Source organism: Rhizomonospora bruguierae, assembly GCF_018397995.1.
GTDB lineage: Bacteria > Actinomycetota > Actinomycetes > Mycobacteriales > Micromonosporaceae > Rhizomonospora > Rhizomonospora bruguierae.
On the sequence record NZ_BBQH01000013.1, the window covers coordinates 57,672 to 109,140 of the forward strand.

General features: G+C 73.3%; 57 protein-coding genes and 1 pseudogene (1 of these 58 running past the window's edge). 18 read left to right on the top strand and 40 right to left on the bottom strand.

The window, feature by feature from the left end; genetic code table 11:
* The 6 genes and pseudogenes from KJS59_RS04905 to KJS59_RS32105 all read right to left on the bottom strand — a co-directional run.
* On the bottom strand, positions 1-46 hold the 5' end (the start) of the coding sequence (locus tag KJS59_RS04905; protein ID WP_213451093.1) for a TFIIB-type zinc ribbon-containing protein. Its footprint begins 266 nt before the window's first position; only the first 46 of its 312 coding nucleotides appear in the window; it begins with the start codon at positions 44-46; its stop codon lies beyond the left edge, outside the window.
* Between the two features lie 2 nt (positions 47-48).
* Positions 49-690, bottom strand: coding sequence for a phosphoribosyltransferase (locus KJS59_RS04910; protein ID WP_213451094.1), 642 nt, complete (start codon positions 688-690; stop codon positions 49-51).
* Complete coding sequence (locus KJS59_RS04915) at positions 687-1,973, bottom strand: glycosyltransferase 87 family protein (protein ID WP_376771124.1); 1,287 nt, start codon at positions 1,971-1,973, stop codon at positions 687-689. The genes KJS59_RS04910 and KJS59_RS04915 overlap by 4 nt, the downstream gene beginning before the upstream one ends.
* Complete coding sequence (locus tag KJS59_RS04920; protein ID WP_249713880.1) at positions 1,970-4,498, bottom strand: putative bifunctional diguanylate cyclase/phosphodiesterase; 2,529 nt, start codon at positions 4,496-4,498, stop codon at positions 1,970-1,972. The genes KJS59_RS04915 and KJS59_RS04920 overlap by 4 nt, the downstream gene beginning before the upstream one ends.
* 556 nt (positions 4,499-5,054) lie before the next feature.
* Positions 5,055-5,606: an ISAs1 family transposase gene (locus KJS59_RS04925; RefSeq protein ID WP_456316009.1), complete on the bottom strand. Its 552-nt coding sequence runs from the start codon at positions 5,604-5,606 to the stop codon at positions 5,055-5,057.
* Positions 5,524-5,736 (bottom strand): annotated as a pseudogene (locus tag KJS59_RS32105) (hypothetical protein); the annotation flags it as partial. The pseudogene KJS59_RS32105 and the gene KJS59_RS04925, both read right to left, overlap by 83 nt.
* Before the next feature lie 114 nt (positions 5,737-5,850).
* Here KJS59_RS32105 and KJS59_RS04930 point away from each other — a divergent pair.
* The 9 genes from KJS59_RS04930 (at position 5,851) to KJS59_RS04970 (ending at position 11,894) form a co-directional block, all read left to right on the top strand.
* Positions 5,851-6,009, top strand: coding sequence for a hypothetical protein (locus KJS59_RS04930; RefSeq protein ID WP_213451095.1), 159 nt, complete (start codon positions 5,851-5,853; stop codon positions 6,007-6,009).
* Positions 6,010-6,247: 238 nt separating this feature from the next.
* Positions 6,248-6,664, top strand: coding sequence for a hypothetical protein (locus tag KJS59_RS04935; protein ID WP_213451096.1), 417 nt, complete (start codon positions 6,248-6,250; stop codon positions 6,662-6,664).
* Positions 6,665-6,714: 50 nt separating this feature from the next.
* Complete coding sequence (locus tag KJS59_RS04940; protein ID WP_213451097.1) at positions 6,715-7,065, top strand: hypothetical protein; 351 nt, start codon at positions 6,715-6,717, stop codon at positions 7,063-7,065.
* Between the two features lie 462 nt (positions 7,066-7,527).
* Positions 7,528-8,439, top strand: a complete 912-nt coding sequence (locus KJS59_RS04945) for a hypothetical protein (RefSeq protein WP_213451098.1) — start codon at positions 7,528-7,530, stop codon at positions 8,437-8,439.
* Positions 8,430-8,858: a hypothetical protein gene (locus KJS59_RS04950; RefSeq protein WP_213451099.1), complete on the top strand. Its 429-nt coding sequence runs from the start codon at positions 8,430-8,432 to the stop codon at positions 8,856-8,858. Before KJS59_RS04945 ends, KJS59_RS04950 begins: the two co-directional genes overlap by 10 nt.
* 99 nt (positions 8,859-8,957) lie before the next feature.
* A complete protein-coding gene (gene moaC, locus KJS59_RS04955; protein ID WP_283775745.1) occupies positions 8,958-9,443 on the top strand; it encodes a cyclic pyranopterin monophosphate synthase MoaC in 486 nt (161 codons plus the stop codon).
* 174 nt (positions 9,444-9,617) lie between these two features.
* Positions 9,618-10,109, top strand: a complete 492-nt coding sequence (locus KJS59_RS04960) for a MogA/MoaB family molybdenum cofactor biosynthesis protein (protein ID WP_213451100.1) — start codon at positions 9,618-9,620, stop codon at positions 10,107-10,109.
* A gap of 88 nt (positions 10,110-10,197) precedes the next feature.
* Positions 10,198-11,490, top strand: a complete 1,293-nt coding sequence (locus KJS59_RS04965) for a molybdopterin molybdotransferase MoeA (protein ID WP_213451101.1) — start codon at positions 10,198-10,200, stop codon at positions 11,488-11,490.
* Positions 11,487-11,894: a molybdenum cofactor biosynthesis protein MoaE gene (locus KJS59_RS04970; RefSeq protein ID WP_213451102.1), complete on the top strand. Its 408-nt coding sequence runs from the start codon at positions 11,487-11,489 to the stop codon at positions 11,892-11,894. The genes KJS59_RS04965 and KJS59_RS04970 overlap by 4 nt, the downstream gene beginning before the upstream one ends.
* Here the strand turns inward: KJS59_RS04970 and KJS59_RS04975 are convergent.
* The 13 genes from KJS59_RS04975 to KJS59_RS05035 all read right to left on the bottom strand — a co-directional run bounded on the left by KJS59_RS04975 (position 11,881) and on the right by KJS59_RS05035 (position 27,002).
* A complete protein-coding gene (locus KJS59_RS04975; protein ID WP_213451103.1) occupies positions 11,881-13,353 on the bottom strand; it encodes a glycosyltransferase 87 family protein in 1,473 nt (490 codons plus the stop codon). The two genes, KJS59_RS04970 and KJS59_RS04975, sit on opposite strands and share 14 nt — an antisense overlap.
* Before the next feature lie 168 nt (positions 13,354-13,521).
* Complete coding sequence (locus KJS59_RS04980) at positions 13,522-14,061, bottom strand: DoxX family protein (RefSeq protein ID WP_213451104.1); 540 nt, start codon at positions 14,059-14,061, stop codon at positions 13,522-13,524.
* A 186-nt stretch (positions 14,062-14,247) separates the two neighbouring features.
* On the bottom strand, positions 14,248-15,792 hold the full coding sequence (locus tag KJS59_RS04985) for a hypothetical protein (protein WP_213451105.1): 1,545 nt from the start codon (positions 15,790-15,792) through the stop codon (positions 14,248-14,250).
* Positions 15,789-17,003 carry an ATP-binding protein gene (locus KJS59_RS04990; RefSeq protein ID WP_213451106.1) on the bottom strand — a complete coding sequence of 405 codons (1,215 nt, stop codon included), beginning with the start codon at positions 17,001-17,003 and terminating at the stop codon, positions 15,789-15,791. Before KJS59_RS04990 ends, KJS59_RS04985 begins: the two co-directional genes overlap by 4 nt.
* 116 nt (positions 17,004-17,119) lie before the next feature.
* The gene (locus KJS59_RS04995) at positions 17,120-17,923 is read right to left on the bottom strand and encodes an LppU/SCO3897 family protein (protein WP_213451107.1); all 804 of its coding nucleotides are present in this window, start codon (positions 17,921-17,923) and stop codon (positions 17,120-17,122) included.
* 255 nt (positions 17,924-18,178) lie between these two features.
* Entirely contained in the window at positions 18,179-18,793 is a 615-nt protein-coding gene (locus KJS59_RS05000; RefSeq protein ID WP_213451108.1) for a hypothetical protein, read from the bottom strand.
* The gene (locus KJS59_RS05005; protein WP_213451109.1) at positions 18,790-19,236 is read right to left on the bottom strand and encodes a hypothetical protein; all 447 of its coding nucleotides are present in this window, start codon (positions 19,234-19,236) and stop codon (positions 18,790-18,792) included. The genes KJS59_RS05000 and KJS59_RS05005 overlap by 4 nt, the downstream gene beginning before the upstream one ends.
* Positions 19,233-19,757 (bottom strand): hypothetical protein, encoded by a 525-nt coding sequence (locus KJS59_RS05010; protein WP_213451110.1) that lies wholly within the window; start codon positions 19,755-19,757, stop codon positions 19,233-19,235. Before KJS59_RS05010 ends, KJS59_RS05005 begins: the two co-directional genes overlap by 4 nt.
* A 458-nt stretch (positions 19,758-20,215) precedes the next feature.
* Positions 20,216-23,425 carry a UvrD-helicase domain-containing protein gene (locus KJS59_RS05015; RefSeq protein WP_213451111.1) on the bottom strand — a complete coding sequence of 1,070 codons (3,210 nt, stop codon included), beginning with the start codon at positions 23,423-23,425 and terminating at the stop codon, positions 20,216-20,218.
* A 30-nt stretch (positions 23,426-23,455) separates the two neighbouring features.
* Positions 23,456-24,745: a metallophosphoesterase gene (locus KJS59_RS05020; protein WP_213451112.1), complete on the bottom strand. Its 1,290-nt coding sequence runs from the start codon at positions 24,743-24,745 to the stop codon at positions 23,456-23,458.
* A gap of 14 nt (positions 24,746-24,759) precedes the next feature.
* Complete coding sequence (locus KJS59_RS05025) at positions 24,760-25,035, bottom strand: MoaD/ThiS family protein (RefSeq protein ID WP_213451113.1); 276 nt, start codon at positions 25,033-25,035, stop codon at positions 24,760-24,762.
* Positions 25,036-25,038: 3 nt separating this feature from the next.
* Positions 25,039-26,073, bottom strand: a complete 1,035-nt coding sequence (gene moaA / locus KJS59_RS05030) for a GTP 3',8-cyclase MoaA (protein ID WP_213451228.1) — start codon at positions 26,071-26,073, stop codon at positions 25,039-25,041.
* Between the two features lie 23 nt (positions 26,074-26,096).
* A complete protein-coding gene (locus tag KJS59_RS05035; RefSeq protein WP_213451114.1) occupies positions 26,097-27,002 on the bottom strand; it encodes a fructosamine kinase family protein in 906 nt (301 codons plus the stop codon).
* Between the two features lie 139 nt (positions 27,003-27,141).
* Here KJS59_RS05035 and KJS59_RS05040 point away from each other — a divergent pair, with 139 nt between their 5' ends.
* Positions 27,142-28,239 carry a DUF4192 domain-containing protein gene (locus KJS59_RS05040; protein WP_213451115.1) on the top strand — a complete coding sequence of 366 codons (1,098 nt, stop codon included), beginning with the start codon at positions 27,142-27,144 and terminating at the stop codon, positions 28,237-28,239.
* Positions 28,240-28,358: 119 nt separating this feature from the next.
* On the opposite strand, the gene fdhD is transcribed toward KJS59_RS05040, so the two are convergent.
* Positions 28,359-29,345 (bottom strand): formate dehydrogenase accessory sulfurtransferase FdhD, encoded by a 987-nt coding sequence (fdhD, locus tag KJS59_RS05045; RefSeq protein ID WP_249713882.1) that lies wholly within the window; start codon positions 29,343-29,345, stop codon positions 28,359-28,361.
* 336 nt (positions 29,346-29,681) lie between these two features.
* Here fdhD and mobA point away from each other — a divergent pair, with 336 nt between their 5' ends.
* From mobA to KJS59_RS05060, 3 genes are all read left to right on the top strand, one after another.
* Positions 29,682-30,278, top strand: a complete 597-nt coding sequence (gene mobA / locus KJS59_RS05050; protein WP_213451116.1) for a molybdenum cofactor guanylyltransferase — start codon at positions 29,682-29,684, stop codon at positions 30,276-30,278.
* A complete protein-coding gene (locus KJS59_RS05055) occupies positions 30,275-30,520 on the top strand; it encodes a DUF6457 domain-containing protein (protein ID WP_213451117.1) in 246 nt (81 codons plus the stop codon). The genes mobA and KJS59_RS05055 overlap by 4 nt, the downstream gene beginning before the upstream one ends.
* Before the next feature lie 170 nt (positions 30,521-30,690).
* The gene (locus KJS59_RS05060; RefSeq protein ID WP_213451118.1) at positions 30,691-31,755 is read left to right on the top strand and encodes a T3SS (YopN, CesT) and YbjN peptide-binding chaperone 1; all 1,065 of its coding nucleotides are present in this window, start codon (positions 30,691-30,693) and stop codon (positions 31,753-31,755) included.
* A 46-nt stretch (positions 31,756-31,801) separates the two neighbouring features.
* Here KJS59_RS05060 and KJS59_RS05065 read toward each other — a convergent pair whose 3' ends face one another.
* Positions 31,802-32,260 carry an Lrp/AsnC family transcriptional regulator gene (locus tag KJS59_RS05065; protein WP_213451119.1) on the bottom strand — a complete coding sequence of 153 codons (459 nt, stop codon included), beginning with the start codon at positions 32,258-32,260 and terminating at the stop codon, positions 31,802-31,804.
* Positions 32,261-32,328: 68 nt separating this feature from the next.
* On the opposite strand from KJS59_RS05065, the gene ddaH reads away from it, so the two are divergent.
* Positions 32,329-33,156, top strand: a complete 828-nt coding sequence (ddaH, locus tag KJS59_RS05070; RefSeq protein WP_376771125.1) for a dimethylargininase — start codon at positions 32,329-32,331, stop codon at positions 33,154-33,156.
* Between the two features lie 154 nt (positions 33,157-33,310).
* Here the strand turns inward: ddaH and KJS59_RS05075 are convergent, their stop codons facing one another.
* Together KJS59_RS05075 and KJS59_RS05080 are read right to left on the bottom strand one after the other, a co-directional pair.
* Positions 33,311-34,534, bottom strand: coding sequence for an ABC transporter substrate-binding protein (locus KJS59_RS05075; protein WP_213451231.1), 1,224 nt, complete (start codon positions 34,532-34,534; stop codon positions 33,311-33,313).
* A 44-nt stretch (positions 34,535-34,578) separates the two neighbouring features.
* The gene (locus tag KJS59_RS05080) at positions 34,579-35,340 is read right to left on the bottom strand and encodes an alpha/beta hydrolase family protein (protein ID WP_213451120.1); all 762 of its coding nucleotides are present in this window, start codon (positions 35,338-35,340) and stop codon (positions 34,579-34,581) included.
* Positions 35,341-35,434: 94 nt separating this feature from the next.
* Here KJS59_RS05080 and KJS59_RS05085 point away from each other — a divergent pair, with 94 nt between their 5' ends.
* A complete protein-coding gene (locus KJS59_RS05085; RefSeq protein ID WP_213451121.1) occupies positions 35,435-36,052 on the top strand; it encodes a bacterial proteasome activator family protein in 618 nt (205 codons plus the stop codon).
* 9 nt (positions 36,053-36,061) lie between these two features.
* On the opposite strand, the gene KJS59_RS32110 is transcribed toward KJS59_RS05085, so the two are convergent.
* The 5 genes from KJS59_RS32110 to KJS59_RS05105 form a co-directional block, all read right to left on the bottom strand.
* The gene (locus KJS59_RS32110; protein WP_376771126.1) at positions 36,062-36,175 is read right to left on the bottom strand and encodes an HAD hydrolase family protein; all 114 of its coding nucleotides are present in this window, start codon (positions 36,173-36,175) and stop codon (positions 36,062-36,064) included.
* Complete coding sequence (locus KJS59_RS05090) at positions 36,132-36,485, bottom strand: HAD family hydrolase (RefSeq protein ID WP_249713883.1); 354 nt, start codon at positions 36,483-36,485, stop codon at positions 36,132-36,134. The genes KJS59_RS32110 and KJS59_RS05090 overlap by 44 nt, the downstream gene beginning before the upstream one ends.
* Positions 36,485-37,321 carry an HAD family hydrolase gene (locus KJS59_RS05095; protein WP_213451122.1) on the bottom strand — a complete coding sequence of 279 codons (837 nt, stop codon included), beginning with the start codon at positions 37,319-37,321 and terminating at the stop codon, positions 36,485-36,487. The genes KJS59_RS05090 and KJS59_RS05095 overlap by 1 nt, the downstream gene beginning before the upstream one ends.
* 112 nt (positions 37,322-37,433) lie before the next feature.
* A complete protein-coding gene (serS, locus tag KJS59_RS05100; RefSeq protein ID WP_213451123.1) occupies positions 37,434-38,699 on the bottom strand; it encodes a serine--tRNA ligase in 1,266 nt (421 codons plus the stop codon).
* Positions 38,700-38,749: 50 nt separating this feature from the next.
* Positions 38,750-39,490: a hypothetical protein gene (locus tag KJS59_RS05105; protein WP_213451124.1), complete on the bottom strand. Its 741-nt coding sequence runs from the start codon at positions 39,488-39,490 to the stop codon at positions 38,750-38,752.
* Positions 39,491-39,673: 183 nt separating this feature from the next.
* Here KJS59_RS05105 and KJS59_RS05110 point away from each other — a divergent pair, with 183 nt between their 5' ends.
* Both KJS59_RS05110 and KJS59_RS05115 read left to right on the top strand, forming a co-directional pair.
* Positions 39,674-40,102, top strand: coding sequence for an OsmC family protein (locus KJS59_RS05110; RefSeq protein WP_213451125.1), 429 nt, complete (start codon positions 39,674-39,676; stop codon positions 40,100-40,102).
* Between the two features lie 66 nt (positions 40,103-40,168).
* Positions 40,169-40,510 (top strand): metallopeptidase family protein, encoded by a 342-nt coding sequence (locus tag KJS59_RS05115; RefSeq protein WP_213451232.1) that lies wholly within the window; start codon positions 40,169-40,171, stop codon positions 40,508-40,510.
* A 46-nt stretch (positions 40,511-40,556) separates the two neighbouring features.
* On the opposite strand, the gene pheA is transcribed toward KJS59_RS05115, so the two are convergent.
* The 5 genes from pheA to KJS59_RS05140 all read right to left on the bottom strand — a co-directional run bounded on the left by pheA (position 40,557) and on the right by KJS59_RS05140 (position 43,802).
* A complete protein-coding gene (pheA, locus tag KJS59_RS05120; RefSeq protein WP_213451126.1) occupies positions 40,557-41,513 on the bottom strand; it encodes a prephenate dehydratase in 957 nt (318 codons plus the stop codon).
* A 9-nt stretch (positions 41,514-41,522) separates the two neighbouring features.
* Entirely contained in the window at positions 41,523-42,044 is a 522-nt protein-coding gene (locus KJS59_RS05125) for a hypothetical protein (RefSeq protein ID WP_249713884.1), read from the bottom strand.
* 32 nt (positions 42,045-42,076) lie between these two features.
* Positions 42,077-42,469 carry an ACT domain-containing protein gene (locus KJS59_RS05130; RefSeq protein ID WP_213451127.1) on the bottom strand — a complete coding sequence of 131 codons (393 nt, stop codon included), beginning with the start codon at positions 42,467-42,469 and terminating at the stop codon, positions 42,077-42,079.
* A gap of 24 nt (positions 42,470-42,493) precedes the next feature.
* Entirely contained in the window at positions 42,494-42,985 is a 492-nt protein-coding gene (locus tag KJS59_RS05135) for a PAS domain-containing protein (RefSeq protein WP_213451128.1), read from the bottom strand.
* Positions 42,986-43,091: 106 nt separating this feature from the next.
* Positions 43,092-43,802: a hypothetical protein gene (locus tag KJS59_RS05140; RefSeq protein WP_213451129.1), complete on the bottom strand. Its 711-nt coding sequence runs from the start codon at positions 43,800-43,802 to the stop codon at positions 43,092-43,094.
* 181 nt (positions 43,803-43,983) lie between these two features.
* Here KJS59_RS05140 and KJS59_RS05145 point away from each other — a divergent pair, with 181 nt between their 5' ends.
* A complete protein-coding gene (locus KJS59_RS05145) occupies positions 43,984-45,228 on the top strand; it encodes an arginine deiminase (protein WP_249713886.1) in 1,245 nt (414 codons plus the stop codon).
* On the opposite strand, the gene KJS59_RS05150 is transcribed toward KJS59_RS05145, so the two are convergent.
* From KJS59_RS05150 to KJS59_RS05180, 7 genes are all read right to left on the bottom strand, one after another.
* Complete coding sequence (locus tag KJS59_RS05150) at positions 45,214-46,092, bottom strand: DUF5926 family protein (RefSeq protein WP_213451131.1); 879 nt, start codon at positions 46,090-46,092, stop codon at positions 45,214-45,216. The genes KJS59_RS05145 and KJS59_RS05150 overlap by 15 nt on opposite strands.
* Before the next feature lie 131 nt (positions 46,093-46,223).
* Entirely contained in the window at positions 46,224-46,637 is a 414-nt protein-coding gene (locus KJS59_RS05155) for an ATP-binding protein (protein WP_213451132.1), read from the bottom strand.
* Positions 46,637-48,145, bottom strand: a complete 1,509-nt coding sequence (locus KJS59_RS05160; protein ID WP_213451133.1) for a sensor histidine kinase — start codon at positions 48,143-48,145, stop codon at positions 46,637-46,639. The genes KJS59_RS05155 and KJS59_RS05160 overlap by 1 nt, the downstream gene beginning before the upstream one ends.
* Positions 48,146-48,217: 72 nt before the next feature.
* On the bottom strand, positions 48,218-48,997 hold the full coding sequence (locus KJS59_RS05165; RefSeq protein ID WP_213451134.1) for a glycerophosphodiester phosphodiesterase: 780 nt from the start codon (positions 48,995-48,997) through the stop codon (positions 48,218-48,220).
* Entirely contained in the window at positions 48,994-49,329 is a 336-nt protein-coding gene (locus KJS59_RS05170) for a rhodanese-like domain-containing protein (protein ID WP_213451135.1), read from the bottom strand. Before KJS59_RS05170 ends, KJS59_RS05165 begins: the two co-directional genes overlap by 4 nt.
* 10 nt (positions 49,330-49,339) lie before the next feature.
* Positions 49,340-50,530 (bottom strand): LCP family protein, encoded by a 1,191-nt coding sequence (locus KJS59_RS05175; RefSeq protein WP_213451136.1) that lies wholly within the window; start codon positions 50,528-50,530, stop codon positions 49,340-49,342.
* 130 nt (positions 50,531-50,660) lie between these two features.
* The coding region (locus KJS59_RS05180) for an LCP family protein (protein WP_213451137.1) at positions 50,661-51,469 on the bottom strand (809 nt) is incomplete at its 5' end.

The window sequence follows — 51,469 nt, forward strand, 5'->3', positions numbered from 1 at the left end:
CGTACTGGCGCATGTCGCCGCGGCACTTCGGACAGATCATCGTCATCGTCAAACGGTACCGGGCGCGTTCAGCAGCGCCGCTGCCTCGTCGTCCGACACCTGGTGAAAGTCCGCGAAGTACCGGCTCACGGCGCCGAAGTCGGGCGGCGCGAGGGGGCAGACCACCTCGTCGGCGTCGGCGCCGACCGCGGCCAGCGCCTCCGGCGAGCCGACCGGCACCGCGACGATCACCCGCGTGGCGCCGAGGCGGCGCACGGCGGCGACGGCGGCGCGGGCGGTCGCGCCGGTGGCGAGGCCGTCGTCGACGATGATCACGACCCGCTGGTCGATCGGCACCGGCGGGCGGTCGCCCCGGTACCGGCGCTCGCGGCGCTCCAGTTCACCGGCCTCCGCGGCGGTCACCGCGTCGATATCCGCCGGCTCCAGGCGGCTCACCACCTGCTCGTTCAGGACCTGGACGCCACCGCTGGCGAGCGCGCCGAAGGCCACCTCCGGCGCCCACGGCACGCCCAGTTTGCGGACCACCAGCACGTCCAGCGGCGCGCGCAGGCGCTCGGCCACCCGCGCGGCCACCGGCACGCCGCCGCGCACCAGCGCCAGGACCACGGTGTCCGGCCGGCCGGCGTACCCGGACAGCAGGTCGGCGAGCGCGTCCCCCGCGGCGGCGCGGTCGCGGTATGCGGTGCTCATCCTTCTACGTGTACGCCCCGCTCCCCGGCCTGCGGGCCGGGTTGCGTCAGCGGTGGTACCCAGAGGGCGAACGCGACCGGGTACAGCAGGTACCCGAACCGGGTGGACGGCATGAGCAGGATCGCGGCCAGCAGCCCGTACCCGATGATGGCGCTGGCGGCGGTGGCCGTGCGCGGCGGGCGGCGGGCGAGGCGGACGGCGATGGCCAGGCCCGCGACGACCAGCAACGCGGCGGCCAGGACCCGGCCGCCCGGCAGCGCGGTGGCGATCAGGTGCCCGGGGAACGGCGACTGCGCCGGGCTCGTCACCAGGGCGTGGCCGAGCGGGAAACGGACGACGTTGTCCAGGGCGGCGCGCGGGTCGGCGGCGAGCGAGGGCAGCAGCGTGCCGACCGGCAGCCCGAACGCACCGGCCGCGTACCGCAGGGCCGGGCGGCGACCCCGGGTGAGGAACAGGACCAGTAGGACCGCCGCGACCGGCCAGGCGAACAGCTTGAGCGCGGCGGCGGCGCCGGCGGCCAGCCCGGCGGCGACGGGGCGGTCGCGGGCGGCGTAGGCGAGGGCGAGCAGGCAGAGCGCCAGCACCGGTAGGTCGTCGCCGCCGGTGGCGAGGGTGAGCGCGCAGATCGGGAAGACCGTGGCGGTCTGGATGCCCCGCAGCAGCCGGGTGCTTCGGGGCAGGAGGCACGCGGCGGTGGCCAGGGCGGCGCACGTGGCGAGCGCGAACCAGACCCGGGCGTCGGTCCACCAGGCCGCGCCGAACAGGGCGCGCGGGACGCCGAACAGCGCCATCGCCGGCTGGTACGGCACGTACGACAGCAGCCACTCGGCCGGCGGCAGCTGGGCGATCGCGTGTTCGGCCAGGTACGGCGTGCCGTGGTCGAGCAGCCGCTGGCCGGCCCGCTCGATGACCACGACCTCCTCCTGCGCCCGGTCCGCCCGCCCGGCCGCCCGCTGCGCCGCCGCCAGCAGCAGCGGGACCAGCACGGTCGCCGCGGACGCCAGCATCGTCAGCACCCAGCGCAGCCGCTGGTCGTACCGGCGCAGCGCCAGCGGTACCAGGGTGGCCAGGGCCGCGGCGGCGTACCCGTACCAGGCGATCGAACCCCAGGCGCGGTGCGGGGCCAGGGTCGACATCACCGCCGTGACCAGCGCGAACACGGCGGAAAGGGCATACAGGGCGAGGTCGGTGGCCAGGCCGCCGCCGGCCCGGTCCAGGCGCTCCCACCGCCGGGGGCCACGCGGGGCGGCGGTGCGCCGGGCCGGGGCGTGGGCGGTGGTCACGCGGGGAATTGTGGCAGATGCTCGCCCCGGGCGCGGTCGCACGCGCGCCGCGCGGGCGACAGGCGGATGACCGAGCCCTCCTGGTGCAGCGGCGGCGCCAGCGTGCCCGGGCGCCCGCCCGAGCCCCGGTGCAGCGCCGCGAGCAGCCGGTCGGCGGTCATCGGCCGGGAGAACAGGTGCCCCTGCCCGGCCGTGCAGCCCAACTCCCACAGCGCGTGCCGCTGCGACTCGCTCTCCACGCCCTCCGCGACCACCACCAGGTTCAGGCTCCGGGCCAGGTCCACCGTGGAGCGGACCACCGCCGCCGCCTCGGTCGAGGACTCCATCGCGCTGACGAACGCGCGGTCGACCTTCAGTTCGTGCACCGGGATGCGGGACAGCACCGACAGCGACGAGTACCCGGTGCCGAAGTCGTCCAGGGCCAGCCGGACGCCGCCGTCGCGCAACTGGCGCAGCACGTCGTCGACGACCTCCAGGTGGCTGATCGTCAGCGTCTCGGTCAACTCCAGGAACAGCCGGTCCGGGGGTAGGTCGTGGGCGCGCAGGCGGGCCAGCACGGCGCCCGGGAAGCGGGCGTCCAGCAGGCTGCGCGGCGACACGTTCACCGCGACCGGGATGTCGAAGTCCGCCTCCCGCCAGGTGCCCGCCGCGATCAGGGCCTGGTCCAGCACCGCCTCGGCGAACGCCGGCAGCAGACCGGAGCGCTCCACCGCGTCCAGGAAGCGGCGCGGGTCCAGGTTGCCCCGCTTCGGGTGGTGCCAGCGGGCCAGCGCCTCCGCCGCGATCACCTCGCCGGTGCCGAGGTCCACGATCGGCTGGAACTTGACCGTGAACTCGTGCTCCTTGACCGCCCGGGGCAGGTCGCCGCCGAGCGAGAGGCGACCCAGGTCCGCCGTGTCCCGGGTCCGCGCGTAGGTGGCGGTCCGCTGGCCCGACCGCTTCGCCTGGTACATGGCCACGTCGGCCCGGCGCAGCAACTCGCCCACGCCGCCGGTGCCGTTCGCGACGGCGATGCCGCCGCTGGCCTCCACGGTGATCCGCATGCCGTCCAGGTCGATCGGCTCGTACAGAGCGCCCAACAGCGCCTCCGCCCGCGGGGTCGCCACCGCCGGCGCCGGTAGACCGGTCAGCAGGACCGCGAACTCGTCCCCGCCCAGCCGGGCCACCACGTCCCCCGGGCGCGCCGCCGCCCGCAGCCGCTCCGCGACCGCGATCAGGACCCGGTCCCCGGCGGCGTGGCCGAGCGTGTCGTTGACCTCCTTGAAGTGGTTCAGGTCGATCAGCAGGAGCGCGGTGACCCCCTCGGTCGGGCCCTTGACCAGCAGTGCGGTGGCGCGTTCGAGCAGCTGGCGGCGGTTAGCCAGCCCGGTGAGCGGGTCGTGGGCGGCGGCGTGCGCGTTCTCCACCGCGATCCGTTCCAGTTCGGCGTACGCCGACGCGTTGCGCAGTGCCGTGCAGAGCGCCGAGGCGAACGTGCGCAGCGTGTACTGCTCCCGCTCGGAGAGCTTGACCGCGCCCCGGAAGCGCAGCCGAAGCTCACCGAGCACGGTGCCCTCGTGCGACTCCAGCGGCACCGGGTAGGTCTGCACCGGCTCGGCGGGTGCGCGGTCCGGGTCACCGTCGTAGCCGATCGCGTCCAGGGTGCCCCGCACCAGGCGGCGGGGGGCGTCCTCCCGCCGGATCTCGACCTCCACCTCGTCCGCCGAGAACAACCCGCAGGCGCCGTGGATCGCGGTGGCCAGTACCCGGTCCAGTTCGACCACGTTGAGGCCGTCGGTCGCGGCCGCCAGGTTCTGCCAGGCCCACCGCTCGGTGCGGGTGCGCATGCGGTTCGAGTAGGCCAGGTGCAGGCTGAGGACCAGCGGCGGGACCGCGAACAGCAGGTTGCGGTTCTGATGCAGCAGCACGAGGGCGACCAGCACCACCGCGAAGTGCATCGCCATGCCGAAGAAGCGGATGTCCAGGTTCGCCAGGAGCCGCTCCCGCATGCGCGTGCGGGTGTCCAGCGCCAGCACCGGAATGAGGAAAAGCTCATCGATGATCGTATATACGATGTAGGCTGCGACCAGCGGGGCCAGGTGCCCGACCGGATCCTCGATGAGGGTGGTCGGGCCGAAGGCCCCGAGCACGAGCGCGGCGCCCGCGGTGCTCAGTACGCCCTTGGCGACGCCGAACGCCTGCTTGATGGGCGGTAGTCGCATGACGGCCTTGGCGACGGCCACGCCGAGCGCGGTGAACACCACGATCCAGGGGGCGGGTGCGATGGCCAGACCGACGAAGACCGCGACGCCGGTCCAGGCCATGCCGTACTTCGCGGAGCGGATCCGCACATCGACGACCGTGCGGGCGCTGATCGCGATCAGGCAGACCAGGATGACGGCGTTCAGGCCGCCCGGCGGCTCCGGCGCGAGCGCGATGAGCAGGATGGCGAGTGCCACGGCGACGAACGCGGCAACGACGACGAGACCGACGAGCAGCCTCAGCCGCCGGTCGGTCGCGTTGTCGTTCGTCGTCGGGCGGGTCACATGGCCCCCTGGCAGGCCGCTTCTCCGTCTCGGTGACGGTGTGCGCCTGCCAGACTACGGGTTACCCTGCCATCGCCAACAGTGTTCAGTGCCACTCGCCGAACTGCATAGCCGGCTCCTCTCGCTCTCGTGCCAATATCGGGAGGCTCATCGTCACCTTTGGAAGCCTTTTGCCCCGAGCACGGAAGTAGCTTAAGTTACCGCCCATACTTTCGCTCTGAATAATGTCCTATTGCTCATTATCCGATAACACACGGCCATTTGTTACAGTCCGTTCCCGTCGTGCGACAGAATGCGCTGGCCGGCTAATCCCGAGAGGTCCCAAAATAGCCCCATCCCAGGTGGTGACGGCGCCGCGGGTCCTTAAGCACCGTTCGAACACAGTTTCGAACAATCCTTCTTGACGGTGCGGGTCGGCTCGCCGCGACGGGCAGTTGATCTCCTTTGTGTGAATCACAAACGGCGAATGCCGGAGACGCGTTTGGTGGTCTTGGTGAAGTCCCCGCGTAACCGTATGCCAATCGGGCGGACACATTGTGCCCGGCCGCCCCCAGGGTCATTGCGTAGTTGGGTAGCTGCTGGTCACGGTGGTGATGAGGTCGTGGGGGCGGCGGTTGGCGCGGCGGGTGGCTCTGGCGATGTTGGTCTCGCCGTTGCCGCGGTGGAATCCGATGGCGGTGTTGCGCAGGACTGCTGCGACGGCGGGTCCGTTGCCGGTACGTGCCCGGTGGGCGTCTTCCTGGAAGGTCACGTCGCGGACCCAGTGCAGCCGGTTCTCGATATGCCATTCCAGGCGGGCCCATTCCTGCAGGTCAGCGGGTTGGGCGTGGGCGGCGGGCAGTGACGCCACCAGATAGACGGTCTCTCGTGTGCGTTTGCCGGCCACGGTGCGGGAGCGGGTGATCCGGACGGCCTGCTGGGCGTGCGGAACCGCGATGCCGCCGGGAGTTTGGACGGTCAACGCCTTGACGGTGCGGGTCTCGCGGCGGCCGTGTCTGGTGCGCGATGTTGGTCCCCGACCGGCACCTGCGCCCAGGGCAGCTGCTTGAGCTGGGCGTACAAGGTCGGCTGGTTGGCCTTGACCGATACGTACGGTGTGCGCCGGCAGCGGCGACGGCTCGGGCGTGGGCGACCTGTGCGTGGAGCGCGTCCGCGACGATCACCACACCCGCCAGGCTGCCCAACCGGGCCGCGACCTGCTCCAGCAGTGGGGCGAACGCCGGAATTTCGTTCGACATCGCCGCGACTTGGACCTGCGCCAGGACCACACCGGTCGAGTGTCGTAGGCCGACAGCAGGTGGACCCGCCCCTCGGGCAGGACAGCGCCTCGCACCACCTTGCCGTCAACGGCGATGACCCGCCGCACCAGCGGCGACGCTGGCAGCCGGGAGCACAGCCAATCGGCCAGGACCGCCGTCAACGTCTCGGCGTCGATGCGGACCAGCAATCGCCACACCGTGGTCAAGACCGGCACCCGATCGGTGAACCCGAATCGAGTGATTCATCTGTGATCTTCATCACATTGAATCCTTACGGACGGTTACGGACTGCAGTAGGCCCACTGGTGGATCGACGATAACGGAGTGCCGCGAACACTTAACGTCACCTCCCGAGCCCAGAGGGTGATGGCGGGGATCATATATCCAAGCCAATCTATGTAACCTCCTGTCGGCATGGCGATCGTCGTCAAGTCGCTGCGGCTGGCACTGCTGACCGCATCGCTGCCACAGAAACAATGCGGGAGGGCTTGTGAAGAAACTCGTGCCGTTGAGTGCTGCTGGGCTAATACTGGGAACACTGTCGATGGGCGCTGCGCCTGGCACTGCCTATGCCGCGCCGTCGAAGGGTAGCCCGATGGTCGCAAATGTGACGATGTTCGCACGTACTCCCGGCAACAAGGCGACGGGCGTGGCGCTGGAGCGCGTTCGTGCGCACGTCGATGACGCGATGAGGCGCAATCAGTTGATATCCGCTGCCAACCTCGAAGTGTGGGTGGGCGAGGTCGCGGGCAGGCAGTTCACGGCGATCCTGCCGAATGGGAGCAGCCTGAAGAACGCCGGCGTCGTTACCCAGGCGGGGGTCGACGCGGTTGGGCAAGGCGTGGAGATCGAGGACGCGACGCCCCCTCGGCTGCGCCGCTGCCCGTCGGCCACTTGCAGGGAGTGAGCGGCAACCGCATTAGTTCAGCGTGCCGGAACATCTGGTTCGATAACCTCGTGCCCGGCGCCGACAGCGACCACGTCTACGACTGCTACGAGAAGTTCCAGCTGTCGAGCACTCAGTACATCTACAACCGGTACTCGAAGACGACGGTCGGCCAGACAACCCGACAGGCCACTCGGCGTGAAATCCACGAGTTCACCATCCGCTTCCGGGAAGCTAAGGGATACGCCAGGCTCACTGGTGGCCCCTTCAACTACGGGCCCCTGCCAGGAAGTGCTGACTGTAGAAATCTCGAGTTCTCGTACGGCGGTGTGAAGATCCCCCTCTCGTCGTGCGACAGCATCCTGAACCTAGCGGGCGGCTCCTACAATCAGAGCGGGACGGTACACCGGGCACGAGCCTAGCCAGAAGTACATTGATTCGTACGCCCGGTACACGTCCAACGGCAGTGTGCCCGTCTGGTCGGACTACGTGTGGCTCACCATGGGCAGCTGTGGCTCGATTCCCTGGCTGCCGTGCTATAACACGAACAACGACTGGAACGAGCTCTGGACCGACGGGCTGTGGTCCAGATAATGCGCCGCCGGGGTCGCTCCCTCCCGGAACGGCCCCGGCGTTCTCCCGCACTGGCATCCGTGCTCGCAGGGCTGGCGCTATCCCTTGTCTCATGCACATCGACCGCAGCCACCTCGTCAACGACACCATCGCCGGTGTCCGTTGGACCTTCGCCCGGTGCAGCCACCGATCCGGATGCCGCTTGCGCCTACCCGCCGACCAGATACGAGCAGTGGTGCCACACTGTTACGGCCTCGAACAAGAAGTTCCGATACCTGTTGTTCAGGTCTACGCCTGCAACGCCCAACACCATGATCTTCGACGGCGGCGGCCCAGGTGTGTCAAACCTCTCCGGCATCACTGCCGGCTTCGAGGAGGTGGCAAAGGATGCCCAAACTCGCGGCTACAACGTTCTCGTCATAGACGAGCCGTGGGTGGTTGCGCCGTACGAATCAAGATGTCGATCCGCCATGGCGTCTTTCTATCGCGAATCCATTCAGCGTTATCCGCATTTAGCCTCTGCTCGCACCGTCGCGGCCACACGCCAGAACTGTCTGGTTGAAAACGATTCGGCCGTGCTGACAGCCGAGGACTATCGCGCCGCTGTTGACAAGATTGAACACGCGGAGAAGGTGAGTGTAGCCCGGCTGGAGGGCTACTCCTTCGCTTCGGTCAGAGCCGCCTACCTCGGTTCGGTGCGTCCACACATGGTGGTGGCCGTCAGCTCGCCGTTCCCTGTAGGGGCCAGCGCGGCTGACTTCTACTCGACGGTGGGCGCCAACGGCTCGGTGCCGGACATTACAGCAAGTGGTGGGCTGACAGCAGATTCGGCGGTTGCCTACTACCTGAGCACGGGGACGCCTCCCGGCGGCATGGACGCTGTAACTGCCGCACGAGCCCTATGGCAGGTCAACAGCGAGGGAGACATGTCCCTGTCCCGGGTCGGCTACTACTCCGAGATCTGCTCCGTGTTCACGCGGTGGCCCAACCTGCTCGGTGCCGTACGCAAGGCCGGTTCCGCCGTGGCGGCTCTTGCCGCACTGCACGCGCCTTGCGCTGGGGAACAGCCAACGATACTGAAGCTCCCCCGGAAGATATGCTTCGCCGTCTTGCAGCACGACCCGAACTCACCCTGGGTGCCGTCACCTGTCACCCGCCGAGCGCACATTAATATCGTCGCTAACGGGCAACACGGGAAGGTGGCCATTCCGGCATGTCCATGATCAATGATCAGCTACCCACGCAGCTTCGCCGTCCACGCTTGTGGTGGTGGCTGGTGGTTGCCGGGTCCCTTTTGTACGTCCTGGCGATGGTGAGCTACTACCTCTTGCTGTGGCTACCGATCAACAGCCGCCTCGCGCCGCTCATCCTAGACATCGTGCTCTTGGCCTTGGCGGCCTTTGCGGCTAGCCGAGACATCGCAGCGGCTCGTGCGCGTAGGCCGCTGCAACCTGCGGAAGGACTGGCCGTCGCGGCAACGGGCCTTCTGATGCTGCTGTGGCTCGCAGGATGGTTACTGCTACCCGTACTACCTAGAGAGGGCGTCATCGTCCTAAAACTACTGATCGTCATCCCGATTGTGCCCGTGGTCGCGCTCGCCGTGCTGGGAACGACGCTATTCAGGCGCTCCGGTCGTTCCTAGTAGTTTGGCCGCCCCCGCCCGCCCCGTCGACAAACATCATCCGATCGGCACGGATAGGCTGTCCACGTGACGGACACAGAGCACCGGGCCGGCCCGCCCGTGGCGCCGGCGCTGACCCACGTGGACCCGGCGGGCGCGGCGCGGATGGTCGACGTCTCCGGCAAGGAGGTGACCGTCCGGGAGGCCGTGGCCGCCGGGCTGCTCGTGACCACCCCGGAGGTGGTCGACCTGCTGCTGCGGGACGGGCTGCCCAAGGGCGACGCGCTCGCCGTGGCCCGGGTCGCCGGGATCATGGGCGCCAAGCGCACCCCGGACCTCATCCCGCTGTGCCACCCCATCGCGCTGCACGGCGTCCGCCTGGAACTGGACCCGTCGGGCGGCGAGGTGGAGATCACCGCGACCGTGCGCACGGCGGACCGGACCGGCGTGGAGATGGAGGCCCTGACGGCCGTGGCCTGCGCGGGGCTGACCCTGATCGACATGGTGAAGACGGTCGACCCGGCGGCCTCCCTGGAGGGGGTCCGGGTGCTGCGCAAGACCGGCGGAAAGACCGGCGACTGGACGCGCCCCGCGGACCGCCCGTGAGCGCGAGGAGCGCCCGGAGCGCGCTGGGCCGCAGGATCGGCGGTTGCGCAGGAAGCACCGCAGTCGTGAACGAAAGGTCAACTCTGTGAGCGCGAGGAGCGCCCGGAGCGCGCTGGGCCGCAGGATCGGCGGTTGCGCAGGAAGCACCGCAGTCGTGAACGAAAGGTCAACTCCGTGAGGGCGATCGTGGCGCGGGTGGTCGTCGCCTCGAACCGGGCCGCCGCCGGGGTGTACGCGGACACCAGCGGACCCCTGCTCGTGGCCGGGCTGCGGGCACTCGGCTGCGAGGTCGGCGACCCGGTCGTGGTGCCGGACGGCGACCCGGTCGCCGAGGCGATCGGCCGGGCGGTCGACGAGGGCGCCGACGTGGTCCTCACCAGCGGCGGTACCGGCGTGACCCCCACCGACCGGACCCCGCAGGTGACCCGGGCGCTGCTCGACTACGAGGTGCCCGGCATTGCGGAGGCCATCCGGGCGCACAGCCTGGGGAGGGTGCCGACCGCGGCGCTGTCCCGCGGGCTGGCCGGCGTGGTCGGCCGCACGCTGGTCGTGAACCTGCCCGGGTCGACGGGCGGCGCCAAGGACGGCCTCGCCGTGCTCGGCCCGATCCTGGCCCACGCCGTCGACCAGCTCCGCGGCGGCGACCACCGACGCCCGCCGGGTTGACGGCCCGGCCACGAGGTCGTCGAGGCGCCGCGGTGAGGCAGCCGTGGGCCGGGGGCGCGGAACCCAAGAGCGTTAGGCTCCTCCAGTGATGACCGAGACCGTGCCGACCGAGACCGTGCCAGCCGCGCAGCCGACCGACTGGGCGTCCGCCCGCGCGCTGGTGCACACCGCGGGGCTGGCCGCCGTGCCGCCGCCGGTCCCGGTGCCGCTCGCCGAGGCGGACGGGCACACGCTCGGCGCCCCGCTGGTCACACTGACCGCGCTGCCGCCGTTCCCCACCTCCAGCGTGGACGGTTGGGCCGTGCGCGGAGCGGGGCCGTGGCGTCCGGTCGGGCGGGTCCTGGCCGGGGGTACCCCGGCGCCGATGACCGAGGACGGCACCGCCGTCGAGATCGCCACCGGGGCGATGGTCCCGGCGGGTGCCGCCGCGGTGATCCGCGTGGAGGAGACCGGGCGGACCGGGGACGGCCTGGTCACCGGGGTACCGCGGGAGCATCGCGAGTGGCGGGTGCCCGGCGAGGAGGCGGCCGGGGGCGAGGAGTTGCTGCCCGCCGGTACGCCCGTGACGCCCGGTGTGATCGGGCTCGCGGCGAGTTGCGGGTACGACCAGTTGCCGGTGCGGCGCGGGCCGGGCGCTGCGCTGCTCATCTTCGGGGACGAGTTGCTCACGCGGGGCGCGCCCGGCGGGGGCCGGGTCCGCGACGCGCTCGGACCGCAGGTGCCCGGCTGGCTGCGGCGCCTGGGCGCGGCGGGCACCATCCCGGTGGTCGGACCGGTCGAGGACACGCTGGACGCGCACGTCACCGCGCTGCACACCGCCCTGGACGGGGGCGCCGAACTGGTCTGCACCACCGGCGGCACCATGCACGGGCCCGTGGACCACCTGCACCCGGCACTGGCCGAGGTCGGCGCCCGCTACCTGGTCAACACCGTGGCGGTGCGGCCCGGGTTCCCGATGCTGCTGGCCGCCGTGCCCGGCCCGGATGGGCGGGACCGGTTCGTCGCCGGCCTGCCCGGCAACCCGCAGTCCGCCGTGATCGCGCTGGTCTCGCTGGTGGCGCCGCTGCTCGCCGGGTTGCACGGCCGGCCGCTGCCGGCGCTGCCGACCGTCACGCTCGCCGCGCCGCTGCCGGGGCGCGGCAACCAGACGCACCTGGCGCTGGTCCGGGTGGACGCGGAAGGGCTCGCGCACCCGCTCGGGCACGCCGGCTCCGCGATGTTGCGCGGGTTGGCCCAGGCGACCGGGTTCGCGGTGATCGCGCCGGGCACGGTGGGCTCGCCCGGCGACCGGGTCCCGCTCGTCCCGCTGCCGGCGCTCACCACCGAGGTGCTCGACGGCGCCGCCAAGCTCGCCGCGGACGGGGCGGGGGGCCGGCCATGATCACGGTGACCAGCGAGCCGCTGGACGTGGCGGCGCACGAGGGCGCGGTTGGCGACCTCCGGGCCGGGGCGACGGTGTCCTTCGCGGGGGTGGTGCGCGACCACGACCACGGGCGGTCGGTGACGCTGCTGGAGTACGAGGCGCACCCCAGCGCCGAGGAGGTTCTCCGCGAGGTCGCGGCGGAGATCGCCGCCGACCCGGAGGTCTACGCCGTCGCGGTGTCGCACCGGGTCGGCACGCTCCGGATCGGGGACGTGGCGCTCGCGGCGGCGGTCAGCACGGCGCACCGGGCGGCGGCGTTCGCGGCGTGCGCCCGCCTGGTCGACGAGGTCAAGAAGCGGCTGCCGGTGTGGAAGCGGCAGGTCTTCGCGGACGGCACCGAGGAGTGGGTCAACTGCCCCTGACGGCGTCCACCCGGGGGCGCGGCCGGGCGAGTGCCGCCGCGGGCGGCTCGGCCGGGAACGCCGGGTCGGCGCCGGGGCGCCACGGCAGGGCGGCGACCACCAGGATCAGCGCCAGCGCGAACGAGCTCTCCGCCAGCGCGCCGAGGGCCCCGTCCGTGTAGTGCGAGACCCCCTCCGAGAGCTTGTGCTCGAACGGCCAGATCGGGGAGATCAGGAACAGCGCGTACAGCCCGATGGCGGCGGACGCGTGGCGCAGCCCGGTCAGCGCCGGGAACCAGATGGGGGCCCGGGGCGCGCTCAGCCCCGGCAGCAGGGGCCGGCCCGGGCGCAGCGTGACCGGGATGTGGCTGGCGGCGCGCCGGCGTAGGGCGCCGTCGACCAGCACCAGCACCGCCGGGATCACGTACACCAGGTGGTGGGTCCAGGAGATCGGGCTGACCACGTTGGAGGTCAGCCCGACCAGGGTGAACGCGGCGAGTTCGTCGCCGTCCCGGTGCGAGTTGGCCGCCCGGGACAGCCCGACGGCCAGGATGACCAGCGCGAACGTGATCCAGACCAGGGTTGGTGCGGCATCCGCGTTGTACAGGCGGGCCAGCAGGCCGGTGAGCGCCTGGTTCGGGGTGGCGTCCGCGGCACCGACCCGCTCGGTCTGCCAGAGCACACTGCCCCAGTAGCCGGCCGAGTCGCGCCACGAGATCAGGAACGTGCCGGCGGTGACCGCGGCGGCGGTACCGGCGGCCGTCACGGCGGCCCGCCACTGCCGGGTGATCAGGAAGTACAGGATGAACAGGCCCGGCGTCAGCTTGACCGCCGAGGCCAGCCCGACACCCACCCCGGCCCAGGCGCCGCTGTACCAGAGGGCGCGCAGCGCCGAGGGGCGGGAACCCGCCGGGCGGGCGGGCGCGCCGGCGGCGCGGGCACGCCGGCGCAGCGCCAGCAGGTCCGCGAAGACCAGCGCGAACAGCAGCAGGTTGACCTGGCCGTAGCCGAGCGTCTCCCGGCCCGGCTCAAGCGCGGCGGCCAGCGGCACGGCGAGCGCCACCGTGAACCAGCGCGGCCAGCCGTACCGGTCGGCGACCGGCACCAGCAGCACCGCCAGCACGGCGGCCAGCGCGACCAGGCCGAGGACCACGTTGGTCCACGCGGCGGCGGTGGTCGGCAGCAGCGCCATCGGGGCCATCACGACCGCGGCGAACGGCGGGTACGTGAAGCCGAGCGGGACGTCCGGCGACACGTACTGGTAGAGGTCGCCGCCGTGGACCCACCACACCATCGCGCCGTGGTAGATCTTCATGTCGAAGAAGCCGTACGGGCGGCCGAACGCGCCCACCGCGAGCCAGGCCGCGTACGCGGCGAGGGCGACCGCCGCCACCCGCAGAACCGTCCAGCCGGTGACGCCGCGCCACAGGCGCCGGTCCAGGATCCGCCGGTCGAGACGTCCCGTGCCGGTCGCCGGCATGGCGATAACACCCCCGTGATGTTGTCGGTGCCGCCCAGGTCCGCCGTCGAGCCTAGAACGGACCGTCACGCGCGCACCTCCGGCGTTACCCGACCGTGTCCTAGACCACACCGGTTCGCGATGTTTGGCATGATCCAGCGGTGGCGTGTGCCGTCACGGTATGTCATCTCACCTGGGTAGATACCGCCCGGCGCCGCGGACCGCCAGCCGGGCCTCCCGTCGCGCCGTGTGCGCCGCGCGCCGCGCCGACTTCGACGTGCGCTCCATCGCGTGCGCGGTGCGCCAGCGCACCCCCGGCCTGCCCTCGGTGTCGACCGCGGCGAGCATCAGCCCGCCGAGCACCGCCAGGTTCTTGAGAAACTGGGTCTGCTGCTGGCTGCGCTGCGCCTTGTCGTCGTACTCCCAGAAGGCGTGCCCGGCGATGGTGGTCGGCACGATCGACCCGGCCAGCAGCGCGGCGGCCGGACGGGTGAGGCGGCCGCTGGCGAGCAGGACCCCGCCGGCCAGTTGGGCGGCGCCGTTGAGCCGCACCAGGCCGCGCGCGTCGGCCGGCAGGCTCGGGTGGATCTGGCGCACGGCGGGACCGACCCGGTCGGTCACCCTCTTCGCGCTCGCCGCGACCCGGTCGGGGTCGGCGAGCGACCGGGCCCCGCTGGCCACGAATATCCCGCTCAGCAGCATGCGGGCGGCGGTTCGGACCGGCTTCATGCGGGCGCTGTTACCCGCGTCACCGCACTCCTAATCGCCCTCATCCCCACCGCACCCGCCGATCTTGGAGCTGCGGTGCCCGCTCGACAGCCCGGGGGCGAGTTCTTGGTACGACACACCACTTTTCTGGCCAGATCGGTACCAAGATCTCGCACCCGCGACCGCCACGGCTCCTGGCAAGGGGCGTCAGGCGGAGGCGGTGAGGGTCGCGTTGATGAGGGTGGCGAGGGGGCGGGCCGGTGCGGCGGGCGGCGGGCCGGCGGTGAGCGTCGCGGGGGCGCCGCCGGCGAGTTCCGCCGGGCGGCACAGGTAGTCCGCGGTGACGAGGAAGCGCCAGCGCGGGTCGCGCACGCAGACGCGCACCCCGCGCCGCTGGGCGCCGACGAGGAGGCCGGTCATCGCGGGCCAGGCGTCGTGGTCGAGTTCCAGGACGAGCGGGCGGCCGCCGGTGTAGGCGCGGACGGCGTCGACGGCGGCCGGGAGGGTCGGCTCGGCGTCCAGGGGGGCGACTAGTTGCGGGCTGCGCGCGGCGACCAGCAGCGCCGCCGCCAGCGCGGTGACCACCACCGCCGGAAGTAACCGCCGCGCCGGGGACCGCCGGTCGGCCAGCCACCTGGCGGCCCGGTCGGCGGTCACCGCGGCGGCCAGGGTCATGAGCAGCAGCGGGAAGGCCAGCGCGAAGTAGCCCACGTACGCCTGGGTGAGGTCGTCGATGCCGACGGCGGCGTACACGCCGAACTGGGCGGTGCCGGCGAGGATCGCCACCGGGCCGGTGCGGGTGACCGGGTTGCCCCGGCCGAGCAGCGGCACCGCGCCGAGAAGCGCCGCCCCGACCACCGCCCCGATCACCGGGCCGCCGGGCCAGAAGCCCAGCACGTACCGGGCCGCGGCCCCCGGCCCGTGCCCGCCGCCCGAGCCGCCGTACCCGAAGTACCGGCCGAACTCGCCCGGCCAGTGCAGGGCCAGGTTCACCGCGATGGGCAGCAGGAACAGCGCGATCACGGCGGCGAACAGCAGCCCGTCCCGCCGGGTGATCGACGCCGCGCCCCGGCGGTGCCGCCACCAGAGCGCGGCGAGTGCGCCGCCGGCCAGCAGCGGGACGAAGAACAGGAACTCGGCGTGCCCGTGTACCAGGAAGCCGCCGGCCAGGGCGAGCGCGGCGAGGTGGCGCCCCCGCCCGGCGGCCACCGAGGCGGCGGCCGCCAGCAGCAGCAGGAACGCGGGCGCGTACGCGAACGGCATCCACATCGAGGCCACGACGTGACCGTGGAAGGCCAGGTACCCCAGCGCGGCGGCGCTCCCGGCGAGGGCCGGCCCGGCCGAGTCGAACCAGGACCGCAGTATCGCGAGGGAGCCGGCGAGGAACGCGGCGGCCAGCGCCAGCATCGCCACCGCCTGGCCGTTCCACTCGGTGGGGACGGCGCCCAGCAGGTCCGCCAGCAGCCACTCACCGAACGCCTGCACGTAGAAGAAGGCCGGGCCGGGGTGGGAGAAGCCGAGCCGGGAGTAGTTGCCGACCAGCAGTTCGAAGTGGCGGGCCTGGTCCACGATGATCGAGTTGGCGGCGTAGTCCCCCCGCTCGTCGACCGCGGCGGTGAACAGCGACCGGTTGCGCACCAGCAGCAGGGCGAGCAGGCCGAGGAACGCGATGGGGAAGATCGGCACCCGGCGGGCCCGCCGGGCGGTGCTGGTTTCGGCCGCCGGCGCCGGCGCCGTCGCGATCGCGGTCATGGCTGGGTACGCAGGTAGCGGCCGAAGTGCGGGACGGTGAACGCGACCGTCCCCCGCTCGCCGGAGTAGATCAGCCCCTTCTTGATCAGCGCGTCCCGGGCGGGCGACAGGCTGGCCGGCTTGCGGCCGAGCGCGCGGGCGATCTCGGCGGTGGGCACGGCGGCGTCCATGTCCTGGCCGTCCGCGTCCGGGCCCTCGGTGGCCAGGGTCGCCATGGCGCGCATGTACTCGCGCTCGGCCGGGGTGGCCCGCTCGAAGCGGGAGCCGAAGAAGCCCACCGCCAGCTCCGCCTCCGCGTCCGGCGCGGCGACCCGCACGTCCGCCGCGGTGATCGGCGACCGGGGCGCGTGGTCCCACGTCGCCTTGCCGTACGCCTGCACGAAGTACGGGTATCCGCCGGACTGCTCGTACAGCACGTCCAGGGCCTTCTGCTCGTACTCGACGCCCTCCCGCTGGGCGGGTGCGCCGAGCGCCTGGTCCGCGGCGATCCGGTCGAGCCGGTCGATCCGCTGGTACCGGAACAGCCGCTCCGAGTAGGACTTGGCGGCCGAGAGCACCGCCGGCAGGTGGGGCAGCCCGGCGCCGACCACGATCAGCGGCGCGCCCAGCTGGGACAGTTCGTGGCAGGCGGCGCAGAGGGCGGAGACGTCGGTCGGGGCCAGGTCCTGCATCTCGTCGATGAACAGGGCGATGCCGGTGCCCACGTCGGTGGCGACCGTGGCCGCGTCGGTGAACAACTCGACCAGGTCGATTTCGATGTCCCCGGAGTCGGCCCGGCCGCTGGCCGCGGGCCCGTCGATGCCCGGCTGCCACCGCTCGCGCAGTTTGGCGTTGCTGGCGTTGGAGCGCAGCGCGAACGCCTTGAGTACGCCCAGGAAGGCGTCCACCCGGTCGGGCGCGCGGTGGTGTGGCGCCAGCTCCCGGACGGCCATGTGCAGGGCCGCGGCGACCGGCCGGCGCACCGACTGGTCCGGCCGCGCCTCGATCTTGCCGGTGCCCCAGAGCCGGTTGATCGCCTGTGAGCGGAGCGTGTTGAGCAGCACGGTCTTGCCGACGCCGCGCAGGCCGGTGAGCATGAGGCTGCGCTCCGGCCGGCCGCGCGCCACCCGCTCCAGGACCACGTCGAAGACCTCGAGTTCGCGCCCGCGCCCGGCCAGCTCGGGCGGGCGCTGCCCGGCACCGGGCGCGTACGGGTTTCGGACCGGATCCACGTCTGGCACCGTATCGGTGGATCTAGCTCCGGCGCTAGATACGGATAGATGGACCTACCGGCGTGTCCGCTCGGGTTTTCTTCACATCTCTAGAAGATTTACTAGATTCCCGTATATCAGCGTCGTTTCATGCAGAGCACGAAGTCCAGCGCGTCCAGCTGGCTGTCGAAGTAGTAGTGGTACTGGTAGCCGGGGACGCCCGAGCACTTGCCCTTGACATCGGTGGTGCCGTCGAACCGCGCCAGAACCTCGAACGTGCCCGGCGCGCACTTCACGATCCGGATCCTCGGGGTCTCGTCGGTGCCGTCGTTGCTGATGCACTGCCCCTTGACGGCGAACCGGCCCTCGGCCGAGGACTGCGGCTGCGGGCTGCCCCGGGTCGCCGGAGCGCTCTGCCCACCGGCGCTGGGCGTGGTGGTGCTGCCCACGCTGGGTACCTCCGCCCCGCCACCCTTGGCGATCAGGTACAGCGCCGTGGCGCCGCCACCCAGGACCAGCACCGCCAGCGCGACCACCAGCGCGACCGCCACCCCGCCCGGGCCGCGCCGCGCCGGCTGCTCCCACTCGGGCGCCGCAGCCGGCGGCTGGTACGCCGTGGGCGGGTACCCGCCGGCCTGTTCGTAGCGCTGCCCGCCATAGCCCGACCCGCGGGGATCTTCGTAGCGCGTCTGGTCGTAGCGCTGCTGCTCATGGCGCGGCTGCTCGTAGCGGGTGGGGTCGTACCGGGGCTGGTCGTAGCGCGGGGCGCCCTCGGCCGGCGGCGGCGCCTCGCCGCCCCAAGAGCCGCCGCCCCGGGAATTGCCGCCCCACGGGTCGCCGCCCCGGGAATCGCCACTCCAGGGATCGCCGCCCCGGGAATCGTGGTCGCCCCACGGGTCGGACGGCTGCCCGTACCGGTCCGGCGGGCCGTAACTGGACATCGCTCCTCTTTCCTGCGGTGGCGCCCGCGGTGGCGCCCCCACTCTGCCGGCCGACCCGGACTTCGGCCGCCTGCGCCACGGTAACCCCCGGTGGGAAACCTCCGGCCGCCCCGAACCGCGTCAAGTTGCCGACGCGAATACCGAAGATCAGCTACCCCGCCCGACGGCGGGTAGGCGGCCCCACCGGCTTACGAGGCCGGCGGGGCCCCGCCGTGCCCGCCACGACCGCACCGCTGCCGCCGCAGCGCGCCCTCCTCAGAGGAGGCGTAGCCGCTGTCGCTTCACCGCCTGCAACGCCACGCCCCCCAGGAACGCCGCAGCCGCCACCCCGGCCGCCACCGGCTTCTCGTTCAGGTTGTAGACGATGTTCTGCTCCCAGGGCACCAGGCCGGGAGTGCTGAACAGAGCCAGTACCCCGAACGTCCCCGCCCCCGCCACCACCGCCGGTACGAAGAAGGCGAGCACGAACCAGACGCCGACGGTCAGGCACCAGGTGGCGAAGAAAGCGCCGGGATCGACGGCGCCCGGCAACAGCGGCAGCGCCAGCCACGGAGTGAGTACCGCGACCACCGCAATCATGCCGACCCACAGCAGTTGAGCGGGGTGACGCCGCCGGGACCGGGTGGCCTCCAGGCTCGGGGCCTGGCTGGCGAGGAAACCGGCGAGCAGGCCGGCCGGCAACAGCATGAGGACGACGGCGACCGTGTCCAGGGCCGCGCTGCCGGGCGGTGCGAACTGGAGGCCGAGGGCGGACATGCTGAACCGGGCGGCGAACGCGACCGCCAGCCAGGTCACGGCGTACGCGGCCAGCCCGCGCCGGGTCACCCCGCGAGCGGCGACGTACGCGGTCAGGATCCCGACCGGCTTCATGACGGCGGCATGGCGGTGCAGGAGAGAATCGCCCGGGTCTGCGCGGCGAACCAGCCTTCCCGCCGGCCGCTCGGCATCGACCGGAATCGGTCGGCGGCGGCGGACAGGGCCGGGTTCTCCGCCAGCACCGACGTGACCCGCAGCTCGCCCGGGTAGTTGGTGCCGTCCTTGGGAAGACGGTTGACGGCCAGCCACCAGTAGTAGAGGAGAATCCCGGTCGTCATCCCGTCCTCGGTGCGCGTCGACCCCGTACTCAGGCAGTGGGAGAGGAAAAGCGCGAAGCCGAGGTTCGCGGTGAAGGCCGAGTCACCGATCTCGTGGGCGGGACTGGTGCAGCGCTTGACGATCGGTACCACGATCTCCGTGGCCGCGGCGGCGGGAGGGGCGCTACCGGTGAACCTCGTCGAATTCGCCATCAGGTTCTCGCCGGGGACGACGGTCACGCGGGACAGGTCGAGACCGCGGACCGTGGCCGGCGCACCCGCGGCGGTCCGTCGAAGCAGAGCGCGGCGTACTCGTCCGGCGCGTCGGCGCGTACCCCGGCCGTGAGGAGCACACCGGCGGCGGCGAACCCGGCGGCGAGGGTCAGCCCGTAGGCTGCCCGCTTCGCGCGCAGCAGCCAGCCGAGCAGTGCCGCGCCGGCGGCGGCCCAGAAGATCGCGCGACCGAGCAGGAGCGTGGCCGGCAGGCGCAGGTAGGTGCGGTCGACCTGGTCGACCCACAGGATGTCCGTGAAGACCACCTGGTTGCTGTACACGTCGGCATAGACCATGCACATGTAGATGACGTAAGGCGTCACGGCGCCCGCGATCGGGGCCACCGTGGCGGGGATGAGCCGGCCCACCACCGCCCCGATTCCCACGGCCATCGGTACCGACGCGACCGTGGTGAGCAGTTCCAGCACGTCGAGCCGGCCGTGGGTGGCGCTCGGAGCCGTCAGCCACCCGGCGTACGCGACCACCACGGCGTACCCGGCCAGGCTGCCCGCCGTGACGGCGATCAGATCGGCCCGGTGGACCCGGAACGGGCTACGCGAGGAGGCCAGCAGGGTGTCGTGATAGCGGTCGCGTCGTGGGGCGGCGCTGAGCCAGGCGGCAGCGCCCGCCGCGATGCAGGCCCCCCAGAGGGCCGCCCACCCGACGACCGCGCTGGTGCTGGGCCAGTGACCGACCCACCGCTCCGACTTCGACGCGATCGTGGCCGGGCCCTCTGCAGCGGTGAGTGCCGCGACGGCATCAGGGTGGTCTTGCCGGCGCCGTTGCGACCCAGCAGCACGGTGGCTCCGCGCCCGATGCTCAGGGTCACGTCGGTCAGCACGGCCTTCGAGCCGTACCGGAAAGCGACGCCTTCGATATCGAGCAAGCCAACTCCATCCGTCGTTAGCGGACAACGGCCGCCCGGGCCCGGTTGTGCTGCCGCACCTCAGAGGAGGCGGAGCTGGCGGTCCTTGGGGCGGCGCGGCTCGGTGTCGCCGAGGCGCTCGAACAGGCCCCGGTCGATCGCGTCGAGGAACGGCGACGGGCGCATGTCGCGGTCCGCGCCGAACCGGAAGCGGCTGCGCGAGTGGGTCACGTAGAGCCGGTCCTGCGCCCGGGTCAGGCCGACGAAGAACAGCCGCCGCTCCTCCGCCAGGTCGTCCTCCGCCGGCGGGCCGCCGCCGGGCAGGCGCAGCGGGAGCAGGCCGTCCTCGCAGCCGACCAGGAACACGACCGGGAACTCCAGCCCCTTCGCGGCGTGCAGGGTGAGCAGCGTGACCGCCTCGGCGCGCGGGTCGAGGGCGTCGACCTCGGCGCCGGTCGCGACCTGGGTGGTGAACTGCGCCAGGTCGGTGCCGCAGCGCCGGGCCAGCGGGGTCAGCAGGTCCACGCCGGACCAGATGTCGTCCTCGGTGAGCGCCGGGCCGGCCGGCGCGTCGAGGGTGGGTGCGGTGCAGCGCCGGGCGAGCACCTGGGCGGCCTGCCGCAGCCGCTCGGCCAGCGGACCGGAGCCGCCGGCGTGCCGCAGTTCGCGGACGATCGCGGCGGCGCCGGCGCGGTCGCGGAGCCGGTCGTGTGAGCGCTTCTGCACCGGGATGCCGGCCCGGCTCAGCGCCGCCACGATGGCGGCCGCCTGGGCGTCGGTGCGGTACAGCACCGCCACGTCGCCGAACGAGAGGGCGCCCGAGGGCGCCGCGCGGCCGTCCACCCGGCCCGAGTCCAGGGAGCGGTGAGACAGGCCGCCGACCAGTTCGTCCACGGTGCGGGCGACGAAGTCGGCCTCGTCGGCGACGGAGCCGGCCGGGTAGCGGCCGATCAGCGGCGCCTCCGGGTCCAGGCGGGCCGGGTCGAGGCGGCGCCCGGAGACCAGCGTCGAGGGGGCGATGGCCTGCACCGCGGCCGCCACGATCGGCGCGGACGAGCGGTAGTTGCGGGTCAGCCGGACCAGCCGGGCGTCGGTGAAGTCCTCGGAGAAGCGCAGGAAGTACCGCACGTCCGCGCCCCGGAACGAGTAGATGGCCTGGTCCGGGTCGCCGATCGCGCACAGGTTCCCGTCCCGGGGGCTGAGCTTGCGCAGCAGCTCGTACTGGGCCTCGTCGACGTCCTGGTACTCGTCCACGAAGATCCAGCGCCACCGCTCCCGGTACCGCTTCATCAGCGCCTTGTCCGCCTTCAGCAGCGCCAGCGGCAGCGTGACCAGCTCGTCCAGGTCGACCAGGTCGGCGGCGCGCAGCAGCTTCGCGTACGCCTGGTCGTCGTCGCCGGCCTCGGCGCGGGCCGCCTCCCGCTCGGTGTCGTCGGCGATCCGGAACTTCGGGCCGAGCCCGGCGGCCTTGGCGTTCTCCCGCAGGATGGCCAGGCCCAGGGAGTGGAACGTGGCGACCGTGACGTCCTCGGCGACCGGGCCGAGCAGGGCGTCCAGCCGGGCGCGCAGTTCCTCGGCGGCGCGCCGGGTGAACGTGATCGCCAGGCACTCCTCCGGGTACACGTTCAGCTCGGCGCACAGGTAGGCGATGCGGTGCGTGAGCGTGCGGGTCTTGCCGGTGCCCGGACCGGCGACGATGAGCAGCGGCCCGCCCGGCGCCGACGCCGCCACCCGCTGCATCGCGTCGAGGCGGTCCAGCAGGCCGGTGCCGACCTCCTCCATGCCGGCGAGCATCGGCTCGAACGGCTCGTGCGGGGAGGGCGGCGGGGTGATCGGGGGCGGCGGTGGTGCCTCGGCCGCCGGCTTCTTCGCCGGCTTCCGCTTGGGCGCGGCCTTCGCCGGTACCGGCTTGGTGGCGCGCTGCCCCGGCGCCGGCAGGTCGAACAGCGCGTCCGCCTGGCCGCCCAGCTCGCCCGGGGCGAACAGCCTGATGACGCCGTACTCGCCGTCGTAGCCGGCGGTGCGTCGCACCTCGCCCCGGCGCAGCCGGCCGATCGCCTCGGCCAGCGGTTCGCCGCCGGCCCGGCCCACCTCGTCCAGCGGCGCCGCCGTCAGGATCGCCAGTTCCGGCCCGAGCGCGGCGACCAGCGAGTTCACCTCGCCCTCGACGGTTTTGGACTTCGCGCCGACGCCGTGGATCTCGGCCAGCACCTCGTGCAGCTGGACCAGGTGGGTGACCCGCTTGGCGCCGGGCGCGACGGTGCCCTCGGGACGGTCCGCCAGATCCTCCACACGGGACAGCACGCCCACCGTCAGCGGGCGCTGGCACTGCGGGCACAGCCCGCCGGCCTCGCGGGTGCGGTGGGGCTCCCAGTTCACGCCGCAGGCGCGGTGCCCGTCGGCGTGGTACTTGCCCTCCTCGGGGAAGAACTCGATCGTGCCGTGCAGCCCGTCGCCGGTGCGCAGCGCCTCACGCACCGCGTAGTAGTCCAGGGCGCAGGTCAGCCGGGTCGCCTCGCGGGCCAGCGCGGCCGGCGAGTGGGCGTCCGAATTGGACACCAGCCGGTACCGGTCGAGGCTGGAGACCCGCCAGTTCATCGCCGGGTCCGAGGACAGCCCGGTCTCCACCGCGAAGATGTGGTCGGCCAGGTCGACGTAGCAGTCGGCGATCGCGTCGAAGCCGGACTTGGAGCCCAGCGCGGAGAACCACGGGGTCCAGATGTGCGCCGGCACCAGGTACCCGTCCGGGCTCGCCTCCAGCGTGATCTCCAGCAGGTCCCGCGAGTCCAGGCCGAGGATGGGGCGCCCGTCCGAGCCGAGGTTGCCGATCCGGCCCAGGGCCGCGTTGAACCGGGCGGCCGCCGCCAGGTCCGGCAGGTACACCAGGTGGTGGACCTTGCGGGTCCGGTCATCCCGCTTGTAGATCGTGGAGATCTCCACCGACAGCATGAACCGGGTCTGCGCCCGCTCCTCGGTGCTGGCCAGCCGCGGCGGCAGCGCCCGGGCGAGTTCGCGTTCGGCCTCCTCGGTCAGCCGGAACAGCCCGGGCTCGGCCGGCCGCAGCGACTCCCGCAGGTGGTCGAACCACGCCGGGTGGGTGAAGTCGCCGGTACCGAGCAGGTGCACGCCCTTGCGACGGGACCAGCGCGCCAGGTTCGGCAGCGTCAGGTCGCGGCTGCAGGCGCGCGAGTAGCGGGAGTGGATGTGCAGGTCCGCGACGAAGGGCGGGACTGACTCGACCGGCACCTCGACCGGCTCCGGACGAAAGGCGGGCACGCCGCATCCTGTCATGTCGGCGCCGGTCGGCGCGCGCCGCCACGCCTACCGTGTGCTCCGCAGCTCAACGAGCGTCACCTGCGGCGGCGCGCCGACCCGCACCGGCGGCCCCCAGAAACCGGCCCCGTTGGTGACGAACACCGGCATCCCGTCGACCCGCCCCAGCCCGGACACGACCGGCTGTTGCAGCTTCACCAGCAGGTTGAACGGTGCCAGTTGGCCGCCGTGCGTGTGCCCGGAGAGCTGGAGGTCGACGCCGCGCCGGGCGGCCTCGTGCGCCTGCACCGGCTGGTGCGCCATCAACACCACCGGGCGGGACGGGTCGCGCCCGGCCAGCGCCCGGTCGTAGTCCGGCGGGTCGCCCTGCTCGCCGCCGGTGGCGTCGTTCACGCCGGCCAGGTCCAGCCCGGCGATCTCCACCCGCTCGTTGCGCAGCACCCGCAGCCCGAGCCGGCCGACCTCCTCGACCCACTCGGCCGCGCCGGAGTAGTACTCGTGGTTGCCGGTCACGAAGAAGGCGCCCCGCCGGGAGCGCAGCGCGCCCAGCGGCTCGGCGGCGGGGCCCAGCTCGGCCACGGTGCCGTCGACCAGGTCGCCGACCACGGTCACCAGGTCCGCGTCCAGGCTGTTGATCTTCTCGACGATGCGCTCGGTGTGCGCCCGCCCGGCCAGCGGTCCGAGGTGAATGTCCGAGACGAGCGCGACCCGCAGCCCGTCCATCGAGCGCGGCAGCTTGGCGAGCGGGATCTGGACCCGGTTGAGCCGGGGCGGCCCCATCGCCGTGCGCACGCCGTACCCGACGGTGCCGGTCGCCGCGAGGCCGGCCATGATCGCCGCACCCCGGGAGAGCACCACCCGCCGCGGCACCGCCCCCGGCACGGGCGGCTCAGCGGGTACGGATGGCTCCGCCAGCACGGGTGGCGCCTGCTCGGCCACCGCCGCCTTGGCGGCGCCGTTACGCGGGCCCGCCGCGACCCCGGCGAGGCTCACGTCACCCGGCACGCCGCTGGAAACCGGGACGGCCGGGGTTGCCCGGCGGGCCCGGCGGCGCAGCAGCAGGCGCGCCACCAGCATCGGGATCTCCAGCACGAGCAGGCTGACCAGCAGGTAGAACATCAGCGCCAGCCAGATGAAGCCGGGCCAGGCGAGCCAGCCCGCACCGGCCCGGGTGCCCACCAGCGTCGCCGGCACCAGAAGTCCGCCGACCAGCACGGCCAGCCCCGCCACCCGGCGCCACCGGCCGGGGCGAATGGTGTCGCGGACGAGCCGCTTCCACAGGTACAGGTGGATGAGGACGACGACGAGCACCGCCGTCGCCAGGAAACCAATGATCACCGGGGGTCCATCGCTCAGCCGCCCGCGAAGGGGGGCAGCACGTCCAGGGTCGCGCCGGCCGGCAACGCCGCCTGCCGGTCCCGCCAGACCACCCCGTCCACGAGGAAGCTGGCGATCTCCAGTACCCGGCCGAGGGCGGGACCCCGGCGGGCGGTGAGGTCGGCGGCGAGTTTCTCCAGCGACCAGCCGGCCGGCGCGGTCTCCTCACCGACCCCCGCGGCGGCGCGGGCGCCCGCGAAGTACCTGATCGTGATCGTCGGCGACGCCCCGGACGACTCGGAACCGGACACCGCTCAGCCTCCGATTGCCGACATCGGCCGGCCGGGCTGGAGGAACGCGGGGTCGTCGATGCCGTGGCCGGCGCGCTTGCCCCACATGGCCACCCGCCAACGCTCGGCGAGTTCCTCGTCCGTGGCGCCGCCACGCAGGCCGGCGCGCAGGTCCGACTCCTCGCGGGCGAACAGGCAGGCGCGCACCTGGCCGTCGGCGGTCAACCGGGTGCGGTCGCAGTCGCCGCAGAACGGCCGGGTGACGCTGCCGATCACGCCCACCTTCGCGGGTCGGCCCGCCGCGTCGGCGTACCCCTCGACGAGCCACGTCTCGGCGGGCGCGCCGCCGCGCTCGGCCGGGTCGGGCAGGAGGGTGAACCCGGCCCGCAGCGCCGCCAGGATCTCCCCGCCCGTGATCATCGCGCCGCGGTCCCAGGCGTGCTGGGCATCCAGCGGCATCTGCTCGATGAAGCGCAACTCGTACCCGTGGGTCAGCGCGAACCGCAGCAGCGGCACTGCCTCGTCGTCGTTGACCCCCCGCAGCAGCACCGCGTTCAGTTTGACCGGGGTGAGCCCGGCATCCGCCGCGGCGGTGAGGCCGGCGAGCACGTCGGGCAGGCGGCGCCGGTGCGCGATGGCGTCGAAGCGCTCCGCGTGCAGCGTGTCCAGCGAGACGTTCACCCGGTCCAGGCCGGCGGCGCGCAGCGGGGCGGCCATCCGGGCCAGGCCGATCGCGTTCGTGGTCAGGGAGAGCCGGGGGCGGGGTCGCAGGGCCGCCGCGGCCGCGACGATCCCGGGCAGGCCGGGGCGCAGCAGCGGCTCGCCACCGGTGAACCGCACCTCGCGCACGCCCAACCGCTGAACGGCGACCCGGATCAGCCGGTTCACCTCGTCGTCCGTCAGGATCTCGGACTTCGGCAGCCAGGGCAGCCCCTCGGCCGGCATGCAGTAGGTGCAGCGCAGGTTGCACCGGTCCGTGAGTGATACGCGCAGGTCCGTGGCGATCCGGCCGAACCGGTCCACGAGCGCGTCGACGCGCGGCCGGGGCCGATCCACCATGGTCACCTCACCAAGCTAGCGCGTCACACCGACAAAAGCCGGCTCGCGGCTGCCACGACGGCCTCCCGGTAAGCGCCGCCGAACAGGGCAGTATGCACGAGCAGCAGGTGCAGCTGGTGCAGCGGGACCCGCTGCCACCAGCCGCCGGCCAGCGGCCACACCTCCTGGTACCCGGCGAGCAGGCGGTCCAGGTGCGGCACGCCGCCCCAGAGGGCCAGCGTCGCCAGGTCGGTCTCCCGGTGCCCGCCGTGCGCCGCCGGGTCCACCAGCCAGCCGCGCCCCGCCCCGCCGGGCTCGCCGGGAGCCGCCCACAGCACGTTCCCCGGCCACAGGTCGCCGTGGACGCGCGCCGGCGGCTCGGCGCCGCCGTACCCCTCGATCTGATCGATGATCCGCTCGACCAGCGCGACGTCGTCGCCGGTCAGCGCGTGGTTGTCGGCCGAGCGGCGCAGGTACGGCGCGAGCCGGCGCTCGGCGAACCACACCGGCCACGGCCCCCGCGAGGGCGTGTTGTCCAGCGGCAGCGACCCGATGTAGCCGGGCCACGACGCACCGAAGGCGTCCGCGCCGGCCCGGTGCAGCGCCGCCAGCTCCCGCCCGAGCCGCTCGGCGGCCGCCGAGGTCGGCGGCCCCGGCTCCACCCACTCCATCGCCAGCCCGTCGGCCAGCTCGGCCACCACCTCGGGTACCGGCGCCGCGTCGGCCGCGCGCAGCCAGCGCAGCCCGTTCGCCTCGGCCTCGAAGAACCCCTCCGGTTTCGGCGGGGCACCCTCCGGCCAGCCCTTCGCGAACAGGGACGCGCCGTCGTCCAGCGTCAGCCGCACCGCGGTGCAGATGCTGCCGCCGGGTACGGGTGTCTCGCGTATCCGCTGGTGGGTGCGGAAGGCGGTGAGGTGTCGCGGGTGCGCGCGCAGGTACGCCAGGTCCACGATGGGTGACGGTAACCCATGGCCGCGGTGGGCGAGCCGGGCTCACCTTCCGTGATCGGACATTTCGGTACTGGTCGGGCTGTGGAGGAGTTATCCACAGGGCCTGTCGAGGGGGTTGTACCCGGTCCAGGGTGAGGGCATGAACTCGTTCCCACCGCTCGACTCCGACTCCCGCGCGGCGGGCGGCGCACCGCTCGCCGGCCCCCAGCCGGCCGCCGCGGGTCCGGAGCGCGCCGCCCTGGCGGTCCGTGCGCCGGCGGACCTGCTCGCCGCCGTGCCCTACCTGCTCGGCTTCCACCCGGAGCGCAGCCTCGTGGTGACCGGGCTGCACGGGTCCCGGCTCACCTTCACCGCCCGGGTCGACCTGCCGCCCGCCGGGACGCCGACACGGGCCGTGCGCGCCCAGGCCCGGCACGCGGTCGCCGTCGTCGCCCGGCAGCGGGTGGAGGCCGCGCTGCTCATCGGGTACGGCACCGCCGAGGAGGTGGTCCCGCTGATGGAGGCGGTCCGGTCCGGGCTGGTGGAGCGCTCCATCGCGGTCGAGGAGGAGTTGCGTGTGGCGGGCGACCGGTACTGGTCGCTGCTCTGCTCGAACCCGGCCTGCTGCCCGCCCCAGGGCCGCCCGTTCGACCCGAGCGGCACCGTCGTCGCCGCGACCGCGACCCTGGCCGGCGAGGTCGCCCTGCCCGACCGCGCCGCGCTGGCCGCGCAGATCGCACCGCTGACCGGCGCCGCCCGCGCCGCCGCCGACCGGGCCACCGAGCGCGCCGACGAGCGGCTCTCCGCCCTGCTCGCCGCCGCCCGCCCCGCCGATCTGCTCGGCGGCCGGGCGCTGCGGGTGGCCGGGATGGCGGCGGTGGAGGAGGCCATCGCGCGGCAGCGGGCCGGGCGCCCGCTCAGCGACGACGACATCGCCTGGCTCACGGTCGTCCTGCTCCACCCGCCGGTTCGCGACCACGCGTGGGTGGCCACCACGGGCGAGGGGTGGGCCGTGGAGTTGTGGAGCGAGGTGCTCCGCCGCGCCGTCGAGGATCTCGTCCCGGCCCCGGCCAGCCTGCTCTCGTTCGCCGCCTGGCACGCCGGGCGCGGTCCGCTCGCGGGGGTGGCCCTTGAGCGGGCACTCCGCGTCGACCCGACCTACCCGTTGGCCCGGTTCATGGCGGACGTGCTCTGCGCCGGCGTGCCACCCGAATTGCTGGACGACCTACCCCGGCCCGCGACCCAGACCACCCCGTGACCCGCCGACCTTCGGACGCCGCCGGCCCCTGCCGCGCGTGGGTGCCGGGGCACGACGAACACCGACGCGCCCATCACGACCCGTCGGCCCTGTCGCGCGTGGGTGCCGGCCTTCGGCGGTCAGGGAAGGATGCGCTCGGTGCCGGTGTAGGCGTTCATCGTGGTGCCGCGCAGGAAGCCGACCAGCGTCATCCCGGCCTCCTCCGCCACGTCGACCGCCAGCGTGCTCGGCGCTGAGACGGCGGCCAGCACGGGGATGCCCGCCATCCACGCCTTCTGCGTCAGTTCGAAGCTCACCCGTCCGGAGACCAGCAGCACATGCCCCCGCAGCGGCAACCGCTCCGAGCGCAGCGCCCACCCGACCACCTTGTCCACCGCGTTGTGCCGCCCCACGTCCTCCCGCAGCACGACCAGATCCCCGGCCGGCGTAAACAGCCCCGCCGCGTGCAGCCCGCCGGTCCGCTCGAACGCCTTCTGCGCCGCCCGGAGCCGGTCCGGCAACCCCGCCAGCACGGTCGCCGGTACCGCCACCGGATCGCCACCCACGTCGTACGCCGATCGGGTGCGTACGGCGTCGATGCTCGCCTTTCCGCACACACCGCAGGCACTGGTGGTGGCGAAGTAGCGGGTCGGGTCCGTCTGCGGCGGCGGTACGTGCGCCGCCAGCGCCACGTCCACCACGTTGTACGTGTTCGGCTCCTCGGTGCCGGCGCACAACTGCGCGGTCCGCACGTCACCGGCCCCCCGCACGATGCCCTCGGTGAACAGGAACCCCAGCGCCAGGTCCAGGTCATCTCCCGGCGTGCGCATGGTCACCGCCAACGCCGGCCGCCGACCCGCACCCGCCGGCCCGACGCGGATCTCCAGCGGCTCCTCGGCGGCCAGGCTGTCCGGTCGCCGGATGGTGGTCGTCGTACCGCCGCCCGCCGCGTCCACGGCGGCCGTTCCTGTGCCCGTGTTGGCGGCGGCCGTTCCTGTGCCCGCGTTTGCGGCGGGTGCTCCCATGCCCGTGTCCCCGACGGCAACATCCGGGCCCGCGCCCGTCACGGGCGCGCCCGCGCCCACGTCGATCCGCAGCACCGGCCGCCGGTCCGTCGCCCGTCCCATCCGCCCATTGTCCGGCATGAAGTCGTGGCGGGTAACAAAAGCCACTACCCCCATGAATCGGGCACGACGAGTTCGAGATTGGCGTGGATGTTGCCTAGTGTGGCCGTATTCGTCCAGACCTTGGTACGGGAGACCGATTTCTGCGGCGGATCCATACCAAGATCTCTTGCGGAAGCGGCGACCGTGGGCGCGCCGGTCGGCATCGTTGGGGCGAAGGCCCGGCCGGCGCACGGAGCACCGGCCCAGGGGTCGCCCGGCCGGCGCGTCGCCCCCGTCCAGCGCCGGGAGGCAGGGGCCTGGCGGGTGCGCCGGGGGTCGTCGCCATAGGGTGAGGTGGTGGAGGGGTACGGGGCGCTCATCCTGGCCGGCGGGGCCGGGCGCCGCCTGGGCGGTCGGGAGAAGCCGGCGCGACCGGTGGGTGGGCGGCCGATGCTGCTGCGGGTGCTCGACGCGCTCGCCGATGCCGATCCTCGCGTCGTTGTCGGGGCGCCGGCGCTTACCGGTGCGCCGACCGATGTCCTGACCACTGTGGAGGAACCGCCGGGCGGGGGGCCGGCCGCTGCCGTCGTGGCGGGTCTTCGGCTTGTCCCCGCCCACGTGCCGGTGGTCGCGCTGGTCGCCGCGGATCTTCCGCTGCTGACCGGTGACGCCGTCCGGCGCCTCATCACCACCGTGGAGAGCATCCCGAGCACCAACGGCGCTATCTATATGGACGTCAATGATCGTCCACAGTGGCTCTGCGGGGTGTGGCGGCCCGGGGCGCTGCGCCGGCGGGTCCACGAACTGGGTGGGACGCTGCACGGAACGCCGCTGCGGGTGTTGCTCACCCCACTCGCGCCCGTACCCGTGACCGTCGACACGGACGGCCTGCCACCCTTCTTCGACTGTGATACGGACGCCGATCTGAGGCAGGCAGAGGAGTGGATCAGATGACGCTGGACGAGTGGATCGCCGTGGCGTGCCGCGAGTTGGGGCTGGACCCGGCCGAACTGCGGGCCCAGGTGGTGCTGGATCTGGCGCGGGACGTCGCGCACCAGGTGCTGCGGCCGGCGGCACCGGTGACGGCTTACCTGCTGGGCGTGGCGGTCGGGCGTGGCGCGGACCCGGCCGAGGCCGCCGCGCGGCTCACCGCCCTGGCCGTGGGGGCCGAAGACAGCGCCGCCGAAGCACCGTGACCCGCGGCCGGATCCACCCATCGCGGACGCGGAGAAGGGCGCCCGGCGGCGGCTGACACGTCGCCGTACACGGCCCGGAACAATGCGGGCCAACCACCGGGACGCATCGGCGCCCACCACCGCCAGGCAGCACGGTCTCGATAGGGTGTGGCGGACGGGACGGAGGGATCATGACGGCGGACCACCCCCAGCCGGCGGACCTCGACAGCGAGCAGATCCTGCTGGACGAGCCGACGACGGCGGACCTGCGCGCCAAGGTGACCGAGGCGTGGCGGGACTTCGCCCGGTCGTTGACGTCGCTGGTCGCCGCCCTCACCGCCGGCTCGTACCTGGAGGTCACGCTCGACCCGGCGGCCTCCGGCACCGGGGACGCGATCTACTCGGTCGGCGTGGAGGCGGGTCCGGATGGCCGGCTGGACGCGCGGGCGGTCGGCAACGCGGCGCTCCCGCCGGGCATGCGGCTGGACCGGGCGGCCGTCGCCGACATGGTCGCGCTCGGCTGGTCCCCGCCGGGCGTGGTGGAGGGCTCCGGCGAGCAGTTCGGCCTGTGTACGGCGGTGGAGCGGTCGGCTCAGCTCGCCACGATCCTGACCCGGACCATGCGGGACGTCTACGGCGCCCCGCACCCCGCGTTCCTGGTCTACGGGGCGCGCGACGAGCGGGACGAGCCGATAGCCGAGGCGGCGCTGGGTACCGCGCGGCCCGAGGCGACGCTGGAGACGGAGGACCCGGAGAGCGCGCTCGCGGCGATCGCGCGGGAGGCGCGGGAGGGCGGGCTGCCGCTGGACGAACGGGTCCGTACGGTGGTCGCGGCGATGCTGAAGACCACGCCGGACCAGTTGCAACTGGACGGGGACGGGGACATCAACATTCGTGCCGGGTCGGCGATGGTGTTCGTCCGGGTCCGGGACAGCCCGCCGCTGGTGGACGTGTTCTCGCCGGTGCTGACCGGGATCCGGCCCACCGAGAAGCTGTACGTGAAGCTGTCCGACCTGACCAACCGGATGCCGATCGGCCGGCTCTACTGCACCGAGGACACCGTGTGGGCGTCGGTCCCCGTGTTCGGGCGCAACTTCCAGCCCACCCACCTGATGCTGGCCGTGCAGGTGATGACCGGCCTCGCGGACGAGCTGGACGACCGGCTGCACGGCGAGTTCGGCGGCAAGCGGTTCTTCGGCGAGGGTGACAAGCCGGCCAAAGGCGACGAGCAGCACGGTACCGGCATGTACCTGTAGGGGTTAGCGCCCGTTTTCGGTGGGGCGTGGTCGGTCCCCGCGCGCTCTAGTCGGCGGGGGGCACCGCGGCCGGCGCGGCGACCAGCCGGGACAGCACGATCATGCTGCGGGTCGAGGTGACGAACGACTCCGCCCGCAGCCGCTCCAGCGCCTGCTCCAGGTGGGCGATGTCGGCCGCCCGCAGGTGGACCAGCGCGTCCGCCTCGCCGGAGACGGTGTAGGCGCCGACCACCTCCGGGTGCCGGCGGGCCGCCACGGTGATCTGCGCCGGGGTGGTCTTGCCGGTGCAGAACAGCTCGACGAACGCCTCGGTGGTCCAGCCGACGGCTGCGGGGTCGATGACCGCCGTGAATCCCTTGATGATGCCCGCGGTGCGCAGCCGGTCGACCCGCCGCTTCACCGCGGGCGCCGAGAGCGAGACCACGGCCCCGATCTCCGCGTAGGAGGCCCGCGCGTCGCTGACCAGAAGCGCAATGATTCGCTGGTCCACGTCGTCGATCTGCAACGAATCACCTCTTTGACGCAAGCTTCGCGGCTGTTTGAGTACCGACAGCGTACCTACTCTTGGTCACCATGGACCTGCCCGACCGGACGCCGCGGAAGCGTACCTACCTGATGGCGAGCCCCGACCACTTCGCCGTCGAGTACGCCATCAACCCATGGATGGACGTGACCATGCCGGTCGACGCCGAACTGGTCCACAAGCAGTGGGAACGGCTGCGCCGGACGCTGGTCGAGTCGGGGCACACCGTGCACGTCCTGCCGCCCCGGGCGGGGCTGCCGGACCTGGTGTTCGCGGCCAACGGCGCGTTCACGGTCGACGGCGTCGCCTACGGCGCCCGCTTCCGGTACCCGCAGCGGACCGCCGAAGCCGCCGTGCACCGGGCGTTCTACGAGACCGAGGGCTGGGAGTTCGTCGCGCCCACCCAGACCAACGAGGGCGAGGGCGACTTCACGTACCTGCCCGGGGCGCACGGTGGCGTGATCCTCGCCGGGTACGGCTTCCGCACCGAGACGGCGGCGCACGCCGAGGCGCAGGAGGTGCTCGGCCGGCCGGTGGTGTCGCTGAAGCTGGTCGACTCCCGCTTCTACCACCTCGACACGGCGCTCCAGCCGCTCGACGATTCCACGGTCGCCTACTATCCGGGCGCCTTCTCGACCGCCGCCCAGCGGGTCCTCGCCCAACTGTTCCCTGACGCGGTCCTGGCCGACGAGGTGGACGCGTACGCGTTCGGGCTGAACCTGGTCAGCGACGGCCGGAACGTGTTCCTGCCGGCCGAGGCCACCGGGATGGCCGCGAAGCTGGCGGCCGCCGGGTACCGGCCGGTGCCGGTGGAGCTATCCGAGCTGAAGAAGGGCGGCGGCAGCGTCAAGTGCTGCGTCGCCGAGCTGCGCGGCTGAGCCGGTAGCCGGAGCGGGCCGCCGCCCGCCCGCCGCTCACGCCGAGCTCAGCCCGTGGCGCCGGCTCGGCCCCGCCGGCTCAGCCCGTGACGCCGCCCCAGCCCGGCGCCGCCAGCTCAGCCCGTGGCGCCCGGCTCCAGCCCGTGGCGCCGGCTCAGCCCAGCGTCGCCAGCTCGTTGAGCACCACGTTGGCCAGGACCTGCCCGTCCGGGCGGACCTGGCGCAGGTACCAGGACTGCTGCGGGGTCCGGGACTGGTTGAACTGCCAGGTGCCGCGCGGGCTGTCCACGAGGCCGAGCCGCGCGATCGCCTGGTTGACGGTGAGCGGCGTGGGGCTCGGCGAGGCGAGCGCGATCGCCTGGTCGAGCACCGAGGCCGCGTCGAACGACGCCATCGCGAACGTGGTCGGCGCGAGGTTGTGCGCCCGCCGGTACGCGGCAGCGAACCGCCGGTTCGTCGGGTTCTCCAGGTCGGAGGAGTAGTTCAGCGAGGTGTAGATACCCCGGGCCGCGGTGCCCAGGGTCTCCAGCGCGCTGCCCTCGGTGAGCAGGCCGGAGGCGTAGATCGGCAGGTGGAGCCCGGCCGTCCGGAGCTGCTTCACGAACTCGATGCCCGAGTTGGTGCCCAGCGCGCAGTAGACGATCTCCGGGTCCATCGAGCGGATCCGCTGGATGGTGGTCGAGTAGAAGCCGGCGCCCATCTTGGCCGCTTCGGGCGCCTGGATGACCGTGTCCTCGATCCGGGTGTCGGTGTTGCCGAACGCGAACCGGAAGCCCGACAGCGCGTCCAGGCCCGCGTCCTGATCGGTGGTGACCAGCGCGATCTTGCCCTTGACCCGGGACTGGAGGTACGGCGCGAGGGCGCGCCCCGGCTCGTCATCCACGTAGGAGGTGCGCCAGATGAACACGACGCCGTGCAGCGAGACCGGCGAGCCGTTGGAGCCGATCAGCGGGATCTGCGCCTTCTCCACCTCGTCGTGGATGGTGGTCATCACGGTGCTGCCGGCGACCCCGGAGATCGCCAGCACATCCTTGCCGCGCAGTTGCTGGAACGCCGCCTGGCCGCTCTTGGCCGTGTCGCCCTCGTCCGCGATGATCAGCTCCACCGGGTGGCCGCCGAGTTCGTTGTTGTTCAGCGACAGGTACAGCTGGAAGCCGTTGATCATCTCCGTGCCGATGGCCCGGTAGGCTCCCGTCTGCGGCGCGATGAGGCCGATCCGGACGGGTGCCTGGCTGGTCGAGCCGCCCCCTCCGCCGGCCGGGGCGCAGGCCGACGCGGCGCCGGCCGCGCCGAGCGCGGCCAGCAGCTTCAGCGCCTGCCGGCGGTCGAGGTGCTGCTGCACTGTGCCTCCCAGATCGCGGGTCCAGTCGGGACCCATCCGGCGTTCTACCGCCTCCCGCCGGGACGCGTCAATGGTGCGGATCATTGGAAAAGTGAATGAAGCTCGTCCGTGACGTGCCGCCAGGGTGGTGCCTGCGGATCAATGAGGCCGAAATGCCCGGTACCGGGCAATTCCACGGTGCGGGCGCCGGTGCGGGCGGCGTACCCCCGTCCGATATCGATCGGTACCTGGGCGTCTGCGTCCCCGTGCAGGACCACCACCGGGCAGCGCGGCGCCGGCAGGCGGGCCGGATCGGCGCGGGCGTAGCGCTCGGGCACGTCCTCCGGCCCGCCGCCGAGCAGGGCGGCCACCGCGCCGCCGTCCAGGTCCCGCCGGTACGCCTCGACGAGGTCGGCGACCGGGGCGAGCGCCACGACGCCCGCCACGCCGCCGTGGGTGGCGGCCTGCCAGAGCGCGAGGTGCCCGCCGGCCGAGTGCCCGACGAGCACCGGCGGCCCGGCGGGCGCCGGCCGGCCCAGTCCGGTGGCGGTGGCGGTGGCCAGGCCGGGCAGGACGGCCACGCCGGCCGCCACGTCGTCCAGGGTTTCGGGGTACCCGACGCGCCGGTACTCGAGTTGGGCGACCGGGTGACCCAGCGCCGCCAGGGCGGCTGCCATCGGTCCGGTGTGCGACCGGTCGTACCCGGGCCGCCAGAACCCGCCGTGCACCACGATCACCAGGGGCCCCGCCGCACGCCGGGGCAGCCGCAGGTCGGCCACCTGGTCGGGATGGTCGCCGTAGCGCACCGTCCGGTCCGGCGGCGGCGCCGAACGGCTCAGCACCGAACGGGGGTCGTGGCTCACCGGCGCAAGGTTACCGACCGGTCATCCGGGTCCGACGGGGCCCGGTGCCGGCCCGGGTTGGCATGCGACCTCGGCGGTAGGGAAGATGGTCCGCATGACCGACGCAGCAGGCAACGGAGCAGACGCCGGTGAGCGCACCCCGGCCGGGGGGCGCCCCGGCACGGTGGTGGTGGTCGGCCCGGACGGCCGACCCATGGGCACCGTGGACGTGGACGCCGCCGAGGGCGAGGTTCCGGAGTCGGAGGACCCGTCGCGGCTGATCGAGCAGCCCGCCAAGGTCATGCGGATCGGCAGCATGATCAAGCAGCTGTTGGAGGAGGTCCGGGCGGCGCCCCTGGACGACGCGAGCCGGGAGCGGCTGCGCGAGATCCACCAGCGCTCGATCACCGAGCTGGAGGACGGGCTCGCCCCGGAGCTACGCGAGGAGCTGACGCGGCTGTCGCTGCCGTTCACGGACGGCGCCACGCCCAGCGACGCCGAGCTGCGCATCGCGCAGGCCCAGCTCGTCGGCTGGCTGGAGGGGCTGTTCCACGGCATCCAGGCCGCGCTGGTCGCCCAGCAGATGGCCGCCCGGCTCCAGTTGGAGCAGATGCGCGGCAGCCGCCACGCGCTGCCCACCGGCCCGGGCATGGGCATGGTGCCCGGCATGCCGGGCGCCCCCGGCCCGCAGGGCCAGCCGGGCGATGGCGGCCGCACCGGTCAGTACCTCTGACCCGGCCCGCTACGGGGCGGGGTACTCGCGGTCCAGGTACCGGGCCACGCCGTCGTCCTCGTTGCTCGCGGTCACCTCGTCAGCGATCGAGGTGACCGCGCGGTGGGCGTTGGCGACCGCCACGGCGCGCCTCGGGCAGCTCCTCCCGTAGCCGGTCGCAGACGCGTAGCAGCAGGCCGGGGTCGAGGGGGTCGGCGCGCAGGATCTCGTCCTCGATCGGGTCGTAGACGACGGCGCCGTTGGCGAAGACGGTCGGCAGCGGCGTGGTGAGCTGGGCGTAGACGGCGTCCATCCAGCGCAGCGGGCGGCCCGTCACCAGCACCACCTGGTCGCCGGCGGCGATGACCCGGTCGATGGTGGCGGAGGTGCGGGGGCTGACGGAGTGGTCGCGGCGCAGCAGGGTGCCGTCCAGGTCGGTCGCGACGAGCCGCATCACCGGGAGAGTAGTCGATCGAGGTAGACCGCTACGCCGTCGTCGTCGTTGCGCAGGGTCACCTCGTCGGCGGCCCGGCGGACCACCGGGTGGGCGTTCGAGACCGCGACCCGGCTCCACCCGGCCCAGGTGAACATGGGCAGGTCGTTCGGCATGTCGCCGAAGACCAGCACGTCCGCCGGGTCGACGCCGAGGGCCTCGGCGACGACGGCGAGGCCGGTGGCCTTGTCGACGCCGGGCGGGAGGATCTCGATGAAGCCCAGCCCCGCCTGGGTGACCGAGGCGACCGACGGCGGGATGATCCGCTGGGCCGCCTCGAGCAGCGCGTCGACGTGGTGGTCGGGAGTGCGCGCGAACGCCTTGATCATGTCCCCGCTCAGCGCCTCCGCCCGGGTGCGCGACTCGAAGCGCTCGGGGTAGCGCCACGCGGGGTCGTGGTCGCCCCAGAGCGGTGCGTCGGGCGTGTCCAGCGCCTCCACCATGACGGTCAGCGGGCCGACCTCCGCCTCCAGGTCGTGCACGATCTCGGCGACCACCTTTCCGGACAGCCGGACGTCGCGCAGGACCAGCGGGCCGGCCGGGTCGCTCTGGTCCACGACCCGCCCGCCGCCGGCCAGCACCAGGAAGTCCGCGGCGCGGATGTCGTTGCGGGTCAGTTCGGTCAGCCGGGGACCGCGCCCGGTCGCCCCGACGATCGGGATGCCGGCGGTGCGGACCCGGTCGAGAGTGGCGTGGGTGTACGCGGAGACCGTGTCGTCGCTGCGGACCAGGGTGCCGTCGAGATCGGTGGCGATGAGCTTGGGCAGGCCCGGCCGAGTCGTCTCCAGTCCGGTCATGGGACCTCCAACCTGCCGTGCCGTGCGGGCTGGTAACGATACCCGTACTCAGCGGCACCGCCGAGGAGGTTTTGTGACAACTGGACGAACAGCGGGCATACCGATGACCCGTTCAGCGTCGCACCGGTTCCAGCACGTCACGGCCGCCCAGGTAGGGCTGGAGTGCCTTCGGAACCCGGACCGAGCCGTCCGGCTGCTGGTGGTTCTCCAGCATGGGCACAAGCCACCGGGTGGTGGCCAGGGTGCCGTTCAGCGTCGCCGCCGGCCGGGTGCGCCCCTCCTCGTCCCGGTAGCGGACGTTGAGCCGGCGCGCCTGGAACGTGGTGCAGTTCGACGTCGAGGTCAGCTCCAGGAACCGCTGCTGCGACGGCAGCCACGCCTCGCAGTCGTACTTGCGCGCGGCGCTGCTGCCCAGGTCGCCGGCGGCCACGTCGATCACCCGGTAGGGGATCTCGACCTTGGCCAGCATCTCCTCCTCCCAGCCCAGCAGCCGCAGGTGCTCCTCGGCGGCCTGCTCGGGCCGGCAGTACGAGAACATCTCCACCTTGTCGAACTGGTGTACCCGGATGATGCCGCGCACGTCCTTGCCGTACGAGCCGGCCTCCCGGCGGAAGCACGACGACCAGCCGGCGTACCGGATGGGCTCGGTCAGGTCGGCCAGGATCTCGTGGGCGTGGTACGCGGCCAGCGGCACCTCCGACGTGCCGACCAGGTACAGGTCGTCAGCCTCCAGCCGGTACACCTCGGCGGCGTGCGCGCCGAGGAACCCGGTGCCCTCCATCGACTCCGGCTTGACCAGGACCGGCGGGATGACCGGGGTCAGCCCGTGCTCCAGCGCCTGGGCGATGGCCAGCTGGAGCAGCCCGAGCTGGAGCAGCGCGCCGACGCCGGTCAGGTAGTAGAAGCGGCTGCCCGAGACCTTCGCCCCGCGCTCCAGGTCGAACGCGCCGATGCCCTCGCCCAGCTCGATGTGGTCCCGGACGGTGGGCAGCGACGGGCGCTCGCCGATCTCGCGGAGCACGACGTAGTCGTCCTCGCCGCCGGCCGGCACGCCCGGCTCCACGACGTTCGGGATCGCCAGGTGCGCCTGGCGCTGCTCCTGCTCCGCCGCGGTCACCCCGGCCTCGGCGGCCTTCACCTCGGCGGCCAGCTCCTTGGTCCGGGCGAGCAGGGTGGCCCGCTCCTCCGGGGCGGCCTTCGGCATCCGCTTGCCGAGCTGCTTCTGCTCGGCCCGCAGCGCCTCGAACCGCTGCACGGCGGCCCGGCGCGCCTCGTTCGCGCGGAGCAGGTCGTCCACGGCCGACTCGGACTCGCCGCGGGTCCGCTGGCTGGCGCGTACGGCGTCGGGGTCGTCTCGGAGCAGGCGCAGATCAATCACAACCGGTGAGCCTACCGGCGCCGCCGGCCGTGCTCACGTCGATATCCGGCTCAGGGCCGGGCGCGCGGGTCGGGCGGGGCGGCGAACGGGGCGGCGGGCGCCACGGTGAGGTCGAAGGGCTCCTCCGGGCGCTCGTCCGGCTCGGCGCGGCGGGGTAGCCACCGCGCGTGGTCGTCCTCCGGGGCGGCCGGTGCCTCGGCGTCCGCCGCCTCGGGATCGCGGGCCGCGGCCGGGCGCCCCTCGACCAGCAGCAGAGCCACCCCGAGCAGGACCACCCCGACCAGCCCGACCGAGATCCCGCGCCCGTGCTCCAGGGTGATGGTCGGGCCGTCGATGTAGAAGAGGCCGTTGAACGGCGCGCTGCGTCGGCCGAGGTCGCTCCACGCGGCCCCGATCAGGGCGACCAGGGTGCCGCACCCGCCCAGCGTGGCGACCCGCACGTGCGCCCGCCCGGCCGCCGGCCCGAACAGCACCACGGTCGCGCCGGCCACCGCCAGGACCACACCGACCAGGTACGCGGCGCCCCACACGCCGAGCTGGCCCAGCCCGGCCGTGATCTGCTGCGTCTGGTCGCCGACCTCCGAGGGGTCCGGCCTGATCGTCGTGACCTGCCAGTCGTCGACCAGCGAGGCGAGCAGCGCGACCGCGGCGAGCCCCGCGACGGCCAGCACCACCCGGCGGTCGCGGCGCAGCGCGGCCAGGCCGCCGGGGCGCCGCGCCGGTGCCGGTCCGGCGTCATCCGGCTCGCCCCAGCTCACCACCGCCGGATCGGAATGGGCATCCTGGGACATCGGGGGCGCCTCCAGACCGGCCGGAGCGGAGTCCGGCCTCGACCCGACCAAGGATAGGCGCTAGGCGATCCGAGGCCAGCGCGTGCGCGGCGACACCGGTGCGGCGCCACGTGCCGCGGGTGTTCTCGCGCTCACGGTGGACAATCGTCGCATCGCCCGGTCGATTGGACTAGCGTCGGTCGCATGCCTACCCGTAACGCATCCGCCCGCTGGCAGGGCACCCTGACCGAGGGCTCCGGCACGATCCGCACCGGCGGTGGCGGCCTCGAGGGCCCGTACTCGTTCAAGTCCCGGTTCGAGGACGGGCAGGGGACCAACCCCGAGGAGCTGATCGCGGCGGCGCACGCCGGCTGCTACTCGATGGCGTTCTCCAAAGCGCTCTCCGACGCGGGGCACCCGCCGACCTCGGTCGACACGACCGCGGCGGTCCACTTCGGCAAGACCGACGCCGGCTTCACCGTGACGAAGATCGATCTGACCGCCACCGGTGACGTGCCCGGCATCGACCCGGCCGAGTTCCAGAAGCTGGCCGAGGGCGCCAAGGAGAACTGCCCCATCTCGCGGCTGCTCGCCCCCGGCACCGAGATCACGCTGACCGCCACGCTCGTCTGACGGACCACCGCGCGGGGGTTGGGCGCAGCCCGCCCCCGCACGGACAATGGTGCGGTGCCGGTCGAGATGAGCGCCGAACGCTTCGAGGAACTGGTCGCCGACGCGCTCGATGAGGTGCCCGAGCCGCTGCTGCGGCTGATGGACAACGTCGTGGTGCTGGTCGAGGACGACTCCCCACCGGACGGTCCCCACCTGCTGGGCCTCTACGAGGGGCACGCGCTGACCGGGCGCGGCTGGAACTACACCGGCGTGCTGCCCGACCGCATCACCATCTACCGGCGGCCGATCCTGAGCATCTGCGACACCGAGCAGGACGTCGTGGAGGAGGTGCTGGTGACGGTCGTCCACGAGATCGCCCACCATTTCGGCATCTCCGAGGAGCGCCTCCACGACCTCGGCTGGGGGTGAGCCGGCGGCCTGCCGGGCATCCGCGCGCCCTGCCGCCCGGGCCGGGTCAGGACAGGTCGCCGGCGCGGATCCTGGCCAGCCAGGCGGCCGCGTCGGCGAAGTCCGCGTCGGAGAGCCCGGCGGGCGCGGGGGTCGGCCCCGCGCCGGCGGCCGGGCTCCAGCGGTGCCGCGGGTACGAGCCGAGGAAGCGCACGTCCGAGCAGATGCGGCGCAGGCCCTGGAGCGCCTCGCCCATCCGGCTCTCGGCCACGTGACCGGTGCAGTCCAGGAAGAACGAGTACCGGCCGAGGGTCCCGCCGCTGGGCCGGGACTCGATGCGGCTGAGGTTGATGCCGCGCACCGCGAACTCCATCAGGACCGCCAGCAGCGCACCGACCCGGTCGTGGGCGATCGAGACGGCCAGCGACGTGATGTCGTCCCCGGTCGGCGGGGTGGGTCCGGCGGGTCGGCAGACCAGCACGAAGCGGGTGACCGCGTCCGGATGGTCCGCGATCTTGTCGGCGAGCAGGGTCAGCGCGTACCGCTCGACGCCGATCGGGGCGCAGATCGCCGCGTCGTACCCGCCCTCCGCGGCCCCGACCGCGGCGGCCGAGTTGGACAGCACGTCCACGACCGTGGCGTTCGGCAGGTTCGCCCGCAGCCAGTTGCGGCACTGCGTGCTGGCCTGCGGGTGCGCGGCGAGCGTGCGGATCTCCGCCAGCGCCGCGGGCGCCCGGGCGGCCAGCACGAACTCCACCGGGATCACCACCTCGCGGGTGATCATCAGCGGCTCGCCGTGGGTCAGTTCGTCGAAGGTGACCCCGACCGCGCCGCCGATCGAGTTCTCCAGCGGCACCAGGGCGGCGTCGGCCTCGCCGGCGCGTACCGTGTCCAGCGCCTCGGGCACGCTGCGGGCCGGTACCCGGCTGCCCCGTTCGGCGGCGGGGATCGTGCGCAGCGCCTGTTCGGTGAAGGTGCCCTCGGGGCCGAGGTAGACGAATCGGCTCGGTGGAACGCCCGGCATGTGGTCAGCCTAGCCGCTGGAGCAACTCGCCGCCGCCAGGATGCCGAACGGCGCCCCGGTCCGCACATCCACTGTGCACACGTCCGTGCCGGCGGTGACCAGCGTCAGCGCGTCCGGGAGCCCCTTGCTGACCACCTGGAGCGGCTCCTTGCCGGGCACCGTCAACACCGTGTACTGCCAGCTGCCGGCGCACAGCGGCCCGGTGGTCGCCCGTGCCCGCTCGAACGCCCCGGGCAGCGTGCCGGAGCGGCGGACCAGCGCGAGGACCACGCTCGCGTCGGGACGCCCCGCGCAGGGGACCGCGACACTCTCCGCGAAGCTCGGCGGCGGGTCGGCGGTCGGCGGGTCGGTGGGTGGCAGCGTGAATCCGGGCGGCAGCGTCGGCGCGGGATCATCGGCGGCCGTGCCGGTCGGGGCGGGTGGCACGGTGGGTCTGGGGGCCAACTCGGGTGGCTGGCCGCAGGCCGACAGGCTCGCGACGAGCACGGCCAGCGGCACGACCCACGGCATCATGACGCGTACGCGCTGCACGGGCGGATCGTAGTGCCCCGCCCGCGCTCAGGTCACGGCGTTCCCGCGGCGATCCGGTGGCCCGCACCGGTCAGGGCGGCCACCGCCTCGGCCAGGCGCACCGCCGGGACCAGCACGTAGTCGGTGTCGAAGGTGGAGAACACGAAGATGTTGACCCGCGCCTCGGCGAGCGGGCCGGCCAGCGAGGCGAGCACCCCGGTCAGCGCCAGGTCCAGCGGGCCGACCACGCGCAGGCAGCGCCACCCCGGCTCGACCGGACCGGCGCCGGCCGGCACCCGGTCCGCGGCGCAGATGACGGATACCTCGTCCGGCGTCCACGTCACCGACAGGATCGCCGCCCCGTCGCCGGTCGGGTCCGGCACGGCGGTGCCGGCCGGTAGCCGGCACACCGCGTACTCGTCCGGCAACAGGTCGAGATCCAGCATGGGGGCAGACTACGGCCCCGCCGGTCAGATCGCGGAGAGGAAGGTGAGCGAGCCCACCACCTCGCCGCCCTCCAGCAGTGGCGTGGTGACCGCGTCCAGCGTGTCGGGCGGCTCGTCCGCGCCGGCCGGTCCGACCCGCAGCAGGCCGCGCGCCAACCGGCCGCTGCTGAGCGCCAGCAACGGCGGGATCTTCACCGCGTCGGCCTCCTCCAGCGCGCTCGGCGCGGCCGTGAAGTCGATCAGTTGGAGCGTCTCCAGCAGCGGGCGGCCGTCGGTGAGCGCCGGCTCGGCCAGGCCGAGCAGCTCCCGGCCGGCGCCGGACGTGGCCACGATGCGGCTCCGCGCGTCGATCAACAGACACGGTTCGGCGGCCGCGTGCACCGCGACCGCCCACCGCGAAAGGCTGTCCTCCGGCTGCTCCGGCCCGGGGTACCCGCCGGCGGGACCGACCGCTCCGCCGGCCGGTCGCGCGGGTGGCACCAGCGCCTCGGAGAGCGAGAGTTCGACGTGCGCCACTACCACCTCCGCTGCACCGGCCGCACACCGCGCCGTCGGCGACCACGCTACTGCTTTCCGGCGCGCTTGCCGACCCCGGAATCCTCGGCGCTGTGGTGAGTTGCGGCTACCGGCGGACGGGGCGCTTGTCGGTGGCCGAACGGCCCTCCCCGTACCACCGGTAGTCCTCCGCGCCCGCGGGCAGCCAGGTGGACGGGTGGCTCGCGACGACGGAGAGCTTCTGCGCCGTCTCCGCGCTGATCCGGGCGCCGCCGGCGATGAGCAGCCGGTCGAGTTCCCGATGCGTGGCGATCATGCAGTCCCGCGGCACGCCGTAGACGCTGATCACGCCCGAGCCCACGAAGGTCAGCACCGGCGCGACGGGCACCGGGAGCCCCACGGCGGCGGTGAGCGCCTTGCCGGCCCGGCGGGCGTCCCGGCGGGCCCGCGACACGTAGGGCGGGCGCTTGCCGTTGATCTGGACGACGTCCCCCGCGAGCATCACCCGGGCCCGCCCGTGGTCGGCGACCGTCACCGCGAACACGCCGCCCGGACCGATCGCCAGGAAGCCGGTCCGCTCCTCGTCGGGGGCGGCGTCGTCCGCGCGCGGCCACTCCACCACGTGCCAGGCGGGGCCGAGGTGCTCCAGGCGGTTCAGCGCGCGGGCGCCGGCCGCCTCCTGCCGCCGGGCGCCACGCTCGGCGCGGCGTCGCCGGGCCCAGTCCATGGGCCGCGACCACTCCAGTTGGTCCGCGGGGGCGGCGACGACCCCGTTCCCTGGTGCGGTCCCGCCGTCTTTGGCGGATGCGAACGGTCTACGCGCAGGAAAGACAGTCATCGCGACCTCCGGCAAAAGGTCTTGGTGGAGTTGTCGGGCTAGCACATTACGGTACGTGGTTACACCGGTACGGACGCAACCAGCACGGGCGAGTGACCGGCGAGTGAGAGGGGATGAATGCCCCATTCATGCCGCCGTGACTCTGCCTGAATGGTGCCACGCGATCGTTAGGCTGCCAGTCGTGGCCCACTACGTGGACAGCGAGGTCGGCCGGCTCGGCGCGGTGCTGCTGCACCGGCCCGGGCCGGAACTGGCCAGGTTGACGCCCCGGAACAACGACACGCTCCTGTTCGACGGCATCCCCTGGGTGGCCCGCGCGCAGCAGGAGCACGACGGGTTCGCGACCGCGTTGACCGATCGTGGCGTGGAAGTTCTGTACGTGCACCATTTGCTTACTGAGACGCTCGCCGCTCCCGCCGCACGGGAGGAACTCACCGGCGCGGTGCTCGCGGACGTGCGGCTCGGCGACAGCCTCCGCCGCCGGGTCGCCGACCACCTCGCCGGCCTGGACCCGGCCGGCCTGGCCGAGGTGCTGATCGCCGGCCTGGCGCACGAGGAACTGCGCGGGCGCCCCACCGGCCTGGTCTACCGGCTGATGGACCGGCACGACTTCGTCATCGACCCGCTGCCGAACCTGCTGTTCACCCGCGACTCGTCCACCTGGATCCGGGGCAACGCCGCCGTCACCAGCCTGGCCATGCCCGCCCGCCGCCGGGAGACCACGATCACCCACGCCATCTACCGGCACCACCCCCGCTTCGCCGGCACCCCGCTGGTGTACGAGCCCGGCCTCGAACACGTCGAGGGGGGCGACGTGCTGCTGCTCGCCCCGGGCACGATCGCCGTCGGCGTGGGTGAGCGGACCACCCCGGCCGGCGCCGAGCGGCTCGCCCGCCGGGTGATCTCCGGCGGCCTGGCGGAGACCGTCCTGGTGGTGCCCGTCGCCCAGCGGCGGGCCACCATGCACCTGGACACCGTCTGCACCATGGTCGACGTCGACGCGGTCCTCATGTACCCGAACATGGCGCACGACCTGCTCGCGTACACCGTGACCGCCGACGGCGAGGCCGCGCCCGGGGTGGCGGAACTGGCGGTCAGCGGGCCCGAGCCGTTCCTGCGGGCGGCGGCCGACGCCATGGGCATCGACCGGCTCCGCGTGATCGACACCGGCCTGGACCCGGTGACCGCCGAGCGCGAGCAGTGGGACGACGGCAACAACACCCTCGCGATCGCGCCCCGGCTCTGCGTCGCCTACGAGCGCAACGCGGAGACGAACGGGCACCTGGAACGCGCCGGCATCGAGGTGATCCAGATCGCCGGCTCGGAACTGGGCTCCGGGCGCGGCGGTCCGCGCTGCATGTCCTGCCCCGTCGCCCGCGCCCCGCTCGCCCCGACCGGGGACGAGCCGCCGTCAGCGCAGGGTTAGCTGCCGGCCCAGCAGGCCCTGCTTGGCACGCCGGGCGGCGGCGTCCAGCGGACCGTCGACCGCCAGCGCGTCCGCGTACCGCTTCGCGAACGCCGCCAGCGGCTCCTCCCACTCGGCCGCCGCCGGCTCCCTGGGCAGATCCCACACCGGTACCAGCAGGCCGTGCGCCCGGAACATGCCGGCGAACTTCGTCCCCTCGCCGAGCAGCAGGTCGCCGGCGCCCGCCAGTCGCGCCAGCGCGTCCAGGGCGCGGTCCTCGTCGTCCGGCAGCACCCAGCGCACGTGCGCCTTCTCCGGCACCTGGCACCAGTACGCGCCCCGCGCCGCCGCCAGCCGCTGGGTCGGGTAGATCGACGAGTTCGCCCGCTCCAGGGACGCCTGCACGTTCGGGTCGTCCCCGGCGCCCTCGTCCAGCCAGAAGTCGAACCCGTCGTGGAGTGTGATCTCCAGCGGCCCGGCCACCAGAATGTCCTGCAGCCGGGGGCCCTCGCCGGGCAGCGCCGGCACCGCGACCGTGCCGCCGGGCGGCGTCTCCAGCGCGCGGAGCAGCGCCACCGCCAGGTCCCGCGACACGTCGCCGGACTGCACGTGCCGCTGCAACCCGATGAAGATCCGGCCGTCCGGCTTGGTCATCGCCGGCCACGCCATCGGCAGCACCGTCGCCAGCGTCACCGGCCGCTCGCCGTGCTTCTCCACCAGGTCCGGCACCAGCGTCAACGGCGCCGACGCCGCCGGTACCAGCTCCCGCAGCGCCACCCACTCCGCCTCGTCCACCAGCCCGGCGAACGGACGGGGGACGAAGACGTCGCGGACCTTCTCGCGCTTGGGCGCGGCGGACCGGGTGCTCCTGGCACGCTTGCTCACGTCGGACCAGCCTTAGGGTCGGGGTTTGCCGGCGTACAGCCTAACCAACGGCCCGTCCCGGTAAGGGATGCTGGCGACGGGCGAAGCGGTGCGGCGGTGCGGGAGCGGGCGGGGCCGGAACGGGGCGCCGGTCAGGCGGAGACCCGGGCCCAGACGCACTGGCCGAGGCCGTCGTGGTCGACGCCCCAGCGGTCCGAGATGGCGGAGACGATGGTGAGGCCGCGACCGTCCGGGCTGTACTCGCCGACGGCGCGGACGCGCGGCGACTGATCCCCGCCGCCGTCGGTCACCCGGATCTCGACGCCGCCACCGGTCAGCCGCCAGGCGACCCGGACGACGCCGCCGGGGAGCGGGCCGGCGTGCCGGATGGCGTTGCCGATGAGTTCGGCGGCGACCGCGACCACGTCGACGAGCAGCCCGGGGCGCACCGCGGGGCCGAGATCGGCCGCCAACCGAAGCCGGGCCAGGCGCGCCCCGCGGGGATGGTGGGGTACCACGACGCATCGGCTGTGGTGCGCGGCGCCCGTCCTCAGGCTGGCGGTCATCACTCTCCGGTCTCGTGCTCCACCGTGGCGCCGACGTCCGCGGCGGGCGCGTCGGCGCGCGGCAGCCGAACCTCCGCGACCGTACCGCCCCCGTCCCGGGGGCGCAGGGAAACCCAGCCCTTCTGCCGCTCGACGATCCGCCGAACGAGGTACAGGCCGAGCCCGGTACCGGAGTACTGCCGCCGGTCGCCCCGCTCGCCCTGCCAGTACCGGTCGAAGGCGAGCTCGACGTGCTCCGGGCGTACCCCGATTCCGCAGTCGCTAACCCGGAACCAGACGCTGCGCGGGTCCGCGCCGGCGGTCAGGTCGATCGGGCCGTCGCCGGGGGAGTACTTGCCGGCGTTCGTGGCCAGTTCGGTGAGGACGGTGGTGAGGGTGCCCCGGTCGCCGTACGCCTTGGTCAGGTCGGGGGGCAGGTCCACCGTGAGCCGCCGGCGCAGGTCGTGCGGCAGCGCGTCGGCGGCCGCGCGCAGGGCGTCCACCAGGTCGAACGGGACCGGTTCGGAGCCGCCGACGGGGCCGGCGGAGTTGTCGACGGACAGCAGCCGGTCGACCAGCTTCGCCAGTTCCCCCGCGCGCTGGCCGAGCACGTTCGCCGCCCCCCGGCGGCCCGCCTCGTCGAGGTGGTCCCAGTGGTTGACCAGCGTGTCCGCGTACCCCTTGATGACCGTGACCGGGGTGCGCAGTTCGTGGCTGGCGACCGCGATGAACAGGTCCCGGTCGTGGTCGCGGCGGTGCTGGTCGGTGGCGTCGCGGAAGGTGACCACGACGGAGTCGGTGCTGCCGAGCAGCTCGCCGGAGGTGATCTTCAGCCACCGGCCGTTGGGCAGTTGGTGGTCGATGGCCTGGCCGGTGTGCGGCAGCGGCAGCGGCAGGCGGCGCCCGAGCACCTCCGGGGCGGGCCGGCCGGTCAGCCGCTCCGCGGCCGGGTTCCACAGCCGGACCGTGCCGGAGTCGACGACGGCCAGCCCGTCGGCGAGCGCGTCGACCACCGGGCCGTCGCCGTGCACGGGCAGCCCGGCCGCATCGCCGTAGGTGTGGGCGATGCAGGAGGCGACGTACCCCAGGACGGTGTGGTGCTCGGGGGTGATGGCGTGGGCCGGGTCGGCGTAGAAGGCCTGGAGCGTGCCGACCACCATCCCCCGCACGACGCATCGGCCCCAGAGCAGCCGCCGCAGCCCGCGCCCCTCGAGCTGGCTGGCCGGCTCGCCGCCGATCGCGCGGATCGACACCTCGCCCGTCCGCCGCCCGTCCATCCGCAACGCGCCCTCCGCGAACTGCGCGTCGACCGGACGCCCGAGGGAGTACCCGGCCCGGCCGGTGGCGGCGACGATCCGGCCGCCGTCGCTGGTGAACTCGGCCAGCGACATGCCGTCCGCGCCGAGCGCCGCCTGCGCGGTCACCAGCAACTCCTCGAGGACGGGCAGGCCGGACCGGCCGTCGTTGATCATCTCGATGACCCGGCCGTGGCCGGTGATCAGGCGGGCGAGATCGGGGGCGTCGGGCATGCACCCGAGTCTGCCCGCGCCCGCTCGCGGCGGAAAGACCCGCGCCCCGGGGCACCACGGGAACCCCGGCGGTCAGCGGCCGAGGCGGTCCAGGACGGCCCGGGGCCGGTCGGTGATGATCCCGTCCACGCCGTGCCCGATCACCAGGTCGATGTCGGCCGGCTCGTTGACGGTCCACACGTAGATCCCGTTGCCGCCCGAGCGCAGCGCCTCGACAATGGCCGGTCGGGCCCGGACGAGGTCGACGGCGGGGCCGCCGACGCGGGCGCCGAACGGCAGCCGGCGCAGCCGGATCCCGGGCGGCACCACCTCCAGCAGCAGCACCGTGGGCAGTCGCGGGGCCAGAGCCTGTATCCGGCGCAGGGCCAGCGGCGAGAAGGACATCACCGTCACCCGCACCTGGTCCCGCGGCCCGGGGCGGGTCAGCCCGTACCGGCTCAGCAGCGCGACCAACCGGCGCTCCACGTCGCTGCCGTACCGGCTGGGGTGCTTGGTCTCGATCAGCAGCCGGACCGGCCGGGCGCCGTCCAGCACCGTCCGCACGAGCCGGTCCAGGGTCAGCACCGGAACCCGCTCCACCGCGCCCCGGGCGCCGGGGTGCCAGCTACCGAAGTCGTACTGGTCCAGTTCGGCCAGGGTGCGGGCGCTGACCAGGCCGCGCCCGGTGCTGGTCCGGTCCAGCCGCCGGTCGTGCACGCAGACCAGGTGACCGTCCCGGGTGAGCCGCACGTCGCACTCGAGCCCGTCGGCGCCGTCGGCGAGGGCGCGTTCGTAGGCGACGAGCGTGTGCTCGGGCAGGTCGGCGGAGGCGCCCCGGTGCGCGAAGACCAGGGGACCGGCGGCGGCGGTCACACCACCCGCGCGGGCTGCCCGTCCTCGCTGACCAGCGGGCGCCCGGCGGCCTGCCAGGACTGCATGCCGCCGTCCAGGTTGCGCGCGTTGTCCCAGCCGTTGTTGACCAGGTAGGCCACCACCTGGGCGGAGCGGCCGCCGGAGCGGCAGACCACCACGACATCCCCCTCGGTGGGCACCTCGGCCATCCGGGCCGGGATCTCCATCATCGGCAGGTGGTGCGCGCCGGGCGCGTGCCCGGCGACCCACTCGTCATCCTCGCGCACGTCGAGCAGGTACGCGCCCTCGTCCACCTCGCCCGCGTGCACCGCGGGGACTTTCGGCCCAAACACGGCTACCAAGCTACTTCTCGGATGCCACGAAGTCCGGGTGGGCCGCCACGAATTCACCGACCCTGCCCTTCTTCACCGCCTCGAACAGTTCGACGCTGGTCTGGGTCAGCGCCTCGGCGGAGGTGCCCTGGACGTTCGCCGGGCTGATCTTCCCGCCGTTGGTCCGGATCATCACGAGGTCGTTCGCGGCCACGCCCTTGAGCGTGAAGATGAAGTCCTCGATCGGCACGCCGTTGGTGTCCAGCACGAACGCCTTGCCGGCCGCCTTGATCAGCTTGTCCAGCTTCGGCAGGTTGGTCACCACACCGGCGGTCATCGCCTTCTTCACCATCGCCTTGATCAGTTGCTGCTGGTGCCGCTGCCGGTCGTAGTCGCTGTTCTTCAGGCCGTACCGCTGCCGGGCGTAGTCCAGGGCCTCCCAGCCCGCCATGTCCTTGCAGCCCTTCTCGTGCCAGATGATCTCGCCGCCGCCGACCTTGCGCGCCTCGGCCAGCCACGTCGGCTTGCCGTTGACCATCCGCATGTGCGCCGACTTCACCCGCTGGTCCACGCACATCCGCACGCCGTCGAGCGCGTCGATGACGCCCTTGAAGCCGTTGAAGTCGATGATCGCCGCGCCGTTGAAGGTGATGCCGGTCAGCTTGTTGATCGTCATGGCGACCAGTTCAGCGCCGCCGGCCCGGCCCAGTCCGTTGCGGGAGCCGAAGTAGAACGCCTCGGTCATCTTGTGGTGGCCGCCGCCGAACTTCGCCTTCGCGAACGGTGGCACCTCGACCCACAGGTCGCGCGGCACCGAGACCAGGTACGCCTGGTCGTGGCTGGCTGGCACGTGCAGGATGATGATCGTGTCGGAGCGCATCTCGCCGGCCGACCGGGCCCGCTCGTCGACGCCGAGCAGCAGCAGGTTGATCGGGCCCTTGAGCGCCTGGCCGGGACTCGTCTCGGTCTTCGCCGCGCCGCCGAGCAGGTTCTGCTGGGTGAGCCCCTCGGTGTACCGGCCGATGAGAGCCTTGCCGCCGACCACGGTGACGCCGCTGGCCAGCATCAGCACCGCGCCGAAGAGCACGACGAGGCGGGCCCAGAGCGGGTCCCTGCGCCGCTTCGGGCGCCTGCCCGCCGGCGTGCGGTTGGCGCTGCCGTAGGTGGTGACCCGGCCCGGTCCGCCCGGTTCCGGACGTTGCCTGGTCGGTACCTGCGGCATGGCGACTCCCAGCGGGTGCGGCGGGGCGGTGCGCGAGGGCTCGCGACAATTGAGCCGAGTCACAATACTCTACGACACCCCGTCGATGGCCCGGGTTCGCTCCTTGTTCACCCCCGCCGGGTTGCGTCGCTCAGGCACCCGTGGACTGAACGAACGTCGGATGGGCGAGCAGGTAGTCGGCGAGGCGTCCATCCCGGACCGCGCCGAGCATCGTCATCGACTCGGGGCTCAGCGTCTCGTACGACTGTCCGTCCACGGTGACGCTGTTGAACGTCCCGTTGTTCGTCTTGACCATCACCAGGTCGCTCGCGGCCAGGCCCCTCATGGTGAACAGGAAGTCCTCCACCGGGACGCCCTGGGTGTCCAACACGAACGCCTTGCCGGCCGCCTTGATGACCCGGTTCAGCTTGCCCAGGTCGGTCAGCACCCCGCTGCTGGTCGCCTTCTTGGCGATCGCCTTGATCAATTGCTGCTGGTGCCGCTGCCGGTCGTAGTCGGTGTTCTTCAACCCGTACCGGATCCGGGAGAAGTCCAGGGCCAACTCGGCCGACATGTGCCGGCACCCCTTCTCGTGCACCACCGGTCGCCCGCCCGGCGGGATGCCCCGCACCTTGTGGTTCTTCTCGTCGAACCAGACCCGCACGATCCGGCCGTTGCGGTCGTACGCCAGGTGGATGGACTGGGCGCGCTGGTCCACGCACATGTCCACCCCGCCCAGTTCGCGGACCACCGCCTCGAAGCCGGTGAAGTCGATGATCGCGGCGCCGTTGAACCGGATGCCGGTCTGCTTGTTGATCGTCCGGGCCAGCAGGTCCACGCCCCGCGCGCGCCGCTCCAACTCGGTGCCACCGCCCCGGTACCCCTCGTCGAAGGCGGCGTTGATCTTCGTGGTCCAGCCCTTGAACCCGGTCTTCGGGTACGGCGGGATCGGCACCCGCC

Coding starts and splice junctions, on each gene's coding strand:
- KJS59_RS04910 (WP_213451094.1), bottom strand. CDS start 690: ATGAGCACCGCATACCGCGACCGCGCCGCCGCGGGGGACGCGCTCGCC.
- KJS59_RS04930 (WP_213451095.1), top strand. CDS start 5,851: ATGACCCGCCGCACCAGCGGCGACGCTGGCAGCCGGGAGCACAGCCAA.
- KJS59_RS04945 (WP_213451098.1), top strand. CDS start 7,528: ATGATCTTCGACGGCGGCGGCCCAGGTGTGTCAAACCTCTCCGGCATC.
- KJS59_RS04950 (WP_213451099.1), top strand. CDS start 8,430: ATGTCCATGATCAATGATCAGCTACCCACGCAGCTTCGCCGTCCACGC.
- KJS59_RS04965 (WP_213451101.1), top strand. CDS start 10,198: ATGACCGAGACCGTGCCGACCGAGACCGTGCCAGCCGCGCAGCCGACC.
- KJS59_RS04970 (WP_213451102.1), top strand. CDS start 11,487: ATGATCACGGTGACCAGCGAGCCGCTGGACGTGGCGGCGCACGAGGGC.
- KJS59_RS04975 (WP_213451103.1), bottom strand. CDS start 13,353: ATGCCGGCGACCGGCACGGGACGTCTCGACCGGCGGATCCTGGACCGG.
- KJS59_RS04980 (WP_213451104.1), bottom strand. CDS start 14,061: ATGAAGCCGGTCCGAACCGCCGCCCGCATGCTGCTGAGCGGGATATTC.
- KJS59_RS04985 (WP_213451105.1), bottom strand. CDS start 15,792: ATGACCGCGATCGCGACGGCGCCGGCGCCGGCGGCCGAAACCAGCACC.
- KJS59_RS04995 (WP_213451107.1), bottom strand. CDS start 17,923: ATGTCCAGTTACGGCCCGCCGGACCGGTACGGGCAGCCGTCCGACCCG.
- KJS59_RS05000 (WP_213451108.1), bottom strand. CDS start 18,793: ATGAAGCCGGTCGGGATCCTGACCGCGTACGTCGCCGCTCGCGGGGTG.
- KJS59_RS05015 (WP_213451111.1), bottom strand. CDS start 23,425: ATGACAGGATGCGGCGTGCCCGCCTTTCGTCCGGAGCCGGTCGAGGTG.
- moaA (WP_213451228.1), bottom strand. CDS start 26,073: ATGGTGGATCGGCCCCGGCCGCGCGTCGACGCGCTCGTGGACCGGTTC.
- KJS59_RS05040 (WP_213451115.1), top strand. CDS start 27,142: ATGAACTCGTTCCCACCGCTCGACTCCGACTCCCGCGCGGCGGGCGGC.
- fdhD (WP_249713882.1), bottom strand. CDS start 29,345: ATGGGACGGGCGACGGACCGGCGGCCGGTGCTGCGGATCGACGTGGGC.
- KJS59_RS05055 (WP_213451117.1), top strand. CDS start 30,275: ATGACGCTGGACGAGTGGATCGCCGTGGCGTGCCGCGAGTTGGGGCTG.
- KJS59_RS05060 (WP_213451118.1), top strand. CDS start 30,691: ATGACGGCGGACCACCCCCAGCCGGCGGACCTCGACAGCGAGCAGATC.
- ddaH (WP_376771125.1), top strand. CDS start 32,329: ATGGACCTGCCCGACCGGACGCCGCGGAAGCGTACCTACCTGATGGCG.
- KJS59_RS05075 (WP_213451231.1), bottom strand. CDS start 34,534: ATGGGTCCCGACTGGACCCGCGATCTGGGAGGCACAGTGCAGCAGCAC.
- KJS59_RS05085 (WP_213451121.1), top strand. CDS start 35,435: ATGACCGACGCAGCAGGCAACGGAGCAGACGCCGGTGAGCGCACCCCG.
- KJS59_RS05090 (WP_249713883.1), bottom strand. CDS start 36,485: ATGCGGCTCGTCGCGACCGACCTGGACGGCACCCTGCTGCGCCGCGAC.
- KJS59_RS05095 (WP_213451122.1), bottom strand. CDS start 37,321: ATGACCGGACTGGAGACGACTCGGCCGGGCCTGCCCAAGCTCATCGCC.
- KJS59_RS05105 (WP_213451124.1), bottom strand. CDS start 39,490: ATGTCCCAGGATGCCCATTCCGATCCGGCGGTGGTGAGCTGGGGCGAG.
- KJS59_RS05110 (WP_213451125.1), top strand. CDS start 39,674: ATGCCTACCCGTAACGCATCCGCCCGCTGGCAGGGCACCCTGACCGAG.
- KJS59_RS05115 (WP_213451232.1), top strand. CDS start 40,169: ATGAGCGCCGAACGCTTCGAGGAACTGGTCGCCGACGCGCTCGATGAG.
- pheA (WP_213451126.1), bottom strand. CDS start 41,513: ATGCCGGGCGTTCCACCGAGCCGATTCGTCTACCTCGGCCCCGAGGGC.
- KJS59_RS05130 (WP_213451127.1), bottom strand. CDS start 42,469: ATGCTGGATCTCGACCTGTTGCCGGACGAGTACGCGGTGTGCCGGCTA.
- KJS59_RS05140 (WP_213451129.1), bottom strand. CDS start 43,802: ATGACTGTCTTTCCTGCGCGTAGACCGTTCGCATCCGCCAAAGACGGC.
- KJS59_RS05155 (WP_213451132.1), bottom strand. CDS start 46,637: ATGACCGCCAGCCTGAGGACGGGCGCCGCGCACCACAGCCGATGCGTC.
- KJS59_RS05160 (WP_213451133.1), bottom strand. CDS start 48,145: ATGCCCGACGCCCCCGATCTCGCCCGCCTGATCACCGGCCACGGCCGG.
- KJS59_RS05175 (WP_213451136.1), bottom strand. CDS start 50,530: ATGCCGCAGGTACCGACCAGGCAACGTCCGGAACCGGGCGGACCGGGC.